Origin of the sequence: Dolichospermum sp. UHCC 0260 (assembly GCF_009711985.1) — a bacterium.
Taxonomy (GTDB): domain Bacteria; phylum Cyanobacteriota; class Cyanobacteriia; order Cyanobacteriales; family Nostocaceae; genus Dolichospermum; species Dolichospermum lemmermannii.
The window spans coordinates 1-57,671 of the sequence record NZ_VIKZ01000011.1 but is presented as its reverse complement, the minus strand read 5'-3'; the positions used below and the strand labels follow the sequence as shown (position 1 = coordinate 57,671).

30 protein-coding genes (1 of these 30 running past the window's edge) are annotated in these 57,671 nt (G+C 38.7%); 21 read left to right on the top strand and 9 right to left on the bottom strand.

Annotated features, from left to right (window positions below; translation table 11 throughout):
* On the top strand, positions 1 to 603 hold the 3' portion of the coding sequence (locus tag FJR08_RS06715) for a YwqG family protein (protein ID WP_174783010.1). It extends 453 nt beyond the left edge of the window; only the last 603 of its 1,056 coding nucleotides appear in the window; the start codon falls outside the window, past its left edge; the stop codon is at positions 601 to 603.
* Between the two features lie 226 nt (positions 604 to 829).
* Positions 830 to 1,672, top strand: coding sequence for a helix-turn-helix domain-containing protein (locus FJR08_RS06710; RefSeq protein ID WP_015078961.1), 843 nt, complete (start codon positions 830 to 832; stop codon positions 1,670 to 1,672).
* 8 nt (positions 1,673 to 1,680) lie between these two features.
* On the opposite strand, the gene FJR08_RS06705 is transcribed toward FJR08_RS06710, so the two are convergent.
* Entirely contained in the window at positions 1,681 to 2,667 is a 987-nt protein-coding gene (locus FJR08_RS06705) for a site-specific DNA-methyltransferase (protein WP_168632634.1), read from the bottom strand.
* Positions 2,668 to 3,070: 403 nt separating this feature from the next.
* Here FJR08_RS06705 and FJR08_RS06700 point away from each other — a divergent pair, with 403 nt between their 5' ends.
* The 4 genes from FJR08_RS06700 (at position 3,071) to FJR08_RS06685 (ending at position 7,173) form a co-directional block, all read left to right on the top strand.
* Positions 3,071 to 4,684 carry an iron uptake porin gene (locus FJR08_RS06700; protein ID WP_174783009.1) on the top strand — a complete coding sequence of 538 codons (1,614 nt, stop codon included), beginning with the start codon at positions 3,071 to 3,073 and terminating at the stop codon, positions 4,682 to 4,684.
* Positions 4,685 to 4,741: 57 nt separating this feature from the next.
* The gene (locus FJR08_RS06695) at positions 4,742 to 5,458 is read left to right on the top strand and encodes a hypothetical protein (protein WP_168632632.1); all 717 of its coding nucleotides are present in this window, start codon (positions 4,742 to 4,744) and stop codon (positions 5,456 to 5,458) included.
* Between the two features lie 72 nt (positions 5,459 to 5,530).
* Positions 5,531 to 6,307, top strand: coding sequence for a sulfite exporter TauE/SafE family protein (locus tag FJR08_RS06690; RefSeq protein ID WP_015078965.1), 777 nt, complete (start codon positions 5,531 to 5,533; stop codon positions 6,305 to 6,307).
* 686 nt (positions 6,308 to 6,993) lie between these two features.
* Positions 6,994 to 7,173 (top strand): hypothetical protein, encoded by a 180-nt coding sequence (locus FJR08_RS06685; RefSeq protein ID WP_015078966.1) that lies wholly within the window; start codon positions 6,994 to 6,996, stop codon positions 7,171 to 7,173.
* Positions 7,174 to 7,186: 13 nt separating this feature from the next.
* Here the strand turns inward: FJR08_RS06685 and rlmN are convergent, their stop codons facing one another.
* From rlmN to FJR08_RS06670, 3 genes are all read right to left on the bottom strand, one after another.
* Positions 7,187 to 8,257 (bottom strand): 23S rRNA (adenine(2503)-C(2))-methyltransferase RlmN, encoded by a 1,071-nt coding sequence (gene rlmN / locus FJR08_RS06680; protein ID WP_168632631.1) that lies wholly within the window; start codon positions 8,255 to 8,257, stop codon positions 7,187 to 7,189.
* A 155-nt stretch (positions 8,258 to 8,412) separates the two neighbouring features.
* Positions 8,413 to 9,246 carry a metallophosphoesterase gene (locus FJR08_RS06675; protein WP_168632630.1) on the bottom strand — a complete coding sequence of 278 codons (834 nt, stop codon included), beginning with the start codon at positions 9,244 to 9,246 and terminating at the stop codon, positions 8,413 to 8,415.
* A gap of 236 nt (positions 9,247 to 9,482) precedes the next feature.
* Positions 9,483 to 10,139, bottom strand: a complete 657-nt coding sequence (locus FJR08_RS06670) for a LuxR C-terminal-related transcriptional regulator (protein ID WP_015078969.1) — start codon at positions 10,137 to 10,139, stop codon at positions 9,483 to 9,485.
* A 103-nt stretch (positions 10,140 to 10,242) separates the two neighbouring features.
* On the opposite strand from FJR08_RS06670, the gene FJR08_RS06665 reads away from it, so the two are divergent.
* From FJR08_RS06665 to FJR08_RS06625, 9 genes are all read left to right on the top strand, one after another.
* Positions 10,243 to 10,887, top strand: coding sequence for a DUF3386 domain-containing protein (locus tag FJR08_RS06665; RefSeq protein ID WP_015078970.1), 645 nt, complete (start codon positions 10,243 to 10,245; stop codon positions 10,885 to 10,887).
* Positions 10,888 to 11,440: 553 nt separating this feature from the next.
* Positions 11,441 to 12,490, top strand: coding sequence for an isocitrate/isopropylmalate dehydrogenase family protein (locus tag FJR08_RS06660; protein WP_168632629.1), 1,050 nt, complete (start codon positions 11,441 to 11,443; stop codon positions 12,488 to 12,490).
* Between the two features lie 25 nt (positions 12,491 to 12,515).
* The gene (locus tag FJR08_RS06655) at positions 12,516 to 14,231 is read left to right on the top strand and encodes an aconitase/3-isopropylmalate dehydratase large subunit family protein (RefSeq protein ID WP_168632628.1); all 1,716 of its coding nucleotides are present in this window, start codon (positions 12,516 to 12,518) and stop codon (positions 14,229 to 14,231) included.
* A 61-nt stretch (positions 14,232 to 14,292) separates the two neighbouring features.
* Positions 14,293 to 14,673, top strand: a complete 381-nt coding sequence (locus tag FJR08_RS06650) for a hypothetical protein (RefSeq protein WP_174783013.1) — start codon at positions 14,293 to 14,295, stop codon at positions 14,671 to 14,673.
* Positions 14,674 to 15,349: 676 nt separating this feature from the next.
* A complete protein-coding gene (locus FJR08_RS06645; RefSeq protein WP_168632627.1) occupies positions 15,350 to 15,748 on the top strand; it encodes a hypothetical protein in 399 nt (132 codons plus the stop codon).
* Positions 15,749 to 16,104: 356 nt separating this feature from the next.
* Positions 16,105 to 22,614 carry a non-ribosomal peptide synthetase gene (locus FJR08_RS06640; protein ID WP_168632626.1) on the top strand — a complete coding sequence of 2,170 codons (6,510 nt, stop codon included), beginning with the start codon at positions 16,105 to 16,107 and terminating at the stop codon, positions 22,612 to 22,614.
* Positions 22,615 to 22,703: 89 nt separating this feature from the next.
* Positions 22,704 to 29,228, top strand: a complete 6,525-nt coding sequence (locus tag FJR08_RS06635; protein ID WP_168632625.1) for a non-ribosomal peptide synthetase — start codon at positions 22,704 to 22,706, stop codon at positions 29,226 to 29,228.
* A gap of 57 nt (positions 29,229 to 29,285) precedes the next feature.
* Positions 29,286 to 32,495 carry a non-ribosomal peptide synthetase gene (locus FJR08_RS06630; protein WP_168632624.1) on the top strand — a complete coding sequence of 1,070 codons (3,210 nt, stop codon included), beginning with the start codon at positions 29,286 to 29,288 and terminating at the stop codon, positions 32,493 to 32,495.
* A 72-nt stretch (positions 32,496 to 32,567) separates the two neighbouring features.
* On the top strand, positions 32,568 to 32,945 hold the full coding sequence (locus FJR08_RS06625) for a nuclear transport factor 2 family protein (RefSeq protein WP_168632623.1): 378 nt from the start codon (positions 32,568 to 32,570) through the stop codon (positions 32,943 to 32,945).
* On the opposite strand, the gene FJR08_RS23960 is transcribed toward FJR08_RS06625, so the two are convergent.
* Complete coding sequence (locus tag FJR08_RS23960; protein WP_256369710.1) at positions 32,921 to 33,049, bottom strand: hypothetical protein; 129 nt, start codon at positions 33,047 to 33,049, stop codon at positions 32,921 to 32,923. The two genes, FJR08_RS06625 and FJR08_RS23960, sit on opposite strands and share 25 nt — an antisense overlap.
* A 33-nt stretch (positions 33,050 to 33,082) precedes the next feature.
* On the opposite strand from FJR08_RS23960, the gene FJR08_RS06620 reads away from it, so the two are divergent.
* The 6 genes from FJR08_RS06620 to FJR08_RS06595 all read left to right on the top strand — a co-directional run bounded on the left by FJR08_RS06620 (position 33,083) and on the right by FJR08_RS06595 (position 52,144).
* Positions 33,083 to 40,780 carry a non-ribosomal peptide synthetase gene (locus FJR08_RS06620; RefSeq protein WP_168632622.1) on the top strand — a complete coding sequence of 2,566 codons (7,698 nt, stop codon included), beginning with the start codon at positions 33,083 to 33,085 and terminating at the stop codon, positions 40,778 to 40,780.
* A complete protein-coding gene (locus FJR08_RS06615) occupies positions 40,777 to 45,012 on the top strand; it encodes a non-ribosomal peptide synthetase (RefSeq protein ID WP_168632621.1) in 4,236 nt (1,411 codons plus the stop codon). The genes FJR08_RS06620 and FJR08_RS06615 overlap by 4 nt, the downstream gene beginning before the upstream one ends.
* 42 nt (positions 45,013 to 45,054) lie before the next feature.
* Entirely contained in the window at positions 45,055 to 46,233 is a 1,179-nt protein-coding gene (locus FJR08_RS06610) for a 2-isopropylmalate synthase (protein WP_168632620.1), read from the top strand.
* Positions 46,234 to 46,641: 408 nt separating this feature from the next.
* A complete protein-coding gene (locus tag FJR08_RS06605) occupies positions 46,642 to 48,861 on the top strand; it encodes an ABC transporter ATP-binding protein/permease (RefSeq protein WP_168632619.1) in 2,220 nt (739 codons plus the stop codon).
* Positions 48,862 to 48,891: 30 nt separating this feature from the next.
* Entirely contained in the window at positions 48,892 to 50,604 is a 1,713-nt protein-coding gene (locus tag FJR08_RS06600) for a GUN4 domain-containing protein (protein ID WP_015078982.1), read from the top strand.
* Between the two features lie 373 nt (positions 50,605 to 50,977).
* Positions 50,978 to 52,144, top strand: a complete 1,167-nt coding sequence (locus tag FJR08_RS06595) for a pyridoxal phosphate-dependent aminotransferase (protein ID WP_015078983.1) — start codon at positions 50,978 to 50,980, stop codon at positions 52,142 to 52,144.
* A 3-nt stretch (positions 52,145 to 52,147) separates the two neighbouring features.
* Here FJR08_RS06595 and FJR08_RS06590 read toward each other — a convergent pair whose 3' ends face one another.
* From FJR08_RS06590 to FJR08_RS06575, 4 genes are all read right to left on the bottom strand, one after another.
* Entirely contained in the window at positions 52,148 to 53,422 is a 1,275-nt protein-coding gene (locus FJR08_RS06590) for a tetratricopeptide repeat protein (RefSeq protein ID WP_168632618.1), read from the bottom strand.
* Between the two features lie 132 nt (positions 53,423 to 53,554).
* Positions 53,555 to 55,432, bottom strand: a complete 1,878-nt coding sequence (gene uvrC / locus FJR08_RS06585) for an excinuclease ABC subunit UvrC (protein WP_168632617.1) — start codon at positions 55,430 to 55,432, stop codon at positions 53,555 to 53,557.
* A 262-nt stretch (positions 55,433 to 55,694) separates the two neighbouring features.
* Entirely contained in the window at positions 55,695 to 57,323 is a 1,629-nt protein-coding gene (locus FJR08_RS06580) for a TAXI family TRAP transporter solute-binding subunit (RefSeq protein ID WP_168632616.1), read from the bottom strand.
* A 183-nt stretch (positions 57,324 to 57,506) separates the two neighbouring features.
* The coding region (locus FJR08_RS06575) for a transposase (RefSeq protein WP_174783008.1) at positions 57,507 to 57,671 on the bottom strand (165 nt) is incomplete at its 5' end.

The following is a 57,671-nucleotide window of genomic DNA, read 5'->3' as shown; positions in this document are numbered from 1 at the left end:
TTACCAGAAAAAGGGATTCTTCAATTTTATATTGAAGCCGGAGGTGAAACAGCCTATGGAATTGAAGAATATCCCCAATTAAAACAAACTACTTTTCGAGTTATTTACTTTCCAGAACCAGATTTAAATATTGATAATCTTCTAGATAATTTTGATTTTTTACCTCCAGGAATAGGTTTGCCATTATTAGACTGTCTGGGTTTGAATTTCGCTATTAAATCAACTCCTATGAGTGCATCAGATTATCGGTTTAGAAACTTAGTTAAAAGCCATTTTCCCATCTTTCAACAAGATAATCTAACCAAAGCAATGGAAAATTCTTTAGAAGAACTTGTAGATGATTTTCTCAATGAATATGAAGAAAAATATGAGGAATCATTAGGAGGACATTGTTTAGGAGGATATCCCGCATTTGTGCAAAATGATGATCGTGCAGATTTGCAGGAAGAGGAAGGTTATGATTTTCTGCTATTGCAAATGAACTCTGATGATGAGCATTCAATTATGTGGGGAGATGAGGGAGTTGGTAACTTTTATATTCAACCTTCTGCACTGAAACGGTTGGATTTTTCTCAGATTTTGTACACCTATAATTGTTGTTGAAATTAGGTGAATTAGGCTTTTCTAGGATTAAATAAACCTAATATTATCTGAGATACCTATTCTGTAACTTTCAGAATTAAGGAAGTAGTAAATAAAATTTGTTCAAATACTAACCCAATTTAGGTAGTTAATTGAACTCTAAGCATAAACGTACTTTTAGTTCGTTTTAACATTTTGATGCTTTGTATAAGATTCAAGACGTACTTTTAGTTCGTTTTAGTTTTTTATGAGTTTTGAAAGATATAAAGAAGTTAAACAGCTTTTTGGTGATAGAGTCCAAGCCCTTCGCAAAGACAGAGGTATTACACAAGAGCAGTTAGCAGAGGATATTGATAAATCCGTTGAGCATATTAGCTACATAGAACGAGGTGAACGCGCTCCGTCTTTTGAAACAATTTTAGATATTGCTGAAGCCCTGAAAGTGTCAGTACCATACTTAATGAATGTCACACCCCAAACAGATATCAGTACAAACTTTCTCACTGAATTACAAACTCCGGTAGTTCTTCCCTCTCTTGTTGAACCTGTTAAGGAAGCAGTTAACACAACTAAAGAGCGCCGTTCAGATTTAGAACGATTACAGACAGCACTTGGGGCTATTCAGGAATTACAGAGTCTGGCAAATGAGTATGGTATTAATGATGTTTTTCAAGACAATGGAGGGAAAGTTCTTCAAGTTTTAATCTTACTTGGTTTGCGGATATCACCTGGACGTGAAGGCAATGATGCAATTGATGCAGAAAAAAATGAATATGAATTAAAAACAATTAATAAACTTTTAAGTAAAAGTGTCACCACAAATCATCATCTTAACCTTGATATCTTAGCCAAATATCGTGCTGTAAAAGCTTGGTATATTGCTGTTTATGAAGGAATTTTATTAAAAGCTATATACAGAGTTGACCCTACTTCACTTGAAACTAAGTTCAGTTACTGGGAATCTAGAATACGTGGCGGAATGGAATCTATTAATAATCCTAAAATCCCTTTAAGTTTAATAGAAAAAGAAGGTGAGTTGGTTTATCCTAAACAGAATCAACAAACAATTCCAGGAAATTTGCCAATTTAAAGTAACCTTCATAATTTCAAAGCTAATTGCTTTGAAGTAGTTAAACAAACAGATTCTTTTTGAGCAAGAAGACATTCATAAAGAGTCAGAGCCTCCTTCGAGCTTTGAGTTTTATCTAGAAACCGGAAAGCTGAAGATGCTAAATAAGATGGCTCTTTTTCAAAAGCAATCCAACTTCTTTCTATCTGTTCAGCCGCAAAACCTGTAGTATTTGAGCCTGCAAATATATCTAGAACTTTATCTCCAGGATCAGTCAAAAATTTAATGAAAAACATTGGCAACTTTTGAGGAAATCTCGCTGGATGAGGGGGTATGGAAATAGATTTACATAATTGAATATAACTAGAATTACTTTCAGTATTTGCAATCTCTAACAAATTTGATGGTATAGCACCACCATTATCAGTAGCAAAATTCTTACTGATATCATGGACTGAAGGTCTTTCTTTCGGTGTATAGTATTTTTGAGGATCTGCCTGTAGCTTCTTCATTCGCTCAGAGTAAGGGACTAAAACATTACTAACATTTGCTTTAGGATGATCAGTTTTTGAGAGCCACCAGACGGTATTTACAGAGTCCTTTGCTCGAATTTTTCGCTTATTAACCCACTCAATTGGTGAAGGTAGTTTAGCTGGGTTATACCAAAAAAATTCTTCAGCCAGTCTAAATCCCAATTCATCACAAAGTTTAATTAAAACTCGATAGTTATAGAGAGAGCGAACTGGACGTTTACTTTCATAAGCTCCACCTAAATCAAGTACGAAACTACCAGTTGAATTCAGAACTCGATAAACTTTTTTGGAAAACTCAAGCAACCAATCAACATAATCTTCCTGCTCTACATTGCCATAAGCCTTTTTGCGTTGCAAGGCAAAAGGTGGTGATGTCAGCACTAAATCTATTGAGTCAGATTCCAGTTGATCCAGCAATTGTAGGGAATCACCAAGATAAGCCGCACCGCAGTCTGTAGTATATAGTGGATTGGGAAGAACCATTGTCAGACGCACTAAGAGTTAGTTCTATAACTATAATCCTAAAATATCAAAACGACATATTTTTGGTATCAGTTCTTGTAAAGGCCTACACATAGTGAAAGATTGTGCCATTGACGGCACGGCATTGTATGAACAATGCCAGAAAAGGATATTCGTAACCTTTACCGTTTTATAGACTGGGTTATGATGTTACCAAAGGCATTAGAAGCGGACTTTTGGCAAGATTTTAAACAATTTGAAACAAAATAATACAAATTAACTTCATCATAGCTTAATTGTTTCTAGTTGGTTCAAGGCAAAAACAACCAAAATTATCTTATTTTGTCTCTGATATTGCATAAGTATTGCGAAAATAAAAACATTAATCTATCATCACTTATTAATGTGTGGTGTGCAAGCAAAGATGATCAAGTTAATCACAAGAATATTACTGGTATCTGTAGTTAATTTAACTTATGCCTTATTTAGTCATGCTATAGCTAATGGCGAAAATGTTGATTCATTAGAGATAGAACAAGTTACATCAGTTTCTCAATTAAGAGATGTAGAACCCACAGATTGGGCATTTCAGGCTTTACAATCTCTAGTTGAACGATATGCTTGCATTGCTGGATATCCCAATGGAACTTTCCGAGGAAATCGAGCTTTAACGCGCTATGAATTCGCTGCTGGGTTAAATGCTTGTTTAGATAGAGTTAATGAATTGATAGCTACAAGCACAAGTAACGCAGTCACAAAAGAAGATTTTAGTAAATTACAAAAATTAGGAGAAGAATTTGCTGCTGAATTAGCCACACTCCGGGGAAAAGTAGATACTTTAGAGGCAAAAACCACAGAACTAGAAGCAAATCAATTTTCCACAACTACCAAACTATTTGGACAAGCAATTTTTGGTATTCAAGGACGGAGTGAAAATAGTGCAGATTTGTCACCAAAAGATGGGATTAAAGAAACAATAGATAACGGAACAAAAATTAACGTTATTAGTAATGTTCAACTCACACTACTTACCCAATTTAAAAACCGCAGCTTTTTAGTAACAGGATTACAAGCTGGTAATGGGGGTACAGCTAGTTTCAATGCCCCGCGAATAACCAACGATACCCGATTAGCTTATGAAGGTAATACAGATAATAGCTTAGTTTTAACTGACCTCAATTATCGGTTTTTAGTAGGTGATAAAGTAGCAGTAATAGTTGGTCCAGCAGGGGTTAATCCTATCAACACTTTTCGAGGAGCAAACCGCATAGAAAGTGCAGGTAAAGGTCCCATTTCTGCCTTTGCTCAACGTAACCCAATTTTAGCAATTGGTAATGGTACAGGTGGTTTGGGCTTGGATTGGCAAATGAATAAACGAATTAGTTTGCAAGCAGTTTATACAGCGAGTAAATCCGCCGATAGTAGCCAAAATGCCGGATTATTTAATGGGGGAAATGCCACCGGAGTGCAATTAAATCTTGCTCCTACTAATAATATTGATGTAGCACTAAATTATATTAATTCCTACTCGACTACAGGATTTTTAGGAACTGGAATTGGTGATGATTTATTGGCTTATACACCTACTTCTACTAGTCCCCTGACAACTGATGCTTTTGGTGCTACTGCATCTTGGCAGGTTAATCCTAAGTTGACAATAGGTGGTTGGGGAGGTTTTACGACTTCTCGCATACCTGGACAATCAGGGAGTGTAAAAACTAATAATTGGATGGCTTTTCTTAACTTTCCTGATTTATTGGGACAAGGAAATTTGGGGGGAATTTATGTCGGACAACCTCCGAAAATTGTTAGTAGTGATTTACCAACAGGTAATAATCTTCCAGGTATTCTTAAAGATTCTCTTGGTAGTGCGGGAGGACAACCAGGAACTACTACTCATATAGAAGCTTTCTATCGTTATCGAATGTCAGATAATATTAATATTACTCCTGGTGTAATCTTGATATTTGAGCCAAGACATAGCCCGAATAGCGACATGATTACCATTGGTGTTCTCCGAACAACTTTTAGTTTCTAAAGATATATTCTTACCAATTAAAATACAAATTTTTCTATAATAGGAGTTGCAAAAAAAATGTGGACTAAATCTATTAGTAATATTTTAAAAGTGGGAATATTTAGTAGTTATATTTTAGCTGCTAGTTTACCTGTTCAAGGGCAAATCATGATTCAAGGTGGTAATCTATCTGGAAATCTGAATTATAACTATGACAATCCCATAGTCCCTATTGCTAATAGATTCACTGGGTTAGATGTTAACTCATTTAATTTAGAAACTGACATTGGTAGAATATCTAATTTTCAAGGGACTGGACAATTAAAAGAAGTTAGTAATTTAGGAGGTATTCTCCAAAATGGTCAACCGACAATTGGGACTTTATCTGGTTTAATAACTGGGAGATCACAAACTGCTAATGGTAATTCTCTACTTTTTAATAATACTCCTATAACTATCAATGGTGTTGTCTCTTCTCTTCAGAAAATTAATAACTTTACCCAAGCCGGAAATATCGCCATTACTGGTGGCAAGATTGATACTAATTTACTCACAAATATAACTCAACCTGGAGCATTTAATTTTGGGACAAATTTAACAAACCTTGGTGTATTATCAAATTTAGGGAGAACAGCCACAGAGCAGTTTAACTTACCTCAATTAGGCTTGAATCCCCAAGTTATTCAATCATTAACTAATAATCCCAACTATGGGAGAGTTGGTTCTCCTGGGTTGATAACAACTCCTGGACTACCTTCGAGAATTTACCCCGGTTTAACAGCACCCAGAAAATAAATCAACTATAATTCGATAAACTTACAGTATTTTATTGTACAACAGTATAACTGAGTTTATTAATTACAGAAAATGCCGCAAGATTTAACTTTAATCCATAGCTTACTTCTGTTCAGCACCGCATTTATTGCCGGTGGACTCAATGCTGTAGCGGGTGGTGGCAGTTTTATTACCTTTCCTACCCTGATATTTACAGGTATCGCCCCAATTAACGCTAATGCTACAAATAATACTGCACTGTGGATAGCAGCTATAGCTAGTGCAGGAGCTTATCGTCGAGATTTAAACATCGAAAAACGACAATTATTATTACTAGCTGGTACCAGTTTAGTGGGTGGTGTCATTGGTTCAGTGGCTTTATTATATACATCACCAGATGTATTTAAAAAGATGCTGCCCTATTTGTTACTATCAGCAACATTGATATTTACATTTAGTGAATCTCTAAAAAGCTGGCTGCAACTTCAGAGTAAAAATGATGTTTCTGCACCTCCACCTTTATTTATTCTCCTAGTTTCTCAATTGGCAATCTCTATATATGGTGGTTTTTTCGGTGCGGGTATAGGCATTTTAATGTTAGCAACTTTAACCTTTTTAGGGATGAAAAATATTCACTCTATTAATGCTTTTAAAACTTTATTGGGTAGTTGCATTAATGGTGTGGCAATTATTCCTTTTATGTTCGCTAATTTGATTGCTTGGCATCAAGTTATGATCATGGCGGTTGGTGGTTCTCTGGGTGGTTATTTATGCGCTCATTTTGCCCGCAGACTAGAACCCAGCTTGGTGCGAAAATTCGTGATTGTGGTAGCTTTTGGGATGACTACTTACTTTTTTATTCATGGTTAAGTAGGTAAATACAATTATACTCAAAACGGCTTATCTGTTGCCTTCCACAACCGGAAAGGGAATAAATTCCCTGTCTCATAGCTCAAGTCCGTTAAAACGGACTAATATATTTTCCTAGTATCTAGTATAAGGGACTTCCAATTAAAAAAATACCCAAAAATTTCTTGTAGTGCGGGCATACTATGGCTAACGCCACGCTGCGCTATCGACAAGCTCAGTACAAGTCTTGCCCGCTAATCATCAAGGACGGGCAGGATGCCCATCCCACAAAATTGGGTAATTTATTTTTTGATGTTCCCTAAATACTAAATGGACGGGCTAGAAGCCCACCCCACAATAATTGTATGACTGGTGGGATAGGTATGTGGTCTGTGCAAATATTAATTAAATATAAAACTATTGATTTTGTGACTTTGATTACAGTTTTTTCTATTTGGTAACGCTTGAATGGGAAAATAACTTATTTTTCCACAAGAATAAACAGGACTATCTCAAGGATTACACCATAGGGATCACGGCTAATCTAAGGAAAGTTACATCTAAAGTAAATTTATATATCTCAGGTATGATGATAATAATTATCAGGTTTGAGATAATGACCTAAGATATCAAATTTTTCACATTCACAACAATTAAACAATTTTTGTCACTTTTTCTAAAAAATTATTAAATCCAGGGGTTTTAAAATGCAAGTATCACAAAAGATTCATTGCCCAAATTGCGGTAGTGCTGCTGAACGTCACTATATTTCTGATAGTCAAATTACGCGGACACAATGCCCTAGTTGCGATTACCTAATGATAACTTGCACCCGCACCGGTAAAGTAATTGAGGCTTATGCACCAGGCATTTATGCTAGGAAATAATTGACAATTTTAATTACCTTTTTGTTGTTCTTAATTGTCCACAAGCAGCATCGGCTTCTAAACCGCGAGAATAGCGGACACTAACAGCAGTATTTTGTTGTTGAAGAACATTAACAAAGGCTTCGATTCGGTCGCGGGTTGGTCTTTTATAATCTACTTCTTGAATGGGATTATAGGGAATTAAGTTAACGTGACTTTGAAAACCCCGCAGACGTTTTGATAGTTCTAAAGCGTGTTCGGGTAAGTCGTTGACTCCAGCGAGAAGAACATATTCAAAACTAACTCTGCGTCCAGTTATTTCTACATATTCTCGACATTCTGCCAGTAAGTCTTCTATGGGGTAGGGTTTGGCGCTGGGAATGAGTTGTTCTCGTAATGCTTGGTTGGGTGCGTGGAGACTGACAGCGAGGGTAATTTGTAGTTGGTGTTGGGCGACTTCAAGAATGCGATCGCGGATACCTACAGTAGACAGTGTAATAAATCGCGCACCAATTCCCAGATCTTGATTAATGGATTTAATCGCTAAAAGCACATTTTCCGTATTCAACAATGGTTCACCCATGCCCATGAATACCACATTACTCACCCGTTCTTGAAAATCCTCTTGGACAGTCAGGACTTGATCAACAATTTCCGCACGGGTAAGATTACGCTTGTAACCACCTTTCCCAGTCGCACAAAAATCACAAGCCATAGGACAACCAACTTGAGTAGAAACGCAGACTGTTAAGCGTTTATCGCTGGGAATACCCACTGTTTCCACAATTTCCCCGTCAGTCAATTTGAGGAGATATTTGACGGTATCATCGGGGGCAACAGAACGGTAATGTAGAGAAGAACGACCTATGGGAACATCTGCAACTTGCAAACGCCAATTTTTCGGAAATACAGAAATATCAGCGAGCGATCGCACACTCTTATTATAGATCCAATCATGCAATTGCTTACCCCGATAACTCGGTTGTCCCTGCTGCTGTACCCAAGCAGTTAACTCCGTCACGGAAGCACCAAGGAGAGGGGGAAGAAGTTGAGATTTAGTGGAGTTAGGAGAATCTAGCTGAGATACAAACGGCGTAGCAGACATAAAAAATCACAATTTGATGCTAATTTTCTATTGTACTATATTGTTTTTGTTTCGCGCAAAGGGGCAAAGGAGCAAAGGCGCAAAGGAAGAAATTATTCATCCGTCTTCATCTGCGTTTATCTGCGTTTATCTGCGGTCTATTATTCTATAAATCTTCATGGAGAGACTTCCAAAGTAATAATAGTAACCTCTGGTGGACAAAATAACCGTCCGGGGAAATAAGTTCCTAGACCTCGGTTTACATATAATTGATTATTTCCCACTTTATGTAAACCCTGTGACCATTGCCAATGGCGTAATATAGAATGGGTTTTCCGTAAAAATGGTAATTTACGCCGAATTTTTTTGGGGATTTTTTTGACTATTTTTGCATAGTAAATCATTGCAGGCCCCAGTCCAGGAATTACGATTTGTCCACCGTGACTATGACCAGATAATTGTAAATCTACCCGCCATTTTTTGAGGATTTCGGCTGTATCTGGGTGATGAGATAAGACAATCCGAGGTGTAGTAGAATCAAGTTGATTCATAATTGCTTCTGGATTAAATTCTTTGGCATAAAAATCCGCTAATCCCACTAGAGGTAATTTTTCTCCAACTGGGTAAGCAATTTGATTCCAAAGTACATTAATCCCCACATTTGTTAAAGCATTTGTAATTTCTGATCTTGAACTGGGATAACAAATATCATGATTGCCAAGGATAGCATAGACACCATAGCGACTTTCTAGATTTTTTAATCTTAGTGCTAGTTGATGAATTGGTTTAGCAATTGTGTTAACATAGTCGCCAGTTAAAATAACTAAATCTGGTTTTGTGGCATTACTAACTGCAATTGCTTCTGTTAACATTTTTTCTGATAATAGACCATTATCATAGTGAAAATCTGACATTTGTACCAACTTTAATCCTGCTAATGATAGAGGTAAGTTGGGGATTTTCACTGTCAATTTTTCTGTGGACAAAGCTCCAGTTAATAATTTGTGCATAATAGAATAAAACTATGTTTATAAATCAAGACAACATTTCTGAAATTTTGTTGGGTTGCTGTCGCTTAACCCAACCTATAATTATCAAAATATAATCGGATTTCTTTTGACATTAACAAAATATTTTGATATTAACTGTAGCAAAAGAGTAACATATTTGAATACTCAGATACCCGACTTATTTAAGAAGTCGGGTATCTATTATCTATCATTCTATGATGATCTACTTATAGCTATTAGGAAACTAATCTATCTTGTAGTTTTGCCACCATTTCCGCACGAGTAGAAACCTCTAATTTACGGAACATCCTTTTTAAAGCTTGCTTGACAGAATTTTGAGTAATCCATAATTTAACGGCAATTTCCCCATTAGTTAAACCTTGAGCCACTAATTTGGCAATTTCTAATTCTCGCGCTGTGAGAGGACAATTACCAGCAGATGCAAAGGTTTTTGGTGTTGCTTGGAGTGTGGCCATTTTCGCTGATAAATGTAAACAAACTGCACTTAAATCAGCTAAATCATTACTATCAAAAGGCTGACTTCCGGGGTCACGAGCAAAGTTTAAAGTCCCCACTAATTGACCATTACAAACTATGGGACCAGTCATTACGTGTTCGTGACGAGTGCAATAGTTTTTCCAGTCTTCTGGGGATAAAATTAATTGTTCATGGGTGGGGGCGTGACGTTCGACAACATAACGCCCAATGGGATTAGCTTCTAAGCAGACAGCGGGAATTTCAATTTGAGTATCTAATTGGTCACCTAGGAGATCCATACCCCAATGTTGTACTGCAAAATGGTCGCCAATGGTATCCATGAGAGCTAGTTTTAATTCTTGCTCATTTTGGACATTAGCGATCGCTTGAAAAATGGCGTGGAGAGTTTTAGCCATAAGTGTACCCATTTGGGGTCTATGCGAACCTCGATAATTACCTCTATGCTAATACCAGCAACGATAAAAAGCTATTTTAACTTGTAACCAGAGGACAAGCACGATGACAGTTACTCAAATCTCAGCCCAAGAACTTTTTCAGGCTGCCTATCAAAACCGTTATACTTGGGATGAAAATTTCCCTGGCTATACCGCAGATATTACTTATAAGTATGATGACCAAGTGATCAAAGGTCAAGTGGTGATTGATGCCAATATGAAGGCAGAAGTTCTGAATGTGGAAGACGAAGCTGCTAAAAAAGCCATTCACGGACAAGCTTGGGAAATCGCCGTTCACCGTGTCCGTCGCGCTTTTGAACAAACCCACGGCGCAAATACTTTTAGACCCGGTGAAACTGACGCAACCGGCGCAGTCGAAATTTTTGTTGGTGGAAAGTCAGAAGGAGATAAGTACAAAGTGCGTAACAATGAAGTTTGCCACGTTCACCGTTTAATTCACGGTACTTTTGTGACTATTGACACTTTCAGCAGTCACGACACTGGAGAAGGATATCTTTCTCACACATACAATTCTGTTTATCATGACCCCGAAACCGGCGCTCAAAAGGGCGGTAAAAGCGATTTTACTGATGAATATGAGAAGGTAGGAAATTACTACATTCTTAACCGTCGGGAAATCCGCACAGAAATCGCAGAACGCATTTCTATTCAAGATTTCATCTTTTCTAACATTGAGTTGTTAGGTTAAGTAGAACGGCTTGAATAATTCAAAGTTTGTAGTGAGGAATTTATTCCCCATTTGCGGGCTTCAGCCCTCACTACGAAATCATCTCCAGATTTTTTTCTTTTCTTTGTGAGAAATCCAGGGTAAGTCCTGTGTTTAAGCTTATTGTTGGCAGTTTTGCCAAAAATTATCTTTGGCTAAGGTATTGTCATATATTAGATTGTCTAGTATTATATTTTTGGTTGTGCTTCTAGCCTGCCGTAGTCAGCAATAATTCTTGGTATTTTCATACGACGAAAAGTGCCAAATCAATGCTATTTTCAAAATTGTCAATGTTTTTACTGAGGGAAGTTCAGCTTTAACAATTTAAAGATGTATTAATCCTTATTAGTACCAACGCCGTAAGAGACTTCCAAGCTAATAGGTAAGTGTCTTGGGAATCAGGACTCCTGTCCTTGGGGGGAATGTCTAACTCTCAGGCCAACAGAACTACTAAGACAAGAGAGGCTATTCCCGATGAATTGGGAAGCCCTGTCAGTCTTACGGACAGGGTAGTTCACTTAACAAATACGGAAAAATGGGGTCTTTAAGTAAGCCATCTTATCGGATTGTCGCCATACCGGGGGAAGGAATTGGTCCAGAAGTTGTAGAAGCTTCCTTGCAAATTCTTCAACACGTCGCTAAAATTGAAGGATTTACCTTGCGGGTAGACTATGGTTGGCTTGGTGCAACTGCCTTCTTGCAAATGGGTAGTTATTTCCCTCAAGCCACTGTCCAACTGTGCGATGGAGCTAATGGGATTGTATTTGGTGCGGTTAGCCAAGGGGGACTCCTAGAACTGCGAAAGCACTATGACTTTTTTTGCAATCTGCGTCCAATTCGGATTGTTGATAGTTTAGTGCATAAATCTAGCCTTCGGCCAGAAAAGGTTCAAGGACTCGATATACTAATCATTCGAGAATTAGTTAGTGGGATTTATTTTGGACCGGCTGGACGTTCTTCAGATGAAAAGGGAGCTTATGGCTACCATACCATGCTCTACTACGATGAAGAGATTCGACGGATCGCTCGTATAGCTTTACAAAAAGCCCAAGAGCGAAGAGGATTGCTCACCGTAGCTCACAAAGAAAATGCTTTGCCTCATTTGCCATGGACTCGTATAGTCCAAGAAGAAGCAATCAAGTTTCCAGGTGTTGTTGTTGAACCAATGCTGGTAGACAACTTAGCCATGCAAATGGTTCTTAATCCCCAGAGATTTGATACAGTTTTGGCGGGCAATATGTTTGGAGATATTCTGAGCGATATTGGTGGAGCTTTAGTTGGATCTATTGGCTTATTAGGGTCAGCCAGTCTGAATGCTGATGGATTTGGACTATACGAACCAATTCACGGTACAGCCCCAGATATTGCAGGTAAAGGAATTGCTAATCCTCTAGGAACTCTTGGAGCTTGTGTTTTAATGCTTCAGCAATGGGGGGAAGTGGGTGCTGCCCAACGAATTATAGCAGCGCAAGAGCAAGTGTTATCTGAAGGATATCGGACAGCCGATTTGTTTCCCCAAGGATCTGAAATATTTGTCAATACTGAAAAATTAATTGACCTTTTACTAGAAGAACTTTCCAGCTAACAACATTCTCAATTCCGGGGGCTTTATGAGTAGTATCAAACAGATTTTATACTTAGGTGATGATATCAATACTGATGATATTATGCCTGCCAACCGGGCGACAAATGATGACCCTGATAATTTGAAACACTATGCTTTAGAACATCTGATTGGAGTAGGGGAGTTACTAAAATACGATGTGATTGAAGCCGGAGAAAATTTCGGCTGTGGTTCTAGTCGAGAAATTGCCCCCATTGCCATCAAAGCTGCGGGAATAGAACTGATTCGGGCGAGATCGTTCGCAGAAATTTTTTATCGTAATAGTATCAATATTGGACTTACCCTCGAAATTTTGGGAGAAAAACCGGAGAATCCGGTAGTTGATGCGATCGCCGCAGCCGGTGGATTGATACCTTTTAATCAAAAGCGTCGTCAGGGAAAAATTACCATTCCTGCCAGCGTGACTTCCCCGCGACCCATGACTTTAGTGGAAAAACTTTTAGCCAAATCCTCTGGTAATACCTACGTCACTCCAGGAGAAGTGGTTTTTGCTCAAGTTGATTTAGCCCTATCCCACGATGCTGTGGCCAGCCCTGTCGCTAAAATATTTTATAAACACTATGGAGAAGATGCAAAGCTGTGGGATGCTCAACGGGTAGTTTTAGTCGCAGATCACTTCATCCAAGTCAATGACATCCGTGTTGATCACAAAGCTGAACTCATGTATCAACAGATGGTTCAGTTTGCCAAAGACCAAGAATGTCACTTATTTGATGTAGTTTCCCCAGGGGAAGCCGCAGGTATCTGTCACGTTTTACTTCCAGAAAAAGGATTTGTCCGACCAGGGATGATCATTGCCGGCACAGATTCCCATACCTGCACCTATGGAGCATTAGGAGCTTTTTCCACAGGAGTGGGAACTACGGATATGGCGAATATCTATGCTATGGGGGATATGTGGATTCGTGTTCCATCAACATTAGTATTTGATTTATCGGGAACTCTACCGCACCATATTAGTGCCAAAGATATTATCTTGTTTATCTTAGGTCAAATTGGTTGTGCTGGTGCTACTGGTAAGGTAATGGAATTTAGAGGATCAATACTCGCACAACTACCTTTTGATGAACGATTGACTTTAGCTAATATGGCTATTGAGTGTGGTGCAGTCTGTGGGTTAATTGTTCCTGATGAAACAACCCGAAATTATGTCAGAAGTCGTTCTACACAAGGGTTTGTAGAAATGACTGCCGATCCTGATGCTGAATACGAAAAAGTATATCAATTTGACCTCAGTAATTTAGAACCACAAGTTGCCCGTCCTCCAAAACCAGATCAGGTCATACCTATTAGCCAGTTAGAGGAGACTCCGATTACCAAAGCTTTTATTGGCTCTTGTACGGGGGGCAAGCTTTATGATTTAGCCCAGGCTGCTGAAGTTTTACAAGGTCGTCAACTGGCAGATGGCGTGAGCTTGTTTGTGGTCCCTGCTTCCGTAGAGATTCGTGAACAAGCTGAAGCCTTGGGTTATCTGGAAATTTTTGCACAAGCAGGCGCACAGATTCTCAAGTCAGGTTGTGGAGCTTGTATTAATTCTGGAATGGGGGTGTTAGATAAAGAAGAAACAGGAGTTTATGCAACCAATCGCAACTTTAAAGGACGTAGTGGCGATCCTACAGGTAAAAACTATTTGGCCTCGCCAAGAACAGTGGCAATATCAGCCATAAAGGGGAAAATTAGCCACCTTCTGGATGAAAAATAAATCTAAAAAAGAGGGAAATAAAAAATATTTAACCCACAATACGAGAATGCTAGGTGATAAAATGGATGAAATTGTGAAAAAATTTGCAGGTCTAGGTCTTCCGGGCGTAATTCTTCTCCTTTTAGCAGTCACATCAGCAGGTAGTAATGCTGGTATTGTTGCTGCCATTACAGCAGTAGGCGGACCATTTGGCATTGTCGGAGGGATAGGTTTACTCGGACTGACAAAAGTTTTAGGAGATGCAATTGCTGCATACGGGATTGAAGCTATTATTAAGTCCGTCTATTCAGAACGAATCAAAACTGAGTCAGTGAGATTGCTTGTCAAAGAAATTGAAGAGCTACCCATTTCAGACGAGTTAAAACTCAAATTGAAAAATCATCTGAGTTCAGAAAGCAAAAACTATTTAGGGTTTGCTGAAAAAGTTGTCTGTGAGGGCTAGGAGTCAGGAGTCAGGAGCGATGCCCTGAGCTTGTCGAAGGGTCAGGAGGAAGAATTAGAAGAAGAGAAGAGAAGAATAGTATTGAATCTGGTCAAGTGATAGGTTTTTGCTGATTTCAACCCTTATTCCTTGCACCTGATTCACCTTTTTTACCTTCAAACTCTTGATATATCTCAGTTCTAGGTTTATTCAGCAGCCCCTATTTACCCTCGCTAGGAAAAGTAGGTATTTCAACCTTCAAATAGGAAATTGGACACCTTTTTGAGTAATAATAAAGCTACTATTTTATTTCATATTGCTGAATTACTATGCATGGAAATGTTATTCTAGCTATCAGTTCATCGTCATGTTTTTGACTTTTCTAAATTTCCTGATTTGTAGTGTTTTTTGATTAATCATAAAACTTACGTATGGACAGAAAATACCAAATAGGTTGTATAGTTTTCACAGATGCAAATGATGGTTAATTCTTGTAGTGTGTAAGTCCCAAATTATTGAGAATGGCTATAAATTTAAGGTGAATAGGGAGGGAAATGTTAAAAATTGACTTGAAAGCGAATGACTTTTAGCTAACTTAGTATAAATTCTAGAATCGGTTTCTTGCCATATCAAGACTCCAATTTCATTCCCACTAGAAAAGTTTCAACCAACAATATCAGGACTTTAGGTGATCAAAATGGACGAAATCGCAAAAAAACTTGCTGGTCTGGGTCTTCCAGGCGTAATTATATTAATTTTAGCAGTCACATCAGCAGGTAGTAATGCTGCTATTGTTGCTGCGCTCACAGCAATAGGCGGACCCTTCGGCATCCTTGGTGGTATAGGGTTACTTGGTCTGACAACAGTTGTCGGAGATAGTGTTGCTGCATACGGGATTGAAGCTATTATTAAGGCCGTTTATTCAGAACGGCTCAAAACCGAGTCAGAAACATTACTTATCAAGGAAATTGAAGAGCTACCCATTTCAGACGAGCTAAAAGCTAAATTGAAAGATCATCTAAGTTCAGTAAGTTCTACTTCCACAGAACCAGCTTCAGAACCCAGAATAGTGGAAATTGTTGATGAAAACGAATAATTTCACTATTAAATTGGGTAACATTTAAGAGCGAATAGTAAGTGCCAAGACAGAATTAATTGCATATTGGTTATTTACCAATCTTTTGCCAATCGAGGATTTCAGTCCAGATTTTTGTGTAATTGATTTTGTCCAATTATTTACCAAGTGCATACCGCTATAGTGAGAATAGAAAAATGGCCTGTGGGTCTGATTTTTTCGGGTCACACTCTCAAAGGCCATTATTTTCTAACAAAAAATGATCCAGGATGCGAATGCAACGCAGTGTGTTGTAAAATATCTTAGTTGAAACTGTTCCCTATGACTTACGTCACGCTACGCTATCACCAACAACTTATTCAACAACCCGTAAACTTATGTTGAAACAATGTATTCATGAGTTATTTAAAGCCCAGGTTGCTCGAACTCCGCAAGCAATAGCTGTCGTGTTTAGGGATAAGCAACTGACATACCAGGAATTAGATTTGCAAACAGACCTCCTGGCTAATTATTTGCAAAAACTAGGGGTAGGAACTGAGGTACTTGTAGGAATTTGTCTAGACCGCTCCCTAGAGATGATAGTGGGTTTATTAGGAATTCTCAAAGCTGGGGGAGCGTATCTGCCGCTAGATCCTAATTATCCAGCAGAAAGATTGAACTACATGATACAAGATGCTCAAATCTCTGTGTTGGTAACGCAAGAAAAATGGTCTACTTTAATATCTGATTATTCAGGGACAATTATTTGTTTAGATAGTCAACATGATGCAATTTTTGATCATAGTGATAGCGAAGCGCGACCTAGGAATCGCCATCTTGTGAATACAGTTAAACCTGATCATTTGGCTTATGTCATCTACACATCAGGGTCAACAGGAAAACCCAAAGGGGTAATGATTGAACACCAGTCATTGGTGAATTTTACCCAGATGGCGATAGCTCAATACAACATATCCACGGGCGATAGAATTCTCCAATTTAGCTCGATCAGTTTTGATGTTGCTGCGGAAGAAATCTATCCTGGTTTAAGTTGTGGTGCAACTTTAGTTCTACGAACTGAGGAAATGATAAGTTCCGTCTCCTCATTTGTACAGCAATCTCAAGATTGGCAAATAACTGTCTGGGATTTACCGACAGCTTACTGGCACTTAATAGTAAATGAATTAGCTATGAATCCCATAGCATTACCTGAATCATTACGCTTAGTAATTATTGGCGGAGAACGGGTATTACCAGAACGAGTGAAAATGTGGCTCAAGAATGTCGGAAATTTCCCTCAGTTAATTAATTGCTACGGTCCCACTGAAACTACCGTTGCTGCTTCAATTTGCTGTTTATCCAGTTTGAGCGCCACCCAACTAGAAAGAACAGAAATACCTATTGGTAAACCAATGGGGGATAATATCGAAATTTATATCTTAGATCAAAACCTGGAATCAGTTCCGACTGAAACCATAGGAGAAATATACATCGGTGGTGCTGGACTTGCAAAGGGCTATTTGCACCGCCCAGAACTAACCGCAGAAAAGTTTATTAAAAATCCCTTTGACAATTCAAAATTATATAAAACTGGTGATTTAGGACGGTATTTACCAGATGGCAACATAGAATTTTTAGGACGAATTGACAATCAAATAAAATTTAACGGCTTCCGCATTGAACTAGAAGAAATTGAATCCCTCCTCAATCAACATCCCCAAGTTTTTCAAAGCATAGTTATTCTGCGGGAAGATGTTCCTGGAAACAAACGTTTGGTAGCTTATATTGTCCCATCATCAAAAGAGGAAATTAACTGTACAACGCTGCCCAGCTTCCTGAAAAACCAGCTACCCAGCTACATGATCCCAAGTGTCTTTGTTTCCCTAGACGCTTTACCTCTGACTCCCAATGGGAAAATTGATCGTCAAGCACTTCCCATACCTGATATTCAAGAAACCTTTGTAGCACCGCGCAATTCACAGGAAGAAACTCTTGCCCAAATCTGGGGTAAGGTTTTTGGTGTAGAACAGATTGGTATTGATGATAATTTTTTCCAATTAGGCGGTCATTCGCTAATTGCCACACAAATTGTGTCTCGAATTCGGGATGTTTTCCAAATTGAATTATCCTTTGGACAACTTTTTGCAAACCCGACGATTAACGATTTAATTAAGGTAATTATCCAGCAGCAGCAACTACAACAACCATTACCCCTAGCCAAAATTACGCCGATTTCCAGAGAGGGTTATTTACCTGTTTCTTTTGCCCAAGAACGAGTGTATTTTATTGAGCAATTAGCACCCTCCATGACCGCTTACCAATTTCAAGAGAGTTTGCGAATCAAGGGCAATTTAAACATAGATATTCTAGAAGAAAGTCTCAGCGAAATTTTGCGTCGCCATGAAATTTTCCGCACGACATTTCCGGCAGTAGAGGGCAAGTTGGTACAATTAATTCATCCACCTCAACCTGTAAAATTACCAGTAATTGATCTGCAAAATTTCCCCAAATTAGCACAGGAATCGGAAGTACAAAAATTAACAGAGATTGCAGTTCACGAGCCTTTTGATATTAGTCAATTACCATTAATTCGTTGGACATTATTAAAATTAAGCGACCAAGAATATGTGTTAGTTCATGTTGAACATCACATGGTTCATGATGGTTGGTCATTTAATTTATTTTTGCGAGAATTATTAACATTATATCAAGCCTATTCCCAAGGAAAACCCTCACCGCTAACTGAACCCTCACTCCAGTTTGCCGATTTTGCCCATTGGCAACGACAGTGGGTGTTAACAGAACCAGCACAAGCCCAACTAAAATATTGGCAACAAAAATTAGCTGGTAGTCCTCCTGTATTAGAGTTACCAGGCGATCGCCCGCGACCAGTCGAGCAAACTTACCAAGGCGGCATGGTGCGGATGGAACTGCCCCTAGATGTTTGTGAAGCCCTGAGAAAAATGGGTCGTCAAGAAGGGGTGACTTTATTTATGAGTATGTTTACGGTTTTTGTGACCATGATCTACCGCTACACCGGACAAGAAGACCTTTGCGTGGGATCTGGGGTAGCTAATCGCCGTTGGCGGGAGACAGAAGGGTTAATTGGCATGATTGTTAATAATATCGTCCTCCGCACGGATTTATCTGGTAATCCCACCTTTCGAGAACTTCTGGCTCAAGTGCGTAATGTTACATTGGAAGGTTACGCTAACGAAGATCTACCCTTTGATAAAGTTGTAGAAGTTCTCAAACCAGAAAGAAATCTCAGCTACAATCCTCTATTTCAAGTGATGTTCAGTTTCCATGATGCTCTTTTACCTGATTTGAATCTACCTGGATTGAGCATTAAACAGCATGAGACACTCAACAATAAATCAGCCAAATTTGATCTTGATGTTGTTGTGATGCCTCGTTCTGAACAACGGGTAGGGCGCAATTCTCAAGAAGAAGCCAAAGGAATAGAAACAGAGGGCATAACTCTTGTTTGGGAATATAATAGTGACCTGTTTGATGCCACCACCATTGAACGGATGACAGGTGAATATCAAACGTTAGTAGCAGAGATTGTGGCTAACCCTGATCAACAAATTTCCCAATATCCCCTTCTCACAAAAGAGCAGCAGCATCAATTATTAATTAACTGGAACGAGACGAAAACAGCTTATCCTCAAGGGAAATGTATTCATCAATTAGTGGAAGAACAGGTAGACAAAAATCCTGATGCAGTAGCACTGGTATTTGATCATCAAAAACTTACCTATGGAGAATTAAATACACAAGCTAATCAACTGGCGCACTACCTGAAAAACTTAGGAGTAAAACCCGATACATTAGTTGGCATCTGCATTGAACGTTCCTTTGAGATGATCGTGGGACTTTTGGCAATCCTCAAAGCAGGGGGTGCTTATGTATCTTTAGATCCTGCCTATCCCGCCGAACGATTGAGCGATATAGTTAATGATGCTCAACTACCAATTCTGGTAACAATGCAGCAATGGGCAACCATAGCCGCCGATCATAATCTGTCAATAGTTTGTTTAGATACCGAGAAAACTGTAATTGCTACCCAAAGTCAAGAAAACCCTGACCAGGCAGTAGCAGCCACCAACTTAGCTTATGTCATCTATACATCAGGTTCCACAGGCAAACCCAAAGGAGTGCTGATTGAACATAATTCCTTAGTTAATTTTACTCAAACTGCGATCGCCGCATATCAAATCATCCCCACCGATAGGGTTCTCCAATTTGCCTCCATTAGTTTTGATACCGCCGCCGAAGAAATCTATCCCTGTTTAGGCAGTGGTGCTACCTTAGTGCTGCGGACAGAAGAAATGTTACAGTCTGTGTCTGCATTTGTGCAGCAGTCCCAAAATTGGGGACTAACAGTATGGGATTTACCAACAGCCTACTGGCATTTGCTAGTAAATGAATTAGCCAATGGCAATTTATCCTTACCAGAAACATTACGACTAGTAATAATTGGTGGAGAAAGAGCGCTACCTGAAAAAGTAGCAACATGGCATAAATGGGTAGGTAATTATCCAAAATTAGTTAATAGCTATGGTCCAACGGAAACCACTGTAATTGCCACTTTGAGTCAATTATCAGACAATACTCTCAATCGTCAGGAAATCCCCATTGGTAAACCTATTAGCAATGTACAAGTATATGTCTTAGATAAATACTTGCAACCCGTTCCCATCGGAGTACCAGGAGAACTCCATATTGGTGGTGCAGGTGTGGCACGGGGTTATTTGCACCTGCCAGAATTGACCGCAGAAAAATTTATTAAAAATCCTTTTGTCAACACAGAGGAAAGTAGATTATACAAAACCGGGGATTTAGTTCGTTATCAACCTGATGGCAACCTAGAATACCTGGGACGGATAGATTCTCAAGTAAAAATTCGTGGTTTTAGGATTGAACTTGGTGAGATTGAAACAATATTAAATCAACATTCCCAGGTGAATCAAGCCGTCGTCATTGCCCGTGAAGACATTCCTGGCAATAAGCGTCTTGTCGCCTACATCATTGGTAATCAAGCACAAGTCCAATTGGAGCAAATCCGCCAATTTCTCCAACAGAAGTTGCCTCCATACATGATTCCTGCTACCTTTGTGCCATTAGATCAACTACCAATGACTCCTAACGGCAAGGTAGACCATCGTGCTTTACCAATCCCAGATACTACTGACACCAATTTAGCGGCAGGATTTGTTGCGCCTCAGACTCCCATAGAAGAAAAGTTAGTCGCAATTTGGGCTGAAGTTTTAAGACAACCGAATATCAGCATTCACGACAATTTCTTTGAATTGGGTGGTGATTCAATCATCAGTATTCAGATGATTTCTAGAGCCAATCAAGCCGGATTACAACTGACTCCCAAACAACTGTTTCAGTATCAAACTATTGCCGAGTTAGCCAATGTTGTCGGCACAAATCGGCAAATTAAAGCCAATCAGGGATTAGTTACAGGTTCAATACCGCTAATGCCTATTCAACATTGGTTTTTCGAGCAAAATTTCCCCGATGCTCATTACTTTAATCAATCAGCCTTGTTAGAGATTCCATCAATAACACAGCCAGACTTATTAAAACAAGCAGTGCAAAAATTATTATCGCATCACGATATTTTGCGTTCATGCGTTTCCCCTGAAAGCCACCCCCCGCAACATATTAATGCTACAACCCAAGAAACAGTTCCTTTTATGCTTGTGGATTTGTCGGCATTGTCTTTAGAGGAACAACAAACTGTAATTAAAACCAAAGAGTCCGAACTTCAAGCCAGCTTGAATTTGTCATCAGGGGAAATTGTTAGATTCGCGCTGTTTAACAGGGGAATTAATCGGCCAAATCAATTACTAATTATTATTCATCACCTAGTAGTAGATGGCATTTCATGGCGGATTTTACTGGAAGATTTAGCAACTGCTTATCAGCAACTTAGTAGTGGCGAAACTATCAAATTACCAGCCAAAACAACTTCCTTTCAAGAGTGGGCAAATCAGTTACAAGCATATAGCCAATCAGAAAACCTGTCCACAGAAATTGATTATTGGTTATCCCAGTTTGCGGGGAATATTACTTCATTGCCCATAGATTATCCTGACCAAAAAACAGAAAATACACTAGCTGCTACTAATTCTCTGACTCTCTGTTTAAATGAGGAGGAAACCCGCGCCTTATTGCAGGATGTTCCCGCTGCCTATAATACACAAATTAATGATATTTTGTTGACTGCATTAGCACAAAGCTTTCATGAATGGACAGGAGCAAATTCATTAATTGTTGATTTAGAGGGACATGGACGAGAAGACTTATTTGAAGATATAGATTTATCCCGGACTGTCGGTTGGTTTACTACTTTATTTCCTGTACAATTCAACCTTGGGTTGGGGAATCAGTTAGAAGAAACTTTGAAATTAGTTAAAGAACAACTGCGTCGCCTACCTAAACATGGTATTGGCTATGGTATCTTGCGATATTTACATCCAAGTTCCATAATTCAAAATAAATTCCAAACTTTACCTCAAGCAGAAATCAGTTTTAATTATTTAGGTCAATTTGATCAAGTTCTGTCTGCCTCTGCCATGTTGGGAGCAGTTAAAGAATGGAAATCAGAACAAAGTCAGCGGGGATATTGCAGCCATCTCTTGGCAATAAGTGGATTGATTCACTCAGGAAAGTTAGAAATGGAGTTTGCTTATAGCGAGAAAATTCACAAGGGAGCTAGTATTGAAAAGTTTGGGCTGGGATTTATGGAAGTATTAAGAACCCTGATTCTTCACTGCAAATCAAAGGAGTCACCCACCTACACCCCTTCTGATTTTTCTGCTGCTAAAATTAATCAACAACAGATTGATAAATTCTTAGAAAAAATTAATAGAAAAACCCCCAAGAGTTAGATGAATTAATAGTTTACCTAAAACCTACAATCCTGCTGTGAGATGCTTGATTTCCAAGATTAATTATTGACAACCATTTAATTAAATTTATGCAAGAAATAGTGATTGATTCTAATGATGACGTTGATGATTATTCTGCCTTAACTGAGCAGGAGCGACATAAAATATTGGTAGAATGGAATGATACCAGGGCAGATTATCCTCGACATTTGTGTGTACATGAATTATTTGCAGCACAAGTGGCAAAAACTCCAGACAATATTGCTGTCATTTTTGAGGGGCAGAAACTTACTTATCAAGAGTTGAATCACCGAGCTAACCAAGTGGCTCATTATTTGCAATCTTTGGGTGTTGAGCCAGAAGTGCTGGTAGGGATTTGTGTGGAGCGTTCCCTAGAAATGATCATCGGAATGTTGGGCATTCTCAAAGCGGGTGCAGCTTATCTGCCACTAGATCCCACATACCCCAAAGAGCGTTTATCGTTCATGCTTTCAGATTCACAAGTACAAGTGCTGTTAACACAACAAAAGTTTGTAGAAAGCTTTGCTGACAGTGGTGCAAAAACAGTTTGTTTAGATCAAGATTGGGAATTAATTACTCGCCAAAATCAAGAAAATCCTACTAGCGATGTCACGGCAGAAAATCTAGCCTATGTGATTTATACATCTGGTTCTACAGGCACACCAAAGGGTGTAATGATTCAGCATCGAGGGGTATGTAATCTTGCTCAAGCACAAGTAAAACTGTTTGGCGTAAACCAAAATAGCCGTGTTCTCCAGTTTGCTTCTTTCAGTTTTGATGCTTCAGTTTCGGAAATTGTGATGGCCTTGTGTTCTGGAGCTAGTCTTTATCTGGGAAATCAAGATTCTTTGCGTCCAGGTATAGACTTAATCCGATTTTTGCGTCAACAATCAATCACTCACGCCACACTACCACCCACAGCACTAGCAGCTTTGCCCAAAGAGGAATTGCCAAACTTGCAAACTCTCATCGTTGCTGGAGAAGCTTGTAATCCAAAATTGATCGCTCAATGGTCAAAAGAGCGGCGTTTCTTTAATGCTTATGGACCAACGGAATCAACTGTTTGTGCCACAGTTGCAGAATGTACTTTTGGGGAAACTCAACCAACCATTGGCCGGGCGATCGCTAATATACAAATTTATATTCTTGATCACAATCTTCAACCCGTTCCTATTGGCGTTCCGGGTGAATTATATATTGGTGGTGATGGGTTAGCTAGAGGCTACCTGAACCGTCCAGAATTAACTAAGGAAAAATTTATTTCCAATCCATTTAAGAAGACAGAAGGGAGTAGATTATATAAAACTGGTGATTTAGCTCGTTATTTACCAGATGGCAACATTGAGTTTCTGGGGCGAGTGGATAATCAAGTCAAGATTCGCGGCTTCCGCATAGAATTGGATGAAATCGAGAAGTTGTTAATTCAACACCCAGATGTTAAGCAAGCGGCGGTAATTGCTCGTGAAGACATTCCTGGAGATAAACGGCTGCTTGCTTATGTGGTTCTGAATCAAAAGCCGGAAGCAATTGTTACTACCCTCAAAAACTTACTTCAAGAAAATCTACCTCAATACATGATTCCAGGGGTATTTGTCGTTTTAGATTCTTTACCCCTCACCCCCAATGGCAAAGTAGATCGTCAGAATCTTCCAGTTTGCGATCGCACACGCCCCGATTTAGAAGAAAGCTTTGTTGCACCTCGTAACCCAATTGAAGAAAAATTAGCGGCTATTTGGGCTGATTTACTAGGTTATGAGCAAATAGGAGTTAATGACAACTTTTTTAATCTCGGTGGACATTCCCTGATAGTGGCTCAAATCCTTTCCCGTGTACGCGACAGTTTTCAAGTTGAGTTATCGTTTGCAAACATCTTTGCTAATCCTACCGTAGCGGGTTTAGCTAGTGTCATTCAACAGCATGAACTCCTAGAACAAAAACTACAAAGTCCTGCTATACAAAGGATTTCACGGGCTGGAATGTTACCTGTTTCCTTTGCTCAAGAGCGTGTGTACTTCATCCAGGAAGTAGCACCCGAAAATACAGCATACCAAGCTCAAGCAACTCTCAGATTTCAGGGACACCTCGATGTCATAGTCCTCAAAAAATGTCTCAGTGAGATTGTGCAAAGACATGAAATCTTCCGCACAACTTTTCCAGCAGTCAATGGACGGTTATTTCAGGTCATCCACTCATCCTTACCAATTGAATTAAACGTCGTAGACATCGAGAAATTTACGGGGTCAGAGCAAGAAGCAGAAATTCAACGTCTATTTGATGCAGAGGTAAAGAAGCCCTTTTACTTGGATAAATTGCCTTTAGTCAGATGGTTATTGTTAAAGTTGAATGACCAAGACCATCTTTTAGTCCACATTGAACATCACATGGTTCATGATGGCTGGTCTTTCAATAACGTCTTTTTGAAAGAGTTTTTAGCACTTTATCAAGCCTTCTGTGAGGGTCATCCCTCCCCACTGCCAGAATTACCAATCCAGTTTGTAGACTTTGCGAGTTGGCAGAGAGAATGGGTGCAAAGCCAGGAAGCCCAAGCCCAATTAGCCTACTGGCAGCAGCAGTTATCCGGCAGTCCGCCCCTCTTGGAATTACCATATGACCGCCCACGACCAGCAGAACAAACTTACAACGGCGCTCAAGTCAGGTTAGAGTTGCCCATTACTTTGTGCGAATCCTTGAGAGTTCTGAGCCGTCAAGAGGGAATTACCTTATTTATGACGACCTTGGCGGCATTTTTAGTAATTGTCCGCCGATACACTGGACAGGACGATCTTTGTCTAGGTACGGCTGTTGCCAATCGGCGGATGCGCGAGACAGAACAATTAATTGGCATGATCGTCAATAACCTGGTTTTACGCACCGATTTATCCGGTAATCCCACGTTTCGGGAGTTGCTGGGTCGAGTCCGCAAAGTGAGTCTGGAAGCCTTTGCTAACGAAGATTTACCCTTTGATAAGGTCGTGGAGGTGATCAAGCCAATACGGAACTTAAGTTATAATCCTCTGTTTCAAGTGATGTTTAGCTTCCATGATTCTCCCCGTCCAGACTTAACTTTACCAGGCTTGAACATCACAACGAATGTAGCCCTCAGCAACAAATCAACAAAGTTTGATCTTGATGTTGTGTTGATTCCGCATTCCCAGCTAAATGGCAAAGATAAGGGAATTACTCTTATTTGGGAATACAACGCTGACTTATTCGACGCTGCCACAATCCAGCAGATGGTAGATCAGTATCAAGTTTTACTAAAAGGGATTGTTGATAACCCAGAGCAGCGAGTTTCTGAATTACCGATCCTAAACCAGCCTCAGCAGGAATTATTGATGGAATGGAATCAGACTCATAGAGAATATACGCAGAAAAATTGTATCCATAAGTTGTTTGAGTCTCAGGTAGAGTTAACACCCGATGCTGTAGCTGTAGAACAGGATGGTCAAAAATTAACTTATCGTCAATTGAGCGATCGCGCCAACCAATTAGCCCACTATCTGCAAAGTTTGGGAGTTAAACCAGAAACCCTAGTGGGAATCTGCATTGAACGCTCCTTAGATATGATTATCGGCTTACTTGGGGTGATTAAAGCAGGTGGCGCTTATGTTCCTATTGACCCATCCTACCCCCAAGAGCGAATAGCTGAAATTCTCGCAGATACGCAACTAGGAATTTTGCTAACCCAAGATAAATTCCCAAATCAACGGCTAGATTACACAGGAAAAACAATTTGTTTAGATACAGATTGGTCAATCATTTCTCAACACAGCACAGCTAACCCGCACAGTGATGTCAAACTTCATCACCTATCCTATATTATTTATACTTCTGGTTCTACGGGTAAACCCAAGGGGGTAATGATTGAACATCGGTCATTAATGAATTTTGTAATCACTGCCATTGATAAATATGGAATCAATACCAGCGATAGGATTTTACAGTTTGCGTCTGTTTGCTTTGATACTTCCATTGAGGAAATCTTTCCCTGTCTGTCCGTTGGTGCAACCTTAGTGTTACGCACGGAAGAAATGCTCCACTCCAGTGATGAATTTTGGCGGTATTGCCAAAAATGGCAATTGACTGTTTTGGATCTGCCCACAGCATACTGGCATCAGTTAGTAGCAGAACTTAACCCTGAAGATGCCCCCATTCCTGAAGGTTTGAGAACTGTAATTATTGGTGGTGAAGAAGTCCAACTAGAAAAGGTGCAACATTGGCATAATTGTGTAGCTGATCTTTCCCCAGCCCCCCAATTGTTTAATAGTTACGGACCAACAGAAGCAACGGTTGTCACCACCTTAGAACTTTTAACCCCAGTTGCACCCGTTAGCATTGGCCGACCCATTAGTAATGCTCAGGTTTATATTTTAGATCAATATCTGCAACCTGTACCCATAGGAGTTCCTGGAGAAATGCACATTGGGGGAGCAGGACTAGCTAGAGGCTATTGGCAACGTCCAGAATTAACCCATGCCAAATTTATCCCCAATCCCTTTGAGGAGCTAGGGAATAGTAAACTGTACAAAACTGGGGATTTAGCAAGATTCCGCGCCAATGGCAGTCTAGAATATCTGGGACGAGTTGACAATCAAGTGAAGATTCGCGGTTTCCGGATTGAGTTGGGAGAAATCGAAACGGTATTGAGACAACACCCACAAGTGTTACAATCCGTGGCTATCGCCCATGAAGACGTTCCCGGACAAAAGCGACTCGTTGCTTATATTGTTCCCCAGCATCAGCAACCAACAATTGATGAATTGCGCCATTTCCTCAAGGAAAAACTCCCAAATTACATGATTCCAGCGGCGTTTATGCTGCTGAAAACTCTCCCCATAACTGCCAACGGCAAAGTAGATTATCGCGCTCTCCCAACCCCCGATTTTTCTCATCATGTCGAAGATAAATTTATTGCTCCTCGTACAGTTATAGAAGAGAAATTAGTGGCGATTTGGTCGGAAGTTCTCAGAATAGGAAAAGTTGGCATCCACGATAACTTTTTTGAACTGGGTGGAGACTCGATTCTCAGCATTCAGTTAATTTCCAAAGCTAATCAAGCAGGTATTCAAATTGCTGCTAAACAGCTATTTAAGTATCAAACCATTGCCGAATTAGCGGCTGTAGTGGGTATCACTCGCCAAATCAATGCTGAACAAGGTTTAGTAACTGGTGCTGTAAGGTTGACACCTATTCAAAATTGGTTTTTCGAGCAGAAATTACCCAGACCTAATTATTTTAACCAGTCAGCACTGCTAGAAGTTCCATCAGACTTGCAACCTGAGTTATTGCAGTCAGCATTACAACAACTGTTAGGACATCACGATGCTTTACGGCTGCGGTTTGTACAGGAAGGAGAAAACTGGCAACAAATTAACACCGCGACACGGGAATCTGTGCCATTGAGTATCTTTGATTTGTCCCACCTATCACCACAAGAACAGCAAACAGCAATAAAAGCGACTGATGCTGAACTTCAGGCTAGTCTGGATTTATCTACGGGGGTAATAGCACAAGTCGCTTTATTTCAATTAGGCAATGATAAACCGAGTTATTTACTCTTCATTATCCATCATTTAGCTGTTGATGCTGTCTCATGGCGGATTTTGCTAGAAGATTTGGCGACTGCTTACCAACAAATTAGCCGCAATGAAGTTATCAAATTACCACCTAAGACAACTTCCTGGCAATATTGGAGCGATCGCCTCACAGAGTATGCCCAAATCAAGGCTGTCAAAGAGTTGGATTACTGGCTAAATCAATCTAGCATTCAAGTCACAGCTTTACCAGTAGACTATCCTTCAGATCAAGAAAATAACACTGTAGCCTCAACCGCGTCTGTGTCACTGGCTTTAAATGAAGAACAAACCCGCGCCCTCTTACAAGATGTACCCTCTGCCTACAATACTCAAATCAATGATGTCCTGTTGACTGCCCTAGTGCAAAGTTTTGCCCAATGGACAGGAGAAAGTTCTTTACTAATTGATTTGGAAGGACATGGCAGGGAAGACTTATTTGAGGATGTAGATTTATCGCGCACTGTCGGTTGGTTTACGACATTATTCCCCGTGAGGTTACAACTACAAGAAATTGACCATCCAGGAAACGCTTTAAAGTTTGTTAAAGAACAACTGCGGCAGATTCCCAACCGAGGAATTGGTTATGGTGTATTGCGATATTTGCAGGAAAACAGCACAATCCGCGAAAAATTACAGTCACTACCATCAGCACAAATCAGTTTTAACTATCTTGGTCAATTCGATCAAGTGCTGAAAGCCTCTGAATCCTTGGGTTTGGCTAAAGAATTTAAAGCTGAACAAAGCTTACTCAATCAACGTAGTCATTTATTAGGCATCAGTGGTTTTATTCGTGGAGGAAAACTGGAAATGACTTGGGCTTATAGTGAGAAAATTCACAAGCAAGACACCATTAAAAAGTTAGCTTTAGGATTTATAGAAGCATTAAAAAACCTAATAAATCACTGTCAATTAACGGAGTCTCAAAGCTATACTCCCGCGGATTTTTCAGCAGCCAAACTCAATCAACAACAGCTAGATAAATTCCTATTCAAAATTAACAAAAACAAACCCAAGTAGCTATCATCAACTAATTCCCAATTCCCAATTCCCAATTCCCAATTCAGAGGTAGTTTCATGCAAAATATCCAAGACCTTTATGAACTTTCGCCCATGCAACAAGGGATGTTGTTTCATACCCTTTATGCACCCGAATCAGAAGTTTATTTTGAGCAGTTGCTTTGTATCCTCTCTGGGGAATTGAACTTTCCCGCGTTCCAAAAAGCTTGGGAACAAGTTGTAGCAAGACACTCAGTATTACGCAGTTCTTTTTATTGGGAGGAGATAGAAAAGCCCTTGCAAATGGTAAGTAAGCAAGTGGATATCCCGTGGATGAAAATAGACTGGCGAAATTTCACAGCTGATGAACAACAAAATAACTTAGAGGATTTTTTGTTGAGCGATCGCCAAAAAGGATTTGATCTGAGTATTGCTCCCTTAATGCGCTTCACCCTCATCCAATTAACAGAGCAGACCTATCAACTTATTTGGAGTCATCATCATATCCTATTTGATGGCTGGTCAATGCAGATTATCCTCAAAGAAGTTTTAGCTTTCTATGAAGCACAACAGCGAGGCGAACATTTATACCTCCAACCTGTTCGTCCCTATCGAGAATATATTGATTGGTTACAACAACAGGATATTGATCAAGCCAAGAGATTTTGGCAAACAACCCTCCAGGGTTTTGAAACTCCGACCTTTTTGGGAAAAACCAAGGGAGAGGGAATATATCATGAACAGCATTTCCAATTATCGCCAACTGTCACTGAAAAATTACAAGGTATGGCGCGACAGCAGCATTTAACCTTGAATAATTTGGTACAGGGAGCTTATGGGTTATTAATTTCCCGCTACAGTGGGGAAAGTGATGTCATCTTTGGTGCAACTGTATCCGGTCGTCCACCGACCCTGGAGCAAGTAGACTCAATGGTAGGACTATTAATTAACACTCTCCCCATCCGAGTCAAAATTACCAACAAGACAGAATTATTACCCTGGCTCAAGCAATTACAAACCCAAGCATTAGAACAAGAACAGTATGCTTATTGTTCTCTCGCAGAAATTCAAAATCAGAGTGATATTCTCCCCGGATTGCCACTATTTGCAAGTCTTTTAGTCTTTGAAAATTATCCATTAGATTCTTCCCCACAAGAGACCAGAAAAACTTTAGAAATTAGTCATATTAGTTGTTTTGAACGCACAAATTATCCGCTAACGATAGTTATTAATCCTGGTTTGCAATTAGCTGGCAGAATTGTTTATGATACTAGCTGCTTCGACGACAAGAAAATTGCTCGCATGATTGGACATTTCCTGACATTGCTAACAGGAATGGCAGCTAATTTACAACAAAATATTTCTGACTTATCTCTAATGAGTGCAGCCGAAGCAGAAGAATTAATGCTGCTAGAAAATCAACAAGCAACAAATACTATTAATTACAAATGTGTTCATGTTTTATTTGAAGAACAGGTAGAAAAAAGCCCTGATGCAGTAGCAATTATATATGAACAACAACATTTAACTTATCGAGAATTAAATAACCGCGCCAATCAATTAGCCCATTATTTGCAATCACTGGGAGTTAAACCCGAAGTCCGAGTGGGAATTTGTGTTGAGCGTTCCCTAGAAATGGTCATCGGTATTCTGGCCATTCTCAAAGCTGGTGGGGCTTATTTTACCCTAGATCCAGCTTATCCTCCCGAAAGATTAGAGTTCATGGTAGCAGATGTACAAACACCGATCTTACTAACACAAACTCATTTACAAAATGGACTACCACTGAATAATCAAACTGTGGTGAATCTTGACACAGATTGGGGAATTATTGCCCAATACAAACAAGACAATTTAAACAGTGAAGTTAATCCAGAAAATTTAGCTTATATCATTTATACCTCCGGCTCGACAGGAACACCAAAAGGCACAGAAGTTCCTCATCGTAGCTTCATGGGTTTTATGTTTGAAGTTGATTATGTTCACCTTGATGCAGAAAAAATTTGGCTACAACATTCATCAATTTCTTGGGATGCACTCACGCTAGAACTTTGGCCATCATTACTTTACGGTGGACGTTGTGTGCTTTATCCAGAGAAAATTCCCACACCAGCAGGCTTAACCCGCATTATCCAAGAACAAGGAATTAATATCCTTTGGCTAACTTCCGCTTTCTTCAATCTGATGATTGATACAATGCCACAAGGGTTATCGGGAGTTAAACAACTACTCATTGGGGGAGAATCTATTTCTGTAGATCATGTTCGTCGCGCTTTAGAAATCTTGCCAGAAACGCAAATAATTAACGGTTATGGACCTTCAGAATGTACAGTATTTACCTGTTGTTATGCCATTCCTAAACAAATTACTGAAAATATCCATTCTATTCCTATTGGTAAACCCATTGGCGATCGCACAGTTTACATATTAGATGAAAATTTACATCGAGTGCCAATTGGTATCCCTGGTGAACTTTATGTGGGTGGTGCGAGTGTTGCGAGGGGTTACTTAAATCAGCCCGTATTAACCAGTGAAAAGTTTATTCCTAATCCCTTTATTCAAGGAGATACCCTTTACAAAACCGGAGATTTAGTCCGCCGTCTACCTAATGGAAATCTAGAATTTATCGGTCGAATTGATACCCAAGTAAAAATTCGCGGTTTTCGGATTGAATTGGCAGAAATTGAGGCAGTTTTGATGCAAAATCCTGACATCAAACAAGTTCTAGTTATTGCACGGGAAGATGAGTCAGGGAAGAAATTCCTAGTAGCCTATTTGGTTACGAAGGATAATTCACCTACTTCTAGCAGCTTCCGAAATTTCCTCAAGGAAAAGCTACCAGATTACATGATACCTACTGCTTTCGTAGTTTTATCAGCATTTCCCCTCACTCCTAATGGTAAAGTCAACCGCCTTGGTTTGCCTATTCCCGAAGGTTTCCAAAGAAATGTAGAGGTTGATTTTGTGCTGCCTCGCACGGCTACAGAACAAGAATTAGCAACAATTTGGACTGAAGTTTTGAAATTAAAACAGGTGGGAATTTATGATAACTTTTTTGAGTTAGGAGGACATTCTTTACTCGCTACTCAAGTGATTTCTCGATTAAGAGAAGCCTTTTCTCTAGATTTTCCTTTACGTTATTTATTTGAGAATCCCACAATTGCTGAACTTGCCCAAAAGGTTATGGAACAACAAATTGAACAAGCAGAAAATGATGCCCTAGCCCATATTTTAGGCGAAGTTGATGGTTTATCAGATGAAGAGGTAACACAAGCATTAATGTTTTGATAATTTATTTGATAATTTAATTTAATTTAGCAATTTGATAATACTAAATACCAAATCACCAAGAGCGAAAATATGTCGAATATCACATTGTCCAATATTGCTACCGAACAGCAATTAATTAAGACTTTATTTACTGCGGTTGATTCCCGTGATTGGAATTTATTAGTGCAGTGCTTTGATCAAAGTATTATCTATGAACGTCCCGGTTATCAGCCTTTTATGGGACTTGATGAATTACTCAATTTTTATCAGCATGAGAGAATTATTGCCTCTGGTGAACATCGCATTGAACATATTGTAATTGACAATAATTGGGGTTCTTGCTGGGGGCAGTTTATTGGTATCAATAAAAATGGCTCTCAAATTAATGAGCGTTTTGCTGATGTGTATTCTTTTGCAAATGGCAAATTTAAAACTCGACGCAGCTACTTTTTTCGACCAGCAGTATAAGTGACAGTAAAGCCTATCACTTGACCAAATTCAATACTATTCTTCTCTTCTTCTAATTCTTCCTCCTGACTCCTGACTCCTGACTCCTGACTCCTAGCCCTCACAGACAACTTTTTCAGCAAACCCTACTTACTTATATGAGCGATTTACTAAAACGGCTGGAAAATCTTTCACCAGAAAAGCGAGAATTAGTCTTACAAAAACTAAAAAAACAACAACAATCTCCACAGCTTACACCAGTATCAAGGGATCAATTTTTGCCTCTTTCTTTTGCTCAACAAAGACTGTGGTTTATTGACCAACTAGAAGGCGAAAACTGCGTCTATAATGTCCCATTTTTCTGGCAAATTAGCGGATTGCTGAATATCAATGCTTTAGAACAAGCTATAACAGCAATTGTCCACCGTCATGAAGTATTACGTACTAATTTTTGTGTGATCAATGAGTCACTTATACAGGTGATTCATCCTCATCCGCAAATGAAAATGCAAGTGCTGGACTGGCGACAATTAACAGCAGAAGATCAGTTAAGCAAAGCCCAGCATTTAGCTACAACAGAATTACAACAGTCCTTTGATTTATCAAATGCGCCTTTGCTGCGGGTAAAGTTGTTGCAACTAGCTGACCAATCCCATTTATTGTTGCTTGTCATTCATCACATTGTTTGTGATGGTTGGTCAATGGGAATCTTCCGTCAGGAATTGTTCACCCTTTATACTGCCTTTTGTAGACAAGAATCCTCTCCCCTGCCAGAATTATCGCTGCAATATGCGGATTTTGCCCACTGGCAAAGACAATGGCTACAGGGCGATGTTTTGCAAAATCAACTCAATTACTGGCAAAAACAATTAGCCGCAGTTCCGCCGCTGTTAGAATTGCCGACAGACCGACCCCGCCCGTCCACGCAAACCTATCGGGGAAGTAGTGAGTTTTTGCAACTTGATCAGGATGTAACTCAGCAGTTGAAGCATTTAAGTCAACAGTCAGGAACAACTCTGTTTATGACTTTATTGACAGTATTTACGCTCTTACTTTCACGCTACACTGGACAAGAGGATATTGTAGTTGGTTCAGCGATCGCTAATCGTAACCGCCAGGAAACAGAGTCACTAATTGGCTTTTTTGTCAATACTCTAGCATTGCGAACTAATCTACAAGGGAATCCAACTTTTAAAGAATTACTGGAACGAGTCAAACAAGTAACTCTGGATGCTTATGATCATCAGGATTTGCCCTTTGAAAAACTGGTTGATGAACTGGGATTAGAGCGATCGCTTTCTCATCATCCTCTATTTCAAGTTGTTTTTGGTTTTCAAAATGAAACTCAAGAAATATTGTCAACCAATGGATTAACCCTGACCCCATTTACATGGGAAAATACAACGACTTTGTTGGATTTGTCGTTAATTTTCCGAGAAACACCGCAAGGTTTAACAGGAGAATGGGAATATACGACTGATTTATTTGAATCTGAAACAATCCAACGAATGGTGGGACATTTTGAAGTTCTACTGAAGCAAATTATTGATCATTCCAATAAACCAATTAATACTCTATCCTTGCTGACAGAAACAGAAATTCAGCAACTACAAAATTGGAACCAAACTCAAACATCATACCCCCGCGATCAGACTTTAGTGGACTTATTTGAACAACAAGTTATTAAAAATCCTGATCATATTGCTGTAGTTTTTGAATCTCAGCAGCTAACTTATCAACAATTGAATAAAAAAGCCAATCAATTAGCTAATTATTTACTGAAAAATCACCAAATTCAACCAGATAAATTAATTGGTATTGCTGTTGAACGTTCTTTAGAAATGATTATTGGTGTACTTGGTATCCTCAAGTCTGGTGGTGCTTATGTACCAATTGATCCCAATTATCCCCAAGAACGGATTCAGTTTATGTTAGCAGACTCCGAGATATCGGTATTACTAACACAAAGTTTTTTATTAGAGCAATTACCTTTAGATAATTTAGAAAATTCTGTTCAAGTTATTTGTTTAGATCCAGAAAATTTTGCTCAAGAAACAACAGATAATCCTCATTCTCAAAGCCAGCCTGATAATTTAGCCTATGTTATTTATACTTCCGGTTCAACAGGACAACCCAAGGGGGTAATGATTGAACATCGGGCAATTGTCAATCTAGCTTTAGCCTGGACTACAACTTTTCAAGTTCAAAATTACAGCCACTTACTGCAATTTGGGTCTTTTAGTTTTGATTTATCTATTGGTGAAATTGCGACTGCTTTATCAGCAGGTGCTTGTTTATATTTAGGCAATAAAGATACTTTGTTACCTGGTCAAAGCTTAGTTAACTTTTTAACTGAACACAAAATTACTCACGGCTTTTTATCACCTTCAGCTTTATCTGTCTTACCAAAGGCGAGTTTCCCTGATTTACAATGTTTAACTGTTGGAGGAGAGGCTTGTCCGGCTGAATTAGTAAGTCAATGGGGAAGAGAACAACATTTATATAATTGCTACGGTCCAACAGAATCTACTGTGACCGCAGCTATTTATCTTTGTCAACCCAATGGCGAAAAACCAGCAATTGGTAAACCAATACCTAATGCTAATATCTATATTTTAGATGGAAACAATCAACTATTACCTCCAGGAATACCAGGAGAATTATGTATTTCTGGGGTTGGTTTAGCTAGAGGTTATCTCAATCGTCCTGAAATTACAGCCGAAAAATTTATGGAAATTGATTTATTCGGTAAAACTGAGCGCATTTATAAAACTGGTGATTTAGCAAAATGGAATGCTAAGGGGAATTTAGAATATTTGGGTCGGATTGATGAGCAAGTAAAATTACGGGGTTTTAGAATTGAACTCGGAGAAATTGAATCACTGTTATTACAACATCCATTAGTTCAAGAAGCTGTTGTCATTTTGTATGAAATTGATAATAATCCTAGATTAGTAGCTTATATTATGGCAACAGAAAAATCCGCCAATGTAGCTGAAAAAGTGAGAGAATACCTCAAAAATCGCCTCCCAAATTATATGATTCCTAGCCAGATTATGGTTTTGGATCAATTTCCTCTGACTGCTAATGGTAAACTAGATCGCCGCGCATTACCAGCACCAGATACAACCGCTTCTACTGATTTGGAAATACCAGTAACTCCCACAGAAGAACTACTCGCTAGTTTATGGCAAGGTTTATTAAAAGTTAAATCTGTTGGTCGTTCTGATAACTTCTTTGAATTAGGTGGACATTCCCTGTTAGCTACTCAATTAGTTACCCGAATTCGTGATATTTTCGGGGTAGAAGTACCTGTTCGTAAGATATTTGAGCAAAACATTTTATCTGAGTTAGCGAAGGAAATTAATCAAGCATCTGCGAGTGTTGCTTTACCTCCCATTTCACCCCAGCCAGAAAATGAACCAAAAACTCCGTCTTTTGCCCAATCAAGACTTTGGTTTATCGCTCAACTGGAAGCGAAAGGAACTTCTTCTACCTATAATATGCCAGTGGCCTTTCAACTAGATGGCAACCTAAATTTAGAAGCTATGCGGCAAAGTTTAACTTATCTGCTAGAACGGCATACCAGTCTACGCTCTTATTTCCCTACTTTGGAGGGAGAACCCCAAGTAGTAGTTAAAAATGTCGAAGATATAGAAGTATTAGAAATTGCCGACTTACAAGCACTCCCTCCCCAAACTCAAGGGGAAACTGTGCAACATTTATCTGATCTTCACGCTCAAAAATCCTTTGACTTAAATACTGGTCCAGTGTTCAAAGCGAAACTGCTGCAACTGAGTGAGCAGAAAAATGTCCTGCTAATTAATATGCACCACATTATTAGTGATGGCTGGTCCATGGGAGTATTTAAGCGGGAATGGGAACAAGCTTATACTGCTTATGCTGCGGGATCTGTGCCGAACTTGTCACCATTAGCGATTCAATATAGTGATTTTGCAGCTTGGCAGCGCAGTTGGTTACAAGGGGAAACCTTATTAACTCAAGAAAATTATTGGCAACAACAGCTAGGGGATGCGCCTCGCTTGCTGGAATTACCCACTGATTATCTCCGTCCAGCGCAACAAAGTTACCAAGGTGAGCGGGAAGAATTTTCTTTGAGCAAAGAACTGACTCAGAAACTTAAAGCTATTAGTCAACAACAAGGGGTGAGTTTATTTATGACCCTGTTGACTGCTTTTAATATCTTACTATCCCGTTACAGCCGCCAAGAGGATTTATGTGTTGGTTCTGCGATCGCTAATCGCACCCATAGCTATACAGAAGGGTTAATTGGCTTTTTTGTCAATACCTTAGTATTGCGAAGCAAAATCAAGTCAGAGCAAAGCTTTAGTGAGTTACTGCAACAAACTCGCCAAACTTGCTTAGATGCTTATGCTCATCAAGACATTCCTTTTGAGTATTTAGTTGAAAAGTTACAACCAGAACGCAGTCTCAGCCACAATCCCTTGTTCCAAGTGATGATGGTGTTGCAAAATGCGGTTGGAGCAGGGGCGAAGGTTCATTTACCAGGGCTGGAGATTCAATACTTAGAACAAAGTTTCCCATTTGCCAAGTTTGATATCCTGCTGGATTTGAGCGAAAGAGACGAGCAACTACACTGTATGTGGGAATATGCCACAGATTTATTTGCGGCCTCAACCATTAGGCGCATGGCGGCACATTTTGAAGTTTTGCTCACAGCAATAGTTCAAAATTCCCAACAACCGATTTATCAGCTACCCATCATCACCCCCGCAGAAATCCAACAACTGCAAGTTTGGAATCAAACTGAGACAGATTACCCTCAAAATCATACTTTGGTGAGTTTGTTTGAAAATCAGGCTGCAAAAACGCCCGATCAAATTGCAGTAGTGTCGGTAGATCAAAGCTTGAGTTATCAAGAACTCAATCAAAAAGCGAATCGCCTAGCAAATTATTTATTGCAACTCAAAAGTCAGCAACAATTATCTGATCCCCCATTGATGGCGATTTGCATGGAGCGATCGCTGGAAATGCTGATCGGCATATTTGCGATCCTCAAAGCAGGTGGTACATACCTACCAATTGATCCGAGTTATCCCCAAGAACGCATTCATTTAATGCTCGAAGATAGTCATGCTGCGGTATTACTGACAACGAAATCTCTGCCACAGCAACTTCCCTTAGAAAAACTCAAAAGTACCTGCCAATTAGTATTTTTAGATCAACCCACCTGGAGCGATAGCCCAACAGAGAATCCTCAAAAATTCATTCATTTTGATGACTTAGCTTATGTAATTTATACTTCTGGTTCTACAGGCAAACCTAAGGGCGTTGCTATTGCCCATGCTAGTGCGGTAGCATTCGTAAACTGGGCGCATTCAGTCTTTAGTACAGAACAGCTTGCAGGTGTTTTAGCATCAACTTCAATCTGTTTTGATCTCTCCATTTTTGAAATTTTTGTCCCCCTGACTCAAGGGGGGAGTGTAATTTTGGTAGAAAATGCGCTCTACATTGAGCAAGCACATCAGAGTTCGATCCCGATAACTTTGATTAATACTGTACCGAGTGCGGCGGCTGAACTCCTGAATATGAATGTAATTCCGTCCAGTGTACAGGTTATTAATTTAGCGGGTGAACCCTTAAGAAATAACCTGGTACAAGCTTTATATCAAAATACATCTGTACAAGAAGTTTATAACCTCTATGGACCTTCTGAGGACACAACTTATTCAGCATTTACGAAAGTTGCCAAAAATGCCCAGCACGAACCTACCATTGGCAAAGCGATCGCCAACACTCGCATCTATATTTTAGATCATGCTAATCAACCCCTGCCCCCCGGTGTTCCTGGGGAACTGTGCATTGGGGGTGCAGGTTTAGCACAGGGCTATTTGCATCGTCCCGATTTAACTGCCGAAAAATTTATCACATTGGAATTATTCGGTAAAACTGAGCGAATTTATAAAACTGGTGATTTAGCCCGGTGGCTACCTGACGGTAATTTACAATACTTAGGACGGATCGATCATCAAGTCAAACTGCGGGGTTTCCGGATTGAATTAGGTGAAATTGAAGCATCTTTACTCAAACACCCCAAAATTCAGGAAGCGGTTGTTTTGGTGCGGGAAGACAGCGAATGCTATCAACGTCTAGTTACTTATGTTGTCCCCACAACAGAAGGCGACTATACCAGCCAAAGTGAACAGGTAGAATTGTGGGAACAAGTTTTTAATGATAGCTACACTCAACAAACAACACCAACCGATGATCCAACTTTGAATCTTGCAGGTTGGAAGGATAGCTACACAGGAGAGCCAATTTTGCGATCAGCCATGCAAGAATGGCGTGATACAACAGTTGAGCAAATTTTAGAACTTGCACCCAAACGAGTTTGGGAAATTGGTTGCGGAACAGGGATGTTATTATTTAAAGTTGCATCCCATTGTCAACATTATTTAGGTACAGATTTTGCATCGAGCGGATTGCAGTATATTGAACAACATCTCAAACAGCAATCTCTCCAAAACAAAGTTACTTTAAAACAAAGTGCTGCTAACCAGTTTGATGGCATTGAATCCAATGTTTATGACTTGGTAATCATTAATTCTGTAATTCAGTATTTCCCTTCTTTAGATTACTTGTTGTCAGTAATTGCAGGGGTAATCAAAACTGTGAGCCATCAAGGAAAAATATTGATTGGGGACGTGCGAAATCTCCATTTATTAGCAGCTTTCCACACCACCACAGAATTTTATCGCGCCCCTGATGACTTATCAATTCAGGACTTGCGCCAAAAAATTCAAAACAGGATTCGCACGGAAGAAGAATTGCTGATTGACCCTGATTTCTTTATCGCTCTCAAGCAAAGATTTTCTCGGATTAGTCACGTCCAAATTGAATTAAAACGGGGTTACAGTCATACGGAAATGAGTCGTTTTCGTTATGATGTTGTTTTACATTTAGATCAAGTAGATATTCCCCTAACTCAACCTCAATGCTTAGATTGGCAAGAACAACAGTTAAATCTGGCAACAATTGAGAGAATTTTAACAACCGAGCAACCAGATTTACTAGGGATTAAGAGTATTCCTAATGCACGTCTAACTTCAGAAATGGCGTTGTTAGCACAAATTCCTCAATTAGATGGTACTGTCACAGATTTAAAAGCGGCAATTGCCCAAGTGAAATCAGGGATAGAACCGGAAGCATTCCGAAATTTAGCGCGAGATTTGCCCTATAAGGCTTTTATCCAATATAGCTCCACAGGATTTTCTGATTACGATGTTGTTTTTCAACGGCATATCTTTGAAGAAGACAAAATCCCAAGATTTGCGACAAAAGGCAATTGGCGGCTGAAACCTTGGCAAAATTACGCTAATCAACCGTTGCAATATCGTACCAATCAAATTGATCCAGCTTTATTAGCAGAATGGCGGGACTTTTTAGAGAAAACCCTGCCTGATTATATGATTCCCAGTCATTTTGTTGTTTTGGACAAACTGCCACTGACACCAAATGGCAAAGTAGACCGAAAAGCTTTACCTGCACCAGATCCAAAAGTTGCAGTCACAGATATTGAGTTGCCTGTAACGGAGACCGAAAAATTGCTGGCTCAACTTTGGGCGAAGTTATTGAAATATGAGGTCATAGGCCGACAAGATAACTTCTTCAACTTGGGAGGACATTCTTTATTAGCTACCCAACTTTGCTACCGCATTCGTGACACTTTCAAAGTAGAATTGCCACTGCGTCAAGTATTTGAGTCTCCTACTATCATTGACTTGGCAAATTATATAGATAGCTGCATTTGGGTTAATTCGACAACCACAGATATACAACCTTTAAACTCAGACGAAGAGGAAATTGAACTATGACCATAACACAAAATCAGCAAATAGTTTCTTTAATGCTGCGTTTGCAGAACATGGGCTGCCGAATTTGGGCTGAAGATGATAAGTTACGGATTCGTACTAGCAAAAACGCCCTCACTGCTGAACTCAAGCAGGAAATTCAAGACCAGAAGGCAGATATTCTCGCTTTCTTGAAAGCTGCTAAAACACAAGCTGTTTCTACAGCGGAAATTCCGGCTTTAAGTGCTGACTCTCCCAAGCTTCTGTCCTTTGCTCAACAACGTCTCTGGCTATTAGCACAACTCCAAGGGTCATCAGCTACTTACAATATGCCGATCGCTTTACAACTGAACGGCAACCTGAATATTGATGCCCTACATTCTAGTTTGGCTGATCTGCTGAATCGGCACGAGAGTCTGAGGATGTATTTTCCCACAGTTGCCGGACAACCACAAGTTGCCATCCGCAGTTTAGACGAAATCGCAGTTTTAACAGTACAAGATTGCCGGGAATTAGGGACTGGGAACAAGGGAGAGCTTGATTTAGATACCCAATGCCCAAATATCCAAGATCTAATTGACGCTCATGCACAACAACACTTGGACTTAAATACTGGCCCTTTGTTTAAAGCTAAACTGCTGCAATTGGAGGTTTATCCTGAGCGAAGCCGAAGGGAGCAAAAATCTGTTTTGGCCATCAATATGCACCACATTATCAGTGATGGCTGGTCAATGGGAGTATTTTTGCGGGAGTTATGGCAGGCTTATACTGCTTATTCTCAAGGTAAGACCCCGAATTTTGCTCCTTTACCGATTCAATACAGTGACTATGCAACTTGGCAACGCCACTGGTTACAAGGAGAAGTATTAGAAAAGCAGATTAATTACTGGAAACATCAACTAGGTGATGCTTCCCCATTACTGGAATTACCTACAGATTATCCCCGTCCAGCACAGCAAAGTTACAGAGGCGATCGCTATATCTATGCTCTTACACCGGAATTAACTGCTGCTGTTAATGCTTTTAGCCAACAGCAAGGCGTAAGTTTATATATGACCTTGTTGGCTACTTTGAGCATTTTACTATCTCGTTACAGTCGGCAAGAAGACTTATGTATTGGTTCTCCCATTGCTAACCGCACCCATAGCCAGACTGAAGGGTTAATTGGCTTTTTTGTCAATACTTTGGTTATGCGTCAGCAAATCAAACTAGAGCTAAGTTGTATTGAGTTTTTACAACAAACCCGCCAAACTTGTTTAGATGCTTATGTTCATCAAGACGTTCCCTTTGATGTGCTGGTAGAAAAGTTACGACCAGAACGCAGTATGAGCTATAACCCTTTATTCCAGGTCATGTTTACCCTGGAAAATAATGCTAGTCCAGATTTGGATTTATCAGGGTTAGATACTGAATTGCTGGGAGTCAAGGGTGCGATCGCTAAGTTTGATTTAACGCTGTTAGTAACCGAATCTGACAACCAGTTGAATTGCTCTTGGGAATATGCTACAGACTTGTTTGAACGGGGTACTATCCAACGCATGGCGGAACAGTTTACAGTGCTGCTGAAGGGAATTATTGATCATCCACACCAATCAATCAATACTTTACCTTTGATGACAGCAACGGAACTGCTACAAATACAACGCTGGAATCAAACTCAAACTGATTATCCTCAAGATAAAACTTTTGTTGATTTATTTGCAGAACAAGTTGCCAAAAATCCTCATAATATTGCTGTAGTTTTTGAATCGGAAAGTCTAACTTATCAACGATTAAATGAAAAAGCCGAGCAATTAGCTGATTATTTAATTGAAAATTACCAAGTTCAACCAGATACTTTAATTGGTATTAGTGTTGAACGTTCTTTAGAAATGATCATTGGTGTTTTGGGTATTCTTAAAGCTGGTAGTGCTTATGTACCGATTGACCCTAATTATCCCCCAGAACGGATTCAATTCATGTTAGAAGATTCTGGGATATCTATATTGTTAACCCAAAGTTTGATCTTAAATAAATTACCATTAAATGAACTGGTAAACTCCCCGCAAGTAATTTGTTTAGATGCAGAAAATTTGGCTGAAGAATCAACAGCAAATCCCAGTCCTCAAAGTACGCCTGATAATTTAGCTTATGTCATTTATACCTCTGGTTCAACGGGAAAACCCAAAGGGGTAATGATTGAACATCAAGGACTGGTAAATTTAATTTTGGCAGTTGATGAAATTTTGCAAATTCAACCCCAAAGTCGTGTACTACAGTTTGCTAATTTCAGTTTTGATGCTTCCATTTGGGAAATTGCTCCTACTCTTTCTGCAGGTGCTTGTTTGTATCTAACAAAAAAAGAAACCTTGTTACCTAGTCAAGAACTGATTGACTTTTTAACTGAACACAAAATTACTCATCTTACTATCCCACCTTCAGTTTTATCTTTGTTACCTCAAGCCACCTTACCTGATTTGCAAATTTTAATTACTGCTGGTGAAGTTTGCTCCAAAGAATTAGTTAACCGTTGGGCAAAAGGAAGAAGTTTTTTTAATGGTTATGGACCAACAGAATCTACAGTTTGTACCAGTATAGCTGTTTGTCAACCCGATGGGAAAAAACCACTAATTGGTCAACCGTTATCTAATCTCCGCACTTACATTTTAGATAGACATCATCAACCATTACCCCCTACTATTCCTGGTGAATTGTGCATTGCGGGTGTGGGTTTAGCTAGAGGTTATCTGAATCGTCCTGAAACTACTGCCGAAAAATTTATTGAAGTGGAATTATTCAGTCAAGTTGAGCGAATTTATAAAACTGGGGATTTAGCAAGATGGAGAGATGATGGCAATTTAGAATATCTAGGACGCATGGATGAGCAGGTAAAATTACGGGGTTTTAGGATTGAATTAGGGGAAATTGAATCACTTTTATTACAATATCCATTAGTTAAAGAAGCTGTTGTAACTGTAAATAAAACTGAGAATAACCAAAGTTTAATTGCTTATGTAACGGGAATTGATGATGATTTTTGCAGTGATTTGAAAAATTACCTCAAATCGAGTTTACCTGATTACATGATTCCTGCTCAAATTGTCGTATTGGACAAGTTACCTTTAACTCCCAATGGCAAAATTGACCGTAAAGTTTTACCTGTTCCTAATATTAGCGTTCAAGCTGCATACACACCCCCGCGCCACAAAGTCGAAGCACAATTAGCGCAAATTTGGTCTGCTCTTCTTGAACGTCAAAAAATTGGCATTCATGATAACTTTTTCGATTTGGGCGGCCATTCTTTATTGGCAGTCAAATTACTCAATCTTGTGCAACAAGAGTTGGGACAACAACTGGCCTTGAGAAGTTTATTTCAGAATCCTACTATTGCTCAACTGGCACAACACATAGGTAATAGGGAGATTCAAGAGTCAAATCCTGATTTAGTAACGATTCAGCCTCTAGGAGATGCCACCCCCCTATTTTGCGTATCTGGCTCCAACGGACACGGTTTCTATTTTCGAGATTTGGCAATCAATTTAGGCACTGAACATCCTGTCTATGGACTCGATGCACCAGGAAGAGACGGACTGAGCATACTTCCTCACTCAGTAGCTGACCACGCAAGTCAACTGATTGCCCAATTACGTCAACAACAACCCCAAGGACCTTATATATTGCTGGGGTACTCTTCCGGTTGTAGTGTCGCTTTTGAAATAGCTTCCCAACTGGAGCAGCAAGGTGAAAAGGTGAGTTTACTAGCTATCTTGGATTCGGGATTGGTTTCTAATCCGGAACATTTCAAAAATAGAGCAGATATTGATTGGATTTGGCAAATAATCCAACGAATCGAAGCTTTAAAAGGAGTTTCTTTCGGTTTAGAATACGGTGATTTAGCGGCTCAACGCGATGACCAAGCCCGTTGGGATTTGGCGGCAGATTATTTATACCGTCATAATGTCCTACCGGAACACGCCAGCCTTGATTTACTTAAAACTAATATGCAAATGATGAGAGTACAGACGCTCAATTACGTAGATTATCAGCCTGCTCATCCCATTTCTGCCCCGATTGTTTTATTCCGCGCTGAAGACGTGCCGGAAATACTGGTGCGAGAACTCCAAACGCTTACTGATTACGACTTACCGGACTGGGGATGGCAGGCATACACTCAAAATCACGTCAAGGTGATATCTGTACCTGGAACCCACGGTCAAATGCTTCATGAACCCAATGTAAACATATTGACTTCAAACTTACGGTTAATGATGACTTAATTCTAATTTTCTTGATTTTCAATTTTAAATTGGTATAAAACAATGCAAACTCTTCCGATTAAAATTTCCGACGAAACCCTCCGGGATGGAGAACAGCAAGTAGGCATTTTTTTCTCTTATCCCACCAAACACAAACTGGCTCATCTGATTGCCCAAACAGGAGTTGATGACCTTTGCATCATGCCCTATGTTTATGAACAGGAGGCTAAACTGGTTAAAACATTAGTATCAGAGGGATTGGATGGTGTTGTCACTGCTTCTACGATGATGGGAAAAGAGTATATTGATCATGCGAAGAACTGCGGGGTTAAGCGCATTATTTTGTTTCATGCTGTTTCTGATCGTTTGCTGTTTCTGCGAGATCCCGAAATTCGCCTCATGAGCGAATTCCAAGGAAAAACAATTGATGATGATATCCCATCTGCAATCATCAATAGAATTCGTCAGAATGCTATTAATGTCATTGTAGAAAATTTGCACTATGCCACAAAAGTGGCCGGACTCAGAGTCAATTTTGCTGCGGAGGATGCTTCTAGAGCGGATTTTGACTTTTTGGTGGAATGTATTCGCTCATGCAGTCCTTATATTGAAAACTTTTTACTGTGTGATACAGTAGGGGTGCTAAATCCAGAAAAGAGTTATATCTGGATTCATGATTTGCTGCAATCCACTAATGGGGTAGGACTGGGGGTACACTACCACAATGATATAGGATTGGCACTGGAAAATACTCTCCAGTCTCTGATGGCGGGAGCGACTTTAGTATCGGGGACGTTTTGCGGGATTGGAGAACGAGCCGGAAATGTTGCCATTGAGCAGGTGTTAAATGGGTTGCGAGTCCGGTTTGGCATTGAAGTCCAGGGGATCAACTATGATGCGATCGCCGCAGTGACTAATTATATTGAGCAACTGGGGATTCGTCCCGCATCTCCTTACTCTCAAACTGCACAACGCCACGAATCAGGTATTCATGTTAATTCTTTGTTTCGTGATCCCAAGAGCTATGCAGTATTTCCACATAACAAAATAGATGTTGTCTTTGGCAAATGGAGTGGAGTCAGTAATTTCCAATATCTATTTGAAAAACAACTGCAAAATCCTCAATCTAGAAAGCAGTATGAAAAAATGCGTTCCGTCATCAAATCTCTGGCAATGGAAAAAGAATGTTACTTTACAGCTAACGAAGTCTTAGAACTATGGAAAGATGGTATCTTTGAATAATCAATCGTAAAAATTTACGACTCAGAATTCGGAATATTTAAAGACTCAGAAGAGTATTAAGTAGGTGAACGGAAAAAAACCGTAGACGCGAAGCGGCTTCTCGAAGAGTAATATGTAACGAAAAGTAAAATCGCCCAAACCCTCTTCACTCTTGCCTCTGGTTACTGAGCGAAGTCGAAGTATTGCCTCTTGCCTAGTGCCATAACGACGATTTTCAATGCTAACCTACTTAGCTCAATACTGGATTGCTAGTCTGGCTTTTTGCTCCTGAGTATTAATATGGAATTCTATCGGACTCCTATTTAATTTTTGATAGCTTGCTGTAGCCATACAAGACTTAGTAGGTATCAAGTCCGTCTTTTCTGTTCCCTGTTCCCTACCTCAAAACACTAAAATAATTTTTTTAAGATGCAAGCTAAACCTTTTATTGATAAATCCGCCACAAATAATTCTGCTCCAGTTGCTAACCGATTTTGGGAAAATGTCAAAGCGGTTATTGGTCCTTACTGGTATCCCACAGAAGCCAACGGTAGAGCATTCTCAGACGTGGTGCGGACATGGGGAATGCTGATTCTTCTCATATTATTAATTGTCGCACTTGTAAGCGTAACTGCTTTTAATAGCTTTGTTAGCCGTTATTTGCTTGATGTGATTACTGAAGAAAAAGATTTAAAGAAATTTATTGATATATTATTGGTTTACGCTGCTGCTCTGGTTTTGGTGACACTTTTAGTAGGATTTTCTAGATTTGTTAGAAAACAAATTTCTCTTGATTGGTATGAATGGTTAAATCATCAAATTTTATCAAAATATTTAAGTAATCGTGCCTACTATAAAATCAACTTTCAATCTGATGTTAGTAATCCAGATCAACAAATATCCCAAGAAATCGAACCTTTGACTAGAAATGCTCTCAGCTTTTCAGCGACTTGTTTAGAAAAAGTCCTGGAAATGACAACTTTTTTAATTATTCTCTGGAGCCTTTCTAAATTTGTAGCAATTGCCCTGCTTGTTTATACTATAGCGGGCAATTTAATTGCTCTTTATTTAGCTGAACAATTAAATAAGATCCAAGAAGAGGGACTCGAATTTACGGCAGACCACACTTATAGTCTGACTCATGTTCGTAATCATGCTGAATCAATAGCTTTCTTTCAAGGAGAAGAACAAGAATTAAATATGATTCAGCGCAGATTTAATAAGATTATTCAAAATACCAAACGCAAGATTAATTGGGAAAGAAGTCAGGATATTTTTAACAGAGCATATCAGGCTATTATCCAAATATTTCCATTTATAGTATTCGGACCTTTACAGATTAAAGGGGAAATTGATTTTGGGGAAATTGCTCAAGCTAGTTTAGCTTGTAATCTGTTTGCCAATGCTATAGCCGAATTAATCAGAGAATTTGCAACTTCAGGAAGATTTTCTATTTATGTTGAACGTTTAGTTGAATTGTCAAATGCGTTAGAAGCAGTCAACAAATTACCAGAAAATGTCAGTACGATTAAGACAATAGAAGAAAACCGTTTAGCTTTTGAGAATGTTACTTTACAAACACCCAACTATGAACAGGTAATCGTCGAAAATTTGTCTTTGAGTGTTCAACCTGGAGAGGGGTTATTAATTGTTGGGCCTAGTGGTCGAGGTAAAAGTTCTCTGTTGAGAGCGATCGCTGGTTTGTGGAATGCGGGAACTGGTCGTTTGGTAAGACCCCCCCTAGAAGAAGTTTTATTCCTACCCCAACGTCCTTATATAATTCTAGGTACTTTGCGCGAACAGTTACTTTATCCGCATACAAATCGCAAAATGAGCGATGCAGAACTTAAAGAGATTTTACAACAAGTTAATTTACAAAACTTAGTTAGTCGTATAGATGGCTTTGATACAGAAGTTCCTTGGGAAAATATACTCTCATTAGGAGAACAACAACGTCTTGCCTTCGCACGCTTATTAGTTACTCGTCCTAGTTTCACTATCTTAGATGAAGCCACAAGTGCTTTAGATTTAAATAATGAAGGAAATTTATATGAACAATTACAATCAACGAAAACAACTTTTATCAGTGTGGGACATCGAGAAAGTTTGTTTAATTATCATGACTGGGTTTTGGAACTTTCACAAGATTCTAGTTGGCAACTTGTAACTGTGGAGGATTATCGGCAGCAGAAGGTAAAAGAAACAGTCACTAATGCTCCCAAAAATCCTCAAGTCACAATAGATATTTTACCTAACAATGAATCTTCAACTCCACCAGAAATAGCCATAAATTCTCCCGGAAATCCTCAAATCACGACAGATATTTTACCTAACAATGAATCTTCGACTCCACCAGAAATAGCCATAAATTCTCCCGAAAATCCTCAAATCACAATAGATATTTTACCTAACAATGAATCTTCAACTCCACCAGAAATAGCCATAAATTCTCCCGAAAATCCTCAAATCACGACAGATATAGATAAAATTGTCGGGCTTTCTCATCAGGAAATGCACAAATTAACAACCTATTCATCACTTGGTACTGTTAGAAGTAAAGCCAGCAAAGGTAAATCTATTACTACTCAGGATGGCTCTACCTACCGCTATAATAAAGACTCAAAGGTGTTAAAATGGGTAAAAGATTAACAAATATTCATACTTTTGATAATCAAGCTTATGCGAACTAGACAGCAGAAACAACTAATTACTTACAAAAGTATTTCAATTTACAACCAAAACTATCAAGTACCCGTAATGAAAAATAACGGGGTAAAAATAGTTCAAAAAAAAATCCAAGAACGTCAAACCTTATTTAAAGAGGGTGTGCGATATCATCATCATCTTGGTGGACTAATTAAGCGAAAATCAGAAATTAGCCAGGGAGAAATTCTTGAGGAAATCCAATTATTTATTAATGACTATACACATATTATTGATTTTTTAGAAAATTACAAGAATAGTTATCATGATTTTTTATTAATCCTTACGGAAGATTTGAAAAAATTATTCAAACAAAAATATTTAGAAATAAAAAAAATAGAAGATGAAAGAAGTAATTTAGAACTTAAAAATCATCATAATCCGGCAATACTAGATGAACTAAGATGGGAGAAAAAAGAAAATTTTAAAGCAGTGTTACTCTTGAGTAATGCTTACTTTTTAATGTTGGAAAAAATCAGTTTAATCAGCGTAGGAATTACAAGAATTGCCGAAGATACACAAAATCAAAAAGAAATAGTCAAAAAAATAGTTAAAGACTTAGAAGTCTATCAAGAAATTTACGAATATCAAAGAAAAGCCCAGAAAATTCGTCAAGAAATAGCCAACATTGCCCATACTGCCATCAATCTCGAAACCTCTTTACAAGCATACTTTAGACCCTTTCAATCATTAATAGAAGAAGTCGTCAAAATAGATGAATATTTTTACGCAATTGTCGGAGATATTAAAAATTTAGGAGATAACGTTTTAAAGTATCAGTCAAATTTAGATCACATTGAAGTCAAGGAGGGTATTTCTGATACTTTTCTTGATTTTATGGTAACAAGTTATGAAAGAAAAGCTAGATTAAAAGATGCTTTTATTCAATCTCAATTATTAGATTGGCAAATCCATAATTTTGATTTGAACGAAAATAGTGTCTTTTTGGATCAAGGTATTGATTTAATATCAAACTATATATCTGAGCAATTCACCGACCAAGAAAACTTGCTCAATATAGCAGACATAAATTTTACTACTGTCGTTCCGCTATCTGCTGATAAAGAAACAAGATTGATGGGATTGGTGAATAATAATGTTACTTTGACAAAAGAATTTTTCAGCAATCAAGATATTGATTATACTCAATTACGGGATCTTCTAGCGCAGCATAGGTGGCAAGAAGCTGATATTGAAACCGCTAAATTAATGCTAACAGTCATGAAAAAGAATTATTGGAATGAAGTTTATCAGCAAGATATTGATAATTTTCCTTGTCAAGATATTCATAATATCGATCAACTGTGGGAACAATATAGTTATGGTTATTTTGGCTTTAGTATTCAACAAACTATTTGGAGCGAAATGGGTGGTCAAGTAGACTATGAAACAGAAAAGAAACTTGGCGATCGCCTTGGTTGGCGAAAAGAGGGAAACTGGTTAGAATATGAAGCACTAACTTTCAAATTGTCCCCGATGACACCGATGGGACACTTACCAGTCAAATGGTTACACTATGATCAACACAGTGCTGAATTAACCTCACAATCATCTACAGAAAACCTTTCCATGGCAGCTTGGCGGGTAAAATCTTGGTTAGTTCGGCAAATGCACTTATTCTTTTCTCGTGTAAAAAGCTGTCAGGACCTATGTGCGAATAACAAATTTGTTAATCGCAGAAAAAATTAGAACTAGATTTAATTTGAGGACAGTTAGGGTGCGGAAGGTGGGCTTAATCTATCTAGGTTTTCGGTTTATTCAGCAAGCCCTAATTATCGCATCTTGTCAAGTCTTGACATGAAGAATAATGGAAAAAGTAAAAATCTCCATCACAAATCAACATCCTGTAAATCCTAATTCTGACAATCCAAACAATTACTATATATGCGCGGACAGATTTCTACTCCTAACATAAGTGTAAACCAAAATTTTCGTCTTGTCAAGTCTTGAAGTAAATTAAATTGTCCATACCTGGGAGAGAAAAGAATTTAGAAAGGGCAAATATCGGATAGGATTCTGGGATATCCTTAGATAGAAAGGATATTGGCGAAATTAAAGTAGAATGAAGCTGGCAGCAAGAGTAAGTCAGGTAACACCCTCCATCACCTTAGCCATTGCAGCGAAAGCTAAGGCCATGAAAGCCGAGGGGATAGATGTTTGTAGTTTTAGCGCAGGTGAACCGGATTTTGACACGCCAGCGCATATCAAAGCCGCAGCCGCAAAGGCTTTGGATGAAGGTAAAACCAAGTATGGCCCCGCCGCTGGTGAACCAAAATTACGGGAAGCGATCGCCCACAAGCTAAAAAATGATAATGGTCTTAATTATAAGGCAGAGAATGTCCTTGTCACCAATGGCGGTAAGCATTCCCTGTATAATTTGATTGTGGCACTGATTGACCCAGGTGATGAGGTAATTATTCCCTCACCCTACTGGTTAAGTTATCCCGAAATGGTAACTTTAGTTGGTGGTAAGTCGGTGATTGTGGAAACAGATGCTTCCACTGGCTACAAAATCACACCAGAACAGCTAAAAAAAGCTATTACCCCAAAAACCAAGTTATTTGTTCTTAACTCCCCTTCTAACCCCACAGGGATGGTATACACGCCAGGGGAAATTAAAGCCTTGGCGCAGGTAATAGTTGATGCAGATATCTATGTTGTGTCTGACGAGATTTACGAGAAGATTCTCTATGATGGTGCAGAACATATCAGCATTGGTTCTTTAGGTGAGGAAATTTTTTCTCGCACCTTAATTAGTAACGGTTTCGCTAAAGGTTACTCAATGACCGGTTGGCGCTTGGGTTATTTAGCTGGACCTGTGGAAATTATCAAAGCCGCTAGTACCATTCAGGGACATAGTACATCAAATGTGTGTACTTTTGCTCAATATGGAGCGATCGCCGCGTTAGAAAGTTCCCAAGACTGTGTAGAGGAAATGCGTCAAGCTTTCGCTAAACGTCGTCAGGTAATGTTTGAAAGACTCAAAGCTATTCCGGGTTTGAGTACCGCTAAACCAGACGGTGCATTTTACCTTTTCCCTGATATCAGCAAAACCGGCTTGAAATCTCTGGAATTTTGTGATGCTTTATTAGCAGAACATCAAGTTGCACTTATTCCCGGTGTCGCTTTCGGCGCTGATAAAAATATTCGTCTTTCCTACGCTACGGATATGACGACAATTGAAAAGGGAATGGATAGACTAGAGAAATTCGTGCGTTCTCAGATTTAGAAATTACAACAAACCCATTTCCTTTAAACCCTGATGAAGTCTTTGTGCTTCTTCAGGGTTGTTTAATTCATGGAGAGAAATGGCATATTCAAAAGCTTCTAAACTACCTTGAACATCGCCAATTTTCAACAGTACAACCCCTAAATTTTGATAAGCTTCTGCATAATCAGGATTCAAATTAATGGCGTTATTATAGGCATCAATAGCTTCAGCAAATAATCCCATGGCTTTACATACCATCCCTAAATTATAATAACCAGTTACAAAATTAGGATCAATTTTTATGGCTGTTTCATAAGCAATTTTTGCTTCTGAAAAATTCCCCATACTTTTGAATAAATTTCCTAAATTATTATATCCTCCTAATTTTAAAAGCGGATAAATAGGCAATTTTACCGCAGCTTGATAATGAGAAATGGCTGAGGGCAAATTTTTTAAATTTGTATAAGCAATTCCTAAATGGTAATGCAATTCATACAAAATATCATAATTTATATCTTCATCAAAAGCAACTTCAACTTTTTGTGACTGCGAATATTTGAATTTACTTAATGGTTTTTTATCTTCATTAACCTGATTACCAATAATTTGATTTAATCCATGATTCAATAACTCCATACCTTCATTAATCTTCCCCATTTGCATATACAAAGCCCCCAACTTACTACAAACATAAGCATCATTAGGATGATTTGCCAAAAACTCTGCCATTGCGGCTGCGGCTTTAGCAGATTTATTCTGTTCATTAATTACAGCTTTTTGATAACCAGTATGGAGAATTGCTACCCCTGGTAAATAACCGATTTCCCAATTTGCTTCTTTGGCTAAAATTGCCATGACACTATCATCAATTAAAGCATGATAAGGGCGATCAAAATAGATATCTGGATGATGACGAAATAATCGAGAAACCAGAGAATAAGGTGATTGTGTTGAACCAACTTCTTGACGCACCAGATTAATAACTAAATATTCTTCTTTATTAATAGCCACTTCCAAAAAAGGAATAATTTCTGGTGTTAAAGTTTCATCAGCATCTAAAACTAAAATCCAGTCACCTGTGACATATTTTAAAGCCTCATTTCTTGCATCACTAAAATTATTATTCCATGTAAAATAATGAACTTTAGCCCCAAATTGTGCCGCTATTTGGGGAGTTTTATCAGTTGAACCCGTATCCAGAACTACAATTTCATCAACAAAATTTTTAACACTTCCTAAGCACTTTGGCAAGGTAGTTTCTTCATTTTTAACAATCATGCACAAGCTAATTTTCATCTGGTAACACTATGGTATTTACAACGTTGATTAATAATACAGAATGAATCAGGAGTCAAGACAACTGAGTAAAAAATTTCTTCCCTCTGTGTCCTCTGTGCCTCTGTGGTTCGTATCTCTTAAAAAATATATTTAAACAGGATGGAAATAATCATAAATATCTTGCGCTAATCGTAAACCAATTCCGGGAACTTCTGTTAATTGTGTAGTTGTAGCTTGACGAATATAATCAAGAGAGCGAAAATGCGCTAATAACAACTTTTGCCGATTTTGTCCTAAACCGGGAATTTCATCTAAATGCGATCGCTTGAGTTTATCACTTCTTTGTTGCCGATGAAAACTGACAGCAAATCTATGGGCTTCATCTCGTAATCTTCTTAATAACTGGACTCCTGGCTGTTCTGAGTCTGTTTCTAAAGGTTTTGATGAGTGGGGTAAAAAGATTTCTTCTCGTTTTTTGGCTAAACTGACAACCCGCAAATCTGCGAATAGATTCATTTCCTGTAAAATACCCACAACAGCAGATAATTGACCTTTACCACCATCAATCATCATTAAATCAGGCCAGTCAGCATTACCCAACCTTGCTAATTTCGGATCTTCAATATATTTACGAAACCGTCTATTAATAACTTCTGATAAACTGGCAAAATCATCGGAATGACCAATTTTAATATCAGGATTTTTAATTTTATAATGTCGGTAATGTTGTTTAGCTGGTAAACCATCAATAAAAACTACTTGCGAACCTACCGCATTAGTTCCTTGAATATGAGAAATATCATAACCTTCAATGCGTTTGGGTAAATCTGGTAAGTCGAGAATAGCAGCTAAATCTTGGGTTGCTTGCAGATTACTATCTCCCAATTTTTGCATTCTCTGTAATTCATATTGGGCATTTTTTTCCACCATTTCTATTAATTCTGCTTTACTTTGTCGCAAAGGGTTGGAAATTGTGACTTTTCTGCCCTTGCGTTCTGTCAAAATATCAGATAAGATCTCACTATCTGGTAAATCATGTTGTACTAAAATTTCGCTAGGAATTTCCACACTTTCCGCTGTTTGATAATGTTCCTCTAAAACTCGTTGTAAAATTGCTCCCGGTTCAGCGTGAGATTCAGCAACAAAAGCCAAACGGCCAACTAATTGACCAGCGCGAATTTGGAATAATTGAATATAGGCGTGTTGGTCATCGGCAGCTAAAGCGATCGCATCTCGTGATATAGTATCATCAGGTAAGGAGACTTTTTGGGCGGCATTGAGGGATTTTAAAGCTACAATTTGATCACGAATTTTTGCGGCATTTTCAAAATTTAATTCTTCGGCAGCAGTTTCCATTTGTGCTGTTAAAATATCAATTAGTTCCTGAGTCCTTCCTTGAAAAACCATTGCTACTTTTTGGACAATTTTTGCATATTCAACTGTGGAAACTAATTTTTGACAAACTCCAGGACAACGACCAATATCATAATTTAAACAGGGACGATCTTTAAATAAAGGTTGTGGTCTTTGTCGTAAAGGGAAAATCTTTTTACACAAATGGACAATTTCTCGTAATAAGCCGGAATCTGTATAGGGACCGTAATATTTATCCTTGGCTTTTCCTAATTGACGTTTGCGGGTAATGAAAATGCGCGGATATTCCTCTGACCAAGTAATGCAGAGATAAGGATACTTTTTATCATCTTTGAGTAAAACGTTAAAATAGGGCTGATGCTGCTTAATTAAATTGGCTTCTAGGGCTAATGCTTCAGCTTCTGTATCAGTGACAATAAATTCAATTTCTGTCACTAACTTGACCATTGTGTTAATGCGTTCAGTCTTGTTAGTGGAGTCCCGGAAATAGGAACGGACACGAGAACGCAATTTACGAGATTTACCTATATATATTAAGCGATCGCTGCCATCCCGCAACAAATAGACCCCCGGTTCTGGGGGAATTTCTCCCAGCCGATTTTCTAACCGTTCTGGGTTTTTATACAGTGGTAATATTTGTTCAGATCTAGTCACGGATGTATTTTACATAACTTTATAGTTTACCCATATTGATTTTAAACCATAAATTAAAAATACCCAGATCCCCGACTTCTTTTTTATTTTTGCAATAAATTATGAATTGATCCAGGAATTCGGGGATATTGATTAGTATTAAGTACGTTGGCGTTGAAAATTGTCGTTATAGCAAGGCAATAGGCAAGAGTAAAGAAGTTTTCAGCGATTTTACGTTTCTTTACACAGTTTGGTTTTATTGTGTTCACCTACTTATCAAAAGTTAATTTAATGATTGGTTCTTACTTTCGATAGAATCTCTGGTGGCTTTATATGCTTCAATAAAAGTCCGGAATGATTCTTGAGAAATATTTTCTAAGACTAAATCACTAACTACCTGCTCAAGAATTGTATCTAACTTTTGTTGAACTATTGTACTTTGATTTTGTTGTCCATATCGTAATAGGTTTACCACGATTTTTATATATTTAGCTGCATTTTCTCTTTGGATTTTTTCAATTGCTTGTTGAGCGATTTGTCTATCCCTTTCTATGGCTTCTTTAGTATTTTTATAAGCCTCGTTAAATGTCCGAAAAGACTCTTGGGAAATTCTTTCATCAATCAAAGATTTTGCAGCTTCATCAAAGGTTTTGTCAAGTTTTCTTTGTCTATCTCCAATCTGATATTGTCCTGCTTTCATTAAACTAATGGCTGATTTAATATATTCATCAGCTTCATCTTTTTTACTCTTCTCAATCCATAATTTGAGTTGACGAATCCATTGAAATGCTAATAAAAGAATTGTCAATAATAACCCGATATAATCTGCGTATTCCTGAATAAAAGATGGTTTATCTTTGTCATAAAAAGCCGCAGCCCCAGGATGTAAGAAAATATCAACACCACTATTTTCTTTAGGAGGACTAATACTAGAAATCAAAGGTTTAACTTCAGCATGATCTAGAGGAATTTCATTAGCTATTTCTTGACGATTTTCATAAATTGTCTGAATTAATTTTCTGATAATATTGGCATCTACTTGATCATTTGCTAATAGTAGTCTTGATATTGCTACTGTAGGTAAATTAGTATTAGGAACAGGAAAATGGCCTCTATATGCACCTTGAGGAATTATCGCAGATTCAAAAGCAGGTTGCTTGATTTTCATTGCTTCTGCTTGAGGAATTGATATTAATTTTCCTTGATAATTATTGACAAGATTAGCAATGGACTTATTACCTATAGCCCGAACTCGAAATACAGCATCAGCTTTATTTTCCCGAAAATCTTTATCTGCAAACCGATCATTATAACCAGGAATAGGCTTACCATTACTATCTAAACCTGTAATCTTAAAGTCTTTTTCACTTAAACCAAAATGCTTTGCTACTGTTAAAAAAGACTGATATTGTCCACCAGTAGCAGCTAAAGCAATAGTCTTGCCTTTAAGTTGTGTAAATTGATTGATTTGAGGATTTTTTACAACTAACTGAAAAGTATCTTTATACAATAAAGTTACTGTTCTTATATTCGCTTTTAACTGAGAACTTACATTACCAATTTCCTCAGCAGCAACATCTACTTGAGCCATTGCTAACTGAGCTTTTCCTGTTGATAACATTTCTATATTTTGAGTTGTTCCTCTAGTTTCTTCTACTTGAATTTGGATATTAGTTCTGCGTTCAATTACCTTTTTAATAGCTTCACTGATAATATAACTTTCTCCTGTTTTATCTCCAGCCGCTAGAGTCAGGTGAGGTGGTGTGAGATAATTAACAATATTGCCAACAATGATCACAACCGTACCAAAACTAGCAAACCCAAGTCCTAAAAAAATTAGCCTAGAGAAAGGATCTAGAACTAAAAAAAATTGCAAAAAGTTGGTTTGATGATTGTTTTTAGCTGTTGACATATATGCAAAATAGTGTATTTACCAAGGATTAGATACATACTCTTATACAATAACAGAAATTGATATTCCAGATTTTATAAGGGAAATGCCGAAAACCCTTGAAGATGTAGCTGACTTAGTCAGCTACATCTGTGCTTTAGACAAGGGATGAAGGCTGTATGCAGGATTTATCCTGCATTGACATTAATCGCGTTGCTGTTCAATGTATTTCTTGACCGTTTCTGTGCAAATATTTCCAGCGGTACTAACAAAATAGCTTGGTGTCCACAAGGTAGGTATTTTCAAAAGTTCGGGAAATTCTTTCCTGAGATGATGAGAAGCCCTGCCTTTAATTTTCCTCATGATGCA

What these genes read in the sequence shown, in the direction of transcription:
- FJR08_RS06710 (WP_015078961.1), top strand. Translation starts at nt 830, where the DNA reads ATGAGTTTTGAAAGATATAAAGAAGTTAAACAGCTTTTTGGTGATAGA.
- FJR08_RS06705 (WP_168632634.1), bottom strand. Translation starts at nt 2,667, where the DNA reads ATGGTTCTTCCCAATCCACTATATACTACAGACTGCGGTGCGGCTTAT.
- FJR08_RS06700 (WP_174783009.1), top strand. Translation starts at nt 3,071, where the DNA reads ATGATCAAGTTAATCACAAGAATATTACTGGTATCTGTAGTTAATTTA.
- FJR08_RS06695 (WP_168632632.1), top strand. Translation starts at nt 4,742, where the DNA reads ATGTGGACTAAATCTATTAGTAATATTTTAAAAGTGGGAATATTTAGT.
- FJR08_RS06690 (WP_015078965.1), top strand. Translation starts at nt 5,531, where the DNA reads ATGCCGCAAGATTTAACTTTAATCCATAGCTTACTTCTGTTCAGCACC.
- FJR08_RS06685 (WP_015078966.1), top strand. Translation starts at nt 6,994, where the DNA reads ATGCAAGTATCACAAAAGATTCATTGCCCAAATTGCGGTAGTGCTGCT.
- rlmN (WP_168632631.1), bottom strand. Translation starts at nt 8,257, where the DNA reads ATGTCTGCTACGCCGTTTGTATCTCAGCTAGATTCTCCTAACTCCACT.
- FJR08_RS06675 (WP_168632630.1), bottom strand. Translation starts at nt 9,246, where the DNA reads ATGCACAAATTATTAACTGGAGCTTTGTCCACAGAAAAATTGACAGTG.
- FJR08_RS06670 (WP_015078969.1), bottom strand. Translation starts at nt 10,139, where the DNA reads ATGGCTAAAACTCTCCACGCCATTTTTCAAGCGATCGCTAATGTCCAA.
- FJR08_RS06665 (WP_015078970.1), top strand. Translation starts at nt 10,243, where the DNA reads ATGACAGTTACTCAAATCTCAGCCCAAGAACTTTTTCAGGCTGCCTAT.
- FJR08_RS06660 (WP_168632629.1), top strand. Translation starts at nt 11,441, where the DNA reads ATGGGGTCTTTAAGTAAGCCATCTTATCGGATTGTCGCCATACCGGGG.
- FJR08_RS06655 (WP_168632628.1), top strand. Translation starts at nt 12,516, where the DNA reads ATGAGTAGTATCAAACAGATTTTATACTTAGGTGATGATATCAATACT.
- FJR08_RS06650 (WP_174783013.1), top strand. Translation starts at nt 14,293, where the DNA reads ATGGATGAAATTGTGAAAAAATTTGCAGGTCTAGGTCTTCCGGGCGTA.
- FJR08_RS06645 (WP_168632627.1), top strand. Translation starts at nt 15,350, where the DNA reads ATGGACGAAATCGCAAAAAAACTTGCTGGTCTGGGTCTTCCAGGCGTA.
- FJR08_RS06640 (WP_168632626.1), top strand. Translation starts at nt 16,105, where the DNA reads ATGTTGAAACAATGTATTCATGAGTTATTTAAAGCCCAGGTTGCTCGA.
- FJR08_RS06635 (WP_168632625.1), top strand. Translation starts at nt 22,704, where the DNA reads ATGCAAGAAATAGTGATTGATTCTAATGATGACGTTGATGATTATTCT.
- FJR08_RS06630 (WP_168632624.1), top strand. Translation starts at nt 29,286, where the DNA reads ATGCAAAATATCCAAGACCTTTATGAACTTTCGCCCATGCAACAAGGG.
- FJR08_RS06625 (WP_168632623.1), top strand. Translation starts at nt 32,568, where the DNA reads ATGTCGAATATCACATTGTCCAATATTGCTACCGAACAGCAATTAATT.
- FJR08_RS06620 (WP_168632622.1), top strand. Translation starts at nt 33,083, where the DNA reads ATGAGCGATTTACTAAAACGGCTGGAAAATCTTTCACCAGAAAAGCGA.
- FJR08_RS06615 (WP_168632621.1), top strand. Translation starts at nt 40,777, where the DNA reads ATGACCATAACACAAAATCAGCAAATAGTTTCTTTAATGCTGCGTTTG.
- FJR08_RS06610 (WP_168632620.1), top strand. Translation starts at nt 45,055, where the DNA reads ATGCAAACTCTTCCGATTAAAATTTCCGACGAAACCCTCCGGGATGGA.
- FJR08_RS06605 (WP_168632619.1), top strand. Translation starts at nt 46,642, where the DNA reads ATGCAAGCTAAACCTTTTATTGATAAATCCGCCACAAATAATTCTGCT.
- FJR08_RS06600 (WP_015078982.1), top strand. Translation starts at nt 48,892, where the DNA reads ATGCGAACTAGACAGCAGAAACAACTAATTACTTACAAAAGTATTTCA.
- FJR08_RS06595 (WP_015078983.1), top strand. Translation starts at nt 50,978, where the DNA reads ATGAAGCTGGCAGCAAGAGTAAGTCAGGTAACACCCTCCATCACCTTA.
- FJR08_RS06590 (WP_168632618.1), bottom strand. Translation starts at nt 53,422, where the DNA reads ATGAAAATTAGCTTGTGCATGATTGTTAAAAATGAAGAAACTACCTTG.
- FJR08_RS06580 (WP_168632616.1), bottom strand. Translation starts at nt 57,323, where the DNA reads ATGTCAACAGCTAAAAACAATCATCAAACCAACTTTTTGCAATTTTTT.